This is a genomic window from Sphingobacterium endophyticum, assembly GCF_009733535.1.
Classification (GTDB): domain Bacteria; phylum Bacteroidota; class Bacteroidia; order Sphingobacteriales; family Sphingobacteriaceae; genus Sphingobacterium; species Sphingobacterium endophyticum.
Genome location: NZ_SMMI01000004.1, coordinates 173,014 through 230,684, shown reverse-complemented (window position 1 = coordinate 230,684; position 57,671 = coordinate 173,014). Strand labels below are relative to the sequence as shown.

The 57,671-nt window shown below is 36.1% G+C and carries 44 protein-coding genes and 2 tRNA genes (2 of these 46 only partly in view); 19 read left to right on the top strand and 27 right to left on the bottom strand.

The window, feature by feature from the left end; genetic code table 11:
* Both E0Y80_RS06835 and E0Y80_RS06830 read right to left on the bottom strand, forming a co-directional pair.
* Positions 1-599 carry the 5' end (the start) of a 2-oxoglutarate dehydrogenase E1 component gene (locus E0Y80_RS06835; RefSeq protein ID WP_156306914.1) on the bottom strand. It extends 2,143 nt beyond the left edge of the window, so the window shows 599 of its 2,742 coding nt (coding positions 1-599); its start codon is at positions 597-599; the stop codon falls past the left edge of the window.
* Positions 600-799: 200 nt separating this feature from the next.
* A complete protein-coding gene (locus E0Y80_RS06830) occupies positions 800-2,038 on the bottom strand; it encodes a deoxyribodipyrimidine photo-lyase (protein ID WP_156306913.1) in 1,239 nt (412 codons plus the stop codon).
* 207 nt (positions 2,039-2,245) lie between these two features.
* Here E0Y80_RS06830 and E0Y80_RS06825 point away from each other — a divergent pair, with 207 nt between their 5' ends.
* The 3 genes from E0Y80_RS06825 (at position 2,246) to asnB (ending at position 6,959) form a co-directional block, all read left to right on the top strand.
* Complete coding sequence (locus E0Y80_RS06825) at positions 2,246-3,118, top strand: SDR family oxidoreductase (RefSeq protein ID WP_156306912.1); 873 nt, start codon at positions 2,246-2,248, stop codon at positions 3,116-3,118.
* A 61-nt stretch (positions 3,119-3,179) separates the two neighbouring features.
* Positions 3,180-5,018, top strand: a complete 1,839-nt coding sequence (locus E0Y80_RS06820; protein ID WP_156306911.1) for a UbiD family decarboxylase — start codon at positions 3,180-3,182, stop codon at positions 5,016-5,018.
* Positions 5,019-5,267: 249 nt separating this feature from the next.
* Complete coding sequence (asnB, locus tag E0Y80_RS06815) at positions 5,268-6,959, top strand: asparagine synthase B (RefSeq protein WP_156306910.1); 1,692 nt, start codon at positions 5,268-5,270, stop codon at positions 6,957-6,959.
* A 54-nt stretch (positions 6,960-7,013) separates the two neighbouring features.
* Here asnB and E0Y80_RS06810 read toward each other — a convergent pair whose 3' ends face one another.
* The 4 genes from E0Y80_RS06810 to E0Y80_RS06795 all read right to left on the bottom strand — a co-directional run bounded on the left by E0Y80_RS06810 (position 7,014) and on the right by E0Y80_RS06795 (position 12,045).
* A complete protein-coding gene (locus E0Y80_RS06810) occupies positions 7,014-7,682 on the bottom strand; it encodes a lysoplasmalogenase (protein ID WP_156306909.1) in 669 nt (222 codons plus the stop codon).
* A 17-nt stretch (positions 7,683-7,699) separates the two neighbouring features.
* Positions 7,700-9,133, bottom strand: coding sequence for an amino acid permease (locus E0Y80_RS06805; protein ID WP_156306908.1), 1,434 nt, complete (start codon positions 9,131-9,133; stop codon positions 7,700-7,702).
* Between the two features lie 570 nt (positions 9,134-9,703).
* On the bottom strand, positions 9,704-11,806 hold the full coding sequence (gene feoB / locus E0Y80_RS06800; RefSeq protein WP_156306907.1) for a ferrous iron transport protein B: 2,103 nt from the start codon (positions 11,804-11,806) through the stop codon (positions 9,704-9,706).
* On the bottom strand, positions 11,806-12,045 hold the full coding sequence (locus E0Y80_RS06795) for a FeoA family protein (protein ID WP_156306906.1): 240 nt from the start codon (positions 12,043-12,045) through the stop codon (positions 11,806-11,808). Before E0Y80_RS06795 ends, feoB begins: the two co-directional genes overlap by 1 nt.
* Before the next feature lie 106 nt (positions 12,046-12,151).
* On the opposite strand from E0Y80_RS06795, the gene E0Y80_RS06790 reads away from it, so the two are divergent.
* Positions 12,152-12,625 (top strand): MarR family winged helix-turn-helix transcriptional regulator, encoded by a 474-nt coding sequence (locus E0Y80_RS06790; protein ID WP_156306905.1) that lies wholly within the window; start codon positions 12,152-12,154, stop codon positions 12,623-12,625.
* Here E0Y80_RS06790 and E0Y80_RS06785 read toward each other — a convergent pair whose 3' ends face one another.
* Both E0Y80_RS06785 and E0Y80_RS06780 read right to left on the bottom strand, forming a co-directional pair.
* Positions 12,626-13,459 (bottom strand): ZIP family metal transporter, encoded by an 834-nt coding sequence (locus E0Y80_RS06785; protein WP_156306904.1) that lies wholly within the window; start codon positions 13,457-13,459, stop codon positions 12,626-12,628.
* Positions 13,456-14,055 (bottom strand): phosphatase PAP2 family protein, encoded by a 600-nt coding sequence (locus E0Y80_RS06780; RefSeq protein WP_156306903.1) that lies wholly within the window; start codon positions 14,053-14,055, stop codon positions 13,456-13,458. The genes E0Y80_RS06785 and E0Y80_RS06780 overlap by 4 nt, the downstream gene beginning before the upstream one ends.
* Before the next feature lie 190 nt (positions 14,056-14,245).
* Between E0Y80_RS06780 and glmM the strand changes: the two genes are divergently transcribed.
* The 6 genes from glmM to rpmA all read left to right on the top strand — a co-directional run bounded on the left by glmM (position 14,246) and on the right by rpmA (position 18,830).
* The gene (gene glmM, locus E0Y80_RS06775) at positions 14,246-15,628 is read left to right on the top strand and encodes a phosphoglucosamine mutase (protein WP_156306902.1); all 1,383 of its coding nucleotides are present in this window, start codon (positions 14,246-14,248) and stop codon (positions 15,626-15,628) included.
* Between the two features lie 244 nt (positions 15,629-15,872).
* Positions 15,873-16,802: a hypothetical protein gene (locus tag E0Y80_RS06770; protein WP_156306901.1), complete on the top strand. Its 930-nt coding sequence runs from the start codon at positions 15,873-15,875 to the stop codon at positions 16,800-16,802.
* A gap of 140 nt (positions 16,803-16,942) precedes the next feature.
* Positions 16,943-17,446 (top strand): RNA polymerase sigma factor, encoded by a 504-nt coding sequence (locus tag E0Y80_RS06765; protein WP_156306900.1) that lies wholly within the window; start codon positions 16,943-16,945, stop codon positions 17,444-17,446.
* Entirely contained in the window at positions 17,436-18,086 is a 651-nt protein-coding gene (locus E0Y80_RS06760; protein WP_156306899.1) for a hypothetical protein, read from the top strand. The genes E0Y80_RS06765 and E0Y80_RS06760 overlap by 11 nt, the downstream gene beginning before the upstream one ends.
* 122 nt (positions 18,087-18,208) lie before the next feature.
* On the top strand, positions 18,209-18,520 hold the full coding sequence (gene rplU / locus E0Y80_RS06755; protein WP_093098124.1) for a 50S ribosomal protein L21: 312 nt from the start codon (positions 18,209-18,211) through the stop codon (positions 18,518-18,520).
* Positions 18,521-18,563: 43 nt separating this feature from the next.
* Entirely contained in the window at positions 18,564-18,830 is a 267-nt protein-coding gene (gene rpmA / locus E0Y80_RS06750; RefSeq protein ID WP_156306898.1) for a 50S ribosomal protein L27, read from the top strand.
* Between the two features lie 54 nt (positions 18,831-18,884).
* Here rpmA and E0Y80_RS06745 read toward each other — a convergent pair.
* From E0Y80_RS06745 to E0Y80_RS06730, 4 genes are all read right to left on the bottom strand, one after another.
* Positions 18,885-18,958 (bottom strand) — tRNA-Ala (locus E0Y80_RS06745).
* A 6-nt stretch (positions 18,959-18,964) separates the two neighbouring features.
* Positions 18,965-20,866, bottom strand: a complete 1,902-nt coding sequence (locus tag E0Y80_RS06740) for a DUF3857 domain-containing transglutaminase family protein (protein WP_156306897.1) — start codon at positions 20,864-20,866, stop codon at positions 18,965-18,967.
* Positions 20,863-22,833: a transglutaminase family protein gene (locus E0Y80_RS06735; RefSeq protein WP_156306896.1), complete on the bottom strand. Its 1,971-nt coding sequence runs from the start codon at positions 22,831-22,833 to the stop codon at positions 20,863-20,865. Before E0Y80_RS06735 ends, E0Y80_RS06740 begins: the two co-directional genes overlap by 4 nt.
* A 96-nt stretch (positions 22,834-22,929) precedes the next feature.
* On the bottom strand, positions 22,930-24,702 hold the full coding sequence (locus tag E0Y80_RS06730) for an ABC transporter ATP-binding protein (RefSeq protein ID WP_156306895.1): 1,773 nt from the start codon (positions 24,700-24,702) through the stop codon (positions 22,930-22,932).
* A gap of 147 nt (positions 24,703-24,849) precedes the next feature.
* Between E0Y80_RS06730 and E0Y80_RS06725 the strand changes: the two genes are divergently transcribed.
* From E0Y80_RS06725 to yajC, 4 genes are read left to right on the top strand one after another with little or no spacing between them, the layout of a single operon-like run.
* On the top strand, positions 24,850-25,920 hold the full coding sequence (locus E0Y80_RS06725; protein WP_156306894.1) for a Glu/Leu/Phe/Val family dehydrogenase: 1,071 nt from the start codon (positions 24,850-24,852) through the stop codon (positions 25,918-25,920).
* 50 nt (positions 25,921-25,970) lie between these two features.
* Positions 25,971-26,921 carry a transcription antitermination factor NusB gene (nusB, locus tag E0Y80_RS06720; protein WP_197091506.1) on the top strand — a complete coding sequence of 317 codons (951 nt, stop codon included), beginning with the start codon at positions 25,971-25,973 and terminating at the stop codon, positions 26,919-26,921.
* Positions 26,922-26,931: 10 nt separating this feature from the next.
* Positions 26,932-27,381 carry a DUF1573 domain-containing protein gene (locus tag E0Y80_RS06715; protein WP_197091505.1) on the top strand — a complete coding sequence of 150 codons (450 nt, stop codon included), beginning with the start codon at positions 26,932-26,934 and terminating at the stop codon, positions 27,379-27,381.
* Positions 27,382-27,408: 27 nt separating this feature from the next.
* Entirely contained in the window at positions 27,409-27,720 is a 312-nt protein-coding gene (gene yajC, locus E0Y80_RS06710) for a preprotein translocase subunit YajC (RefSeq protein WP_156306892.1), read from the top strand.
* A 363-nt stretch (positions 27,721-28,083) separates the two neighbouring features.
* On the opposite strand, the gene E0Y80_RS06705 is transcribed toward yajC, so the two are convergent.
* From E0Y80_RS06705 to rlmF, 12 genes are all read right to left on the bottom strand, one after another.
* The gene (locus E0Y80_RS06705; protein WP_197091504.1) at positions 28,084-29,109 is read right to left on the bottom strand and encodes a PKD domain-containing protein; all 1,026 of its coding nucleotides are present in this window, start codon (positions 29,107-29,109) and stop codon (positions 28,084-28,086) included.
* Positions 29,110-29,139: 30 nt separating this feature from the next.
* Positions 29,140-30,519 (bottom strand): discoidin/SUN/FTP domain-containing protein, encoded by a 1,380-nt coding sequence (locus E0Y80_RS06700; protein ID WP_156306890.1) that lies wholly within the window; start codon positions 30,517-30,519, stop codon positions 29,140-29,142.
* 11 nt (positions 30,520-30,530) lie between these two features.
* Entirely contained in the window at positions 30,531-32,249 is a 1,719-nt protein-coding gene (locus tag E0Y80_RS06695; RefSeq protein WP_156306889.1) for an alkaline phosphatase family protein, read from the bottom strand.
* A gap of 10 nt (positions 32,250-32,259) precedes the next feature.
* On the bottom strand, positions 32,260-33,867 hold the full coding sequence (locus tag E0Y80_RS06690) for a DUF5008 domain-containing protein (protein WP_197091503.1): 1,608 nt from the start codon (positions 33,865-33,867) through the stop codon (positions 32,260-32,262).
* A 4-nt stretch (positions 33,868-33,871) separates the two neighbouring features.
* Positions 33,872-34,624, bottom strand: coding sequence for a fasciclin domain-containing protein (locus tag E0Y80_RS06685; protein ID WP_156306887.1), 753 nt, complete (start codon positions 34,622-34,624; stop codon positions 33,872-33,874).
* A gap of 2 nt (positions 34,625-34,626) precedes the next feature.
* Positions 34,627-36,171: a RagB/SusD family nutrient uptake outer membrane protein gene (locus tag E0Y80_RS06680; RefSeq protein WP_156306886.1), complete on the bottom strand. Its 1,545-nt coding sequence runs from the start codon at positions 36,169-36,171 to the stop codon at positions 34,627-34,629.
* 5 nt (positions 36,172-36,176) lie between these two features.
* Positions 36,177-39,344 carry a SusC/RagA family TonB-linked outer membrane protein gene (locus tag E0Y80_RS06675; RefSeq protein WP_156306885.1) on the bottom strand — a complete coding sequence of 1,056 codons (3,168 nt, stop codon included), beginning with the start codon at positions 39,342-39,344 and terminating at the stop codon, positions 36,177-36,179.
* Between the two features lie 11 nt (positions 39,345-39,355).
* The gene (locus tag E0Y80_RS06670) at positions 39,356-40,447 is read right to left on the bottom strand and encodes a DUF5007 domain-containing protein (RefSeq protein ID WP_156306884.1); all 1,092 of its coding nucleotides are present in this window, start codon (positions 40,445-40,447) and stop codon (positions 39,356-39,358) included.
* A gap of 25 nt (positions 40,448-40,472) precedes the next feature.
* Positions 40,473-41,576, bottom strand: coding sequence for a fasciclin domain-containing protein (locus E0Y80_RS06665; protein WP_156306883.1), 1,104 nt, complete (start codon positions 41,574-41,576; stop codon positions 40,473-40,475).
* 11 nt (positions 41,577-41,587) lie between these two features.
* On the bottom strand, positions 41,588-43,093 hold the full coding sequence (locus E0Y80_RS06660; RefSeq protein ID WP_156306882.1) for a RagB/SusD family nutrient uptake outer membrane protein: 1,506 nt from the start codon (positions 43,091-43,093) through the stop codon (positions 41,588-41,590).
* A gap of 6 nt (positions 43,094-43,099) precedes the next feature.
* Complete coding sequence (locus E0Y80_RS06655) at positions 43,100-46,063, bottom strand: SusC/RagA family TonB-linked outer membrane protein (protein WP_231595982.1); 2,964 nt, start codon at positions 46,061-46,063, stop codon at positions 43,100-43,102.
* A 456-nt stretch (positions 46,064-46,519) separates the two neighbouring features.
* Positions 46,520-47,404: a 23S rRNA (adenine(1618)-N(6))-methyltransferase RlmF gene (gene rlmF / locus E0Y80_RS06650; RefSeq protein WP_156306880.1), complete on the bottom strand. Its 885-nt coding sequence runs from the start codon at positions 47,402-47,404 to the stop codon at positions 46,520-46,522.
* A gap of 40 nt (positions 47,405-47,444) precedes the next feature.
* Here rlmF and E0Y80_RS06645 point away from each other — a divergent pair, with 40 nt between their 5' ends.
* Together E0Y80_RS06645 and E0Y80_RS06640 are read left to right on the top strand one after the other, a co-directional pair.
* Positions 47,445-49,043, top strand: a complete 1,599-nt coding sequence (locus tag E0Y80_RS06645) for a Na+/H+ antiporter (protein WP_156306879.1) — start codon at positions 47,445-47,447, stop codon at positions 49,041-49,043.
* Between the two features lie 102 nt (positions 49,044-49,145).
* Positions 49,146-49,784, top strand: a complete 639-nt coding sequence (locus tag E0Y80_RS06640; protein ID WP_156306878.1) for a hypothetical protein — start codon at positions 49,146-49,148, stop codon at positions 49,782-49,784.
* On the opposite strand, the gene E0Y80_RS06635 is transcribed toward E0Y80_RS06640, so the two are convergent.
* Positions 49,775-50,635 carry an aminoglycoside 6-adenylyltransferase gene (locus E0Y80_RS06635; protein ID WP_156306877.1) on the bottom strand — a complete coding sequence of 287 codons (861 nt, stop codon included), beginning with the start codon at positions 50,633-50,635 and terminating at the stop codon, positions 49,775-49,777. The two genes, E0Y80_RS06640 and E0Y80_RS06635, sit on opposite strands and share 10 nt — an antisense overlap.
* Before the next feature lie 81 nt (positions 50,636-50,716).
* The gene (gene purL / locus E0Y80_RS06630; RefSeq protein WP_156306876.1) at positions 50,717-54,391 is read right to left on the bottom strand and encodes a phosphoribosylformylglycinamidine synthase; all 3,675 of its coding nucleotides are present in this window, start codon (positions 54,389-54,391) and stop codon (positions 50,717-50,719) included.
* A gap of 302 nt (positions 54,392-54,693) precedes the next feature.
* Between purL and E0Y80_RS06625 the strand changes: the two genes are divergently transcribed.
* Genes E0Y80_RS06625 through E0Y80_RS06615 form a run of 3 tightly spaced genes read left to right on the top strand, consistent with a single transcriptional unit; the run spans position 54,694 to position 57,078 of the window.
* Entirely contained in the window at positions 54,694-55,509 is an 816-nt protein-coding gene (locus tag E0Y80_RS06625) for a YbbR-like domain-containing protein (RefSeq protein ID WP_231595981.1), read from the top strand.
* A 4-nt stretch (positions 55,510-55,513) separates the two neighbouring features.
* Positions 55,514-56,107: a dephospho-CoA kinase gene (gene coaE, locus E0Y80_RS06620; protein WP_156306874.1), complete on the top strand. Its 594-nt coding sequence runs from the start codon at positions 55,514-55,516 to the stop codon at positions 56,105-56,107.
* 2 nt (positions 56,108-56,109) lie between these two features.
* Positions 56,110-57,078 (top strand): MBL fold metallo-hydrolase, encoded by a 969-nt coding sequence (locus E0Y80_RS06615; protein WP_156306873.1) that lies wholly within the window; start codon positions 56,110-56,112, stop codon positions 57,076-57,078.
* 584 nt (positions 57,079-57,662) lie between these two features.
* On the opposite strand, the gene E0Y80_RS06610 is transcribed toward E0Y80_RS06615, so the two are convergent.
* Positions 57,663-57,671 (bottom strand) — tRNA-Phe (locus E0Y80_RS06610); it runs 64 nt beyond the window's last position.

The following is a 57,671-nucleotide window of genomic DNA, read 5'->3' as shown; positions in this document are numbered from 1 at the left end:
TTCTGTCCCAAAAATTTTGTCCCTAAAAAACTCTCGAAAATTACTGCTCTATTTAACTTCTTGAAAATTCTCTTCTTTTGATCAATATCGTAATGTGGTTGATTTCTGTCCGCTTCCATGTGGTCTTGCAACCATTTTATTTTTTCAGGATTACGGATATATTTGAATTCAGCACCTATTGAACGACAGTATGTGTCTTCAATCAGCTGACGTATGTCTCTTAATTTTGCAGGGCCTAAACCAACTTCAACTCCAGCATTGAAAACTGTGTCCATATCAGATTCTGATAGACCAAAGGTTTCCAATTCTTTGCCCGGATAATATTTACGACGTTCACGAACAGGGTTCGTTTGGGTGAATAAGTGACCACGGTCTCTATAACCATGGATCATGTTTAATACGTTGATCTCTTTTAATGCGTGGTCTGAAACACCTTCTACAGATTCTACAGATCCGCCTTCAGATGTTTGACCGAAGTCAAATCCTTCAAAAAACTTTTGCCAACCAAAGTCTACGGAATTGGGGTCAGCTTTGTAAGATTGATATAATCCGTCGATGTAACTCGAATCTGCATTACTCAAAAATGTCAATTTGTCCATGTGGATTGGGGTGATAAAATTTTGCCAAATTTATAAATAATAAACATACTTTTCCGCATTTAATCAATATAAAATACAATGTTTTAGCATGTTTTTGAAAGTATTCTTATTATGAAATAAATATTAGTCGAAAATAAATAAGATTTAGGTTTTCGTTATATAAAGGAATGAAAAGTAAACGTAAAAACATGTTTACTTCATCAGGACTTTGAGACTAGCAATCGTTTTGCCAGCTCTTGCCAATCTGAACAACTGTTTTCCTTCTGACTCGTACCAACTCCTGCCATATGTGACCAAAATCCATATGTAGTTGCAGGAGCAAAATCCAGTAAATGCTCCTCAAAAAAACTCGCTCCAAACAACCAGTTTGAACCAGTTTCTTGTGTGAAATATTTTGAAAGTAACCTTCTTTCTGCGTAGGTAATGTTTCCCGTTTCTATTAATGTCCGAATATTATCATCTATCTCTTGGTCTCCAGTTGTTCCTTTTTCCCAATTAATAACCGCCCCATCTTCGATATGCTCCGGATTTAAATGTTCTGAATCTAATCCATTTAATTTAAAAAATACATTAGGATATTTCTTGAGCATAAATCTAAAGTAATCGCGCCAAAGTAACATGCTGGTCAATCGCTCAAATCTCTTCTTATTTTGACTCAAATTAGAAGTATTCATTTCATGATAAACATAAATAGGAGATAAGGACCCAATAGCTATATAAGGCGAAATTAATGTGAAATTCTCATTGCCTGTATAATTTGGATCCAAGAGTTTCTTTAATTTCTTAATACCAAAACGCTCTCCACCTTCAAATTCTTTAGATCCCCATTTCTCAATATCTTCCGAAGAATAACCTAAATCTTCGAGACTGGGTAGATGCGTTTCTTCTAAATGTTGAGGGCTTGGTATTGAAATCGGAGCAGAAATGGATGGTCGAACCGTACTTTCTTTCTCAACTTTCTTTCGAAAAATATTAAACTTGTCAGGTATATCTTTTATAGGAAAGGGTAGATCTTCCTTATGATAGAGGGTATGACCTATAAAATGTCGTAAGTTTATTTTGTTTTTCCATAACGCAGATTCAACAGATTCCGAGATTTGGGTCTCTCTGGAGGCTACTTCTCGATGATGATAAACTTCATCAACCTCATATTTTGAACATAGCTGCGGTAATAAATCCTCTGGTTTCCCAACAAAAACCATAAGGTCACTATTCATCGCTTGTAATTGTTCCTTAATATATGAAACTGACTCAAGTAAGAATTTCCCTCTTTTTATACCTGTTCGATAGTGTTGAAATTGGTCCTTAGTAAAATATCGAGGATCAAAACAGTAAACAGGGATGATCAGATCAGATTTGTTTATAGCCTCTGACAAAACCTCATTGTCATGTAGCCTTAAATCATTTCTAAACCAAACAAGAACCACTTTTTTACTCATACTTTTTCCACGAAATGCGTTACCTAACAAATATAATCTATTATATGCTCTTAAATAAACTAGAGAAGCGATTTTTACATCCCATAGACAATATAATTATTGGTAAAATTTTGCTTTTTTTGTAAAATTTTTAGAAAATTTAAACTTTACAAGTTTAATTCTGTTTGCATTTAAATAAAATTATTGTTTCAAATATGCGGAGGTGAGATGGAAGTGTTATTATCTGGCTTAAATTCCTATTTAGGAAAAAGAGCAATGAGTAACTTAGCAAGGGACGATTTTAATGTACATGGAATTGTTAGAGATTTAGAGCTATTCAATGCTAGAAAAACTGAAGAATCTACTGCAACTCTTGATCGTGTAGATTTATTGCGTAAAGGAAAGGAATTTGATGCTTTTAAAATTGATTCTGATCTCGGTTTAGCAATATATATTACGCATGTCCCCTCATTAGGTGAATATGTAAACCTTAATTTAGAACTTATTACTTTAAAGAATTTCATTGAGCTTACAAAACTTAATGGAGGTGGAAGATTAGTCTATATTGCTAGACTGATGGATAAACCTTTTGTCCCTCATATTGAAGCCCTACTAAAAGCATCAAATATTGTTTATACCATTGTCTTAAAGAACTTAGCCATTGGTAAAGGAAGCGTTTTGGACAAATATATGCACCAACTCATCAATGCTAAGTACTTGCCCTATGATAATATGTTTGCCAAGGTCAAATTTAATCCAATATCATCATTGGATTTATTACGATGGATTTATAATGTCGATTGGGATAAACATTTCATAAATCAAACCATTGAAATCGGCGGACCCAAAACCATTACCGTACAGGAAATGTACAGGCTTTATAAAAAAACACTTTATCCTAATGCTGAGGTAAAAAGTATTTTACTCCCTCACTTTATCATGAATATGATGTTCAAAAAAGCTTATCATATTCACAAAGAAGATGTTGTTGAATTCAAACGACTTATGCAGCAGGAATATCCAATTGATAATACCTCTTGGAAAAATATAATTCTCTTCTCATTTACTCCATTAGATCAGGTCATTAAATTTGATCAATAAATCTGACACCTTCTTTAATTATACATATTAGCTTACATTTGTAGCTAATAGTGTATTAATTATGGGATATAAAAGTCTACAAGATTGCGTTGCTGACCTTGAAAGAAATGGTCACTTAATCCGAATAAAAGAAGAAGTTGACCCTTATTTAGAAATGGCAGCCATTCATATGCGTGTATATGATGCTAAAGGACCAGCACTTTTTTTCGAAAACATTAAGGGATCTAAGTTTCCAGCTGTTTCTAATTTATTTGGAACTCTTGATCGTTCTAAGTTCATGTTCCGGGATTCATTAGATCATGTTAAAAAATTGGTAGATGTAAAAATGAATCCCATGTCAGTTTTAAAGAAACCTTTTGATTACGCAGGATCTTCATTAGTTGCATTAGGTGCTTTGCCTTGGAAAAAGAAATCCGCAGCACCAATTTTATTTGGACAAACAAAAATCTCTGAACTTCCTCAGATTGTTAACTGGCCCATGGATGGTGGACCTTTCGTAACGATGCCTCAAGTATATACCGAAGATATTACAAAACCAGGTATAATGAATGCAAATTTGGGAATGTACAGAATTCAGCTTGCTGGTAATGAATATGTGCAGAATCAAGAAATTGGACTTCATTACCAATTACACCGTGGAATTGCTGTCCACCAAACTAAATCAAACCAGCTAGGTAAACCTTTAAAAGTTAGCATTTTTGTCGGTGGTCCTCCATCTCATCCTCTTTCTGCTGTTATGCCATTGCCTGAAGGTTTATCTGAAATGATTTTCGCAGGCGCTTTGGGAAATCGTAGGTTTAGATATTTCTATGATGATGAAGGATTTTGCATTTCTGCTGATGCTGATTTCGTGATTACGGGGACTGTGTATCCAAATGAAAATAAACCTGAAGGACCATTTGGAGATCATATTGGGTATTATTCCTTAATTCATCCTTTTCCTTTAATGAAAGTCCATAAAGTATATCACAGACAAAATCCAATCTGGTCTTTTACCGTCGTAGGTAGACCTCCTCAGGAAGACACAAGTTTCGGTGCTTTAATCCATGAAATTACTGGTAATGCAATACCTCAACAAATTCCAGGATTACACGCTGTAAATGCTGTTGACCCTGCTGGTGTCCACCCTTTGTTATTTGCCATCGGGAGTGAAAGATATACCCCATATCAAAAAGTGGAAAGACCTCAAGAAGTACTAACAATTGCTAATCAAATTCTGGGTACAAATCAACTCAGTTTAGCTAAATATCTATTTATTTCAGCTTTTGAAGACAATCCTAAACTTGATATCCATAATATTAAAGATTTCTTTACTCATATTTTTGAAAGAATTGATTTAAGTCGTGATTTACATTTCCTTACAAATACAACTATAGATACATTAGATTACTCCGGTGACGGATTAAATGCAGGTTCTAAAGTGACTTTTGCAGCGGTCGGAGATGTTAAAAGAGAGTTGTTAAAAGAATTACCTCCTAATTTGGAATTACCTCGACCTTTTAACCAGATGAAATTAGCATTGCCTGGAATCATTGTGCTGGATGGAAAATCCTTTACGTCTTATGAAGAGGAAGCCAAAGTATTGGAAGATTGGTGTGAAGCAGCCAAAAACGCTAATTGGAATGGTATTCAACTCATTGTTTTGGCTGACGATGCAAAATTTACTGCTGAAAATGAAAATAATTTTGTCTGGGTGACTTTCACCAGATCTAATCCTGCTTATGATATATACGGAATAGAAAGTTTTACTGCTCACAAACATTGGGGCTGTCATGGACCTGTGATTATTGATGCTAGAAGAAAACCTCATCATGCTCCAGATCTGATAAAAGATTCCCAAATCGAAAATAGGGTAGACCAGTTGGCTGCTAAAGGCGGATCTTTGCATGGCGTTATTTAAACGAATTTTTATTTTTTGTAAAAGCCTATTAAATCATTAATAGGCTTTTTTTATAGATTAATTTCAACTAAATACAATGCGTTTTTTTAATAATTTACCTAAATAGGTATCAATTAATCAATGAAACTTAAATATTATTGAAAAATATTCAATAAAAATCAAAAAACATTATGAAAATTGTTTTTAATTATTTTACTTTGTATCATTAATTCATAGAAATAGGTAAATAATTATAAAAACAACAATCGTATGTGCGGAATTGTCGGAGCATTTGAATTGAAAAAACCCCTTACATCCTTAAGGCCTCAAGTCTTGGAAATGTCAAAAAGAATTCGTCATAGAGGGCCGGATTGGTCGGGAATTTATAGCTCAGAGAAAGCTCTATTAGCTCATGAGCGGCTTGCTATTGTAGATCCTAAATCTGGAAGTCAACCTTTGTTTAGTCCTGATGGAAAAGTTGTACTTGCAGTGAATGGTGAAATCTATAACCACAAAGAATTACGAAATTCACTCCCTAATTATCAATTTTCAACGCAATCTGATTCTGAAGTTGTTTTGGCCTTGTATCTTGAAAAAGGGCCCTCGTTCGTAGAGGATTTAAATGGTATTTATGGTTTCGCCCTTTATGATTCTCGTGATGATTCTTTTTTTGTTGCTAGAGATCATATGGGGATAATTCCTCTGTACTATGCTAAGGACGAATTAGGGCAATTATTTGTTGCTTCTGAATTGAAATCTTTAGAAGGTTTTTGCTCAGTAATTGAGCAGTTTCCTCCAGGTCACTACTTATACAGTAAAGAAAGTTTAGAACCTAAACGTTGGTATAAAAGAGATTGGGAAACCTTTGAGTCAGTGAAAGAAAATATCACTGATATCGATAAATTAAGAAAAGGTCTAGAAGATGCGGTTCACCATCAACTGATGTCTGATGTACCTTATGGAGTTTTACTTTCCGGTGGACTCGATTCCTCTGTAATTGCTGCAATTACTAAAAAATTCGCTTCTAAAAGGATTGAATCTAATGATCAGGAAGATGCATGGTACCCTCAGTTGCATTCTTTTGCTGTGGGACTTGTGGGATCACCAGACCTTATTGCCGCTCAAAAAGCTGCTGATCATATCGGTACAATACATCATGAAGTCAATTTTACTATTCAAGAAGGATTAGATGCTATCCGTGATGTGATTTATCACCTTGAAACTTATGATGTAACAACAATTAGAGCTTCAACTCCAATGTATTTATTAGCAAGAGTTATAAAATCTATGGGAATTAAAATGGTTCTGTCAGGTGAAGGTTCGGATGAATTATTCGGCGGTTACCTTTATTTCCACAAAGCACCTAATGCCAAAGAATTTCATGAGGAAACTGTTAGGAAATTAAAAAAACTCTACTTATATGATTGCTTAAGAGCAAACAAATCATTAGCCGCATGGGGGGTGGAAGGTAGGGTACCTTTCTTAGATAAAGAATTTATGGACATCGCGATGACCATAAACCCTGAAGATAAAATGATAAGAAATGGAAGGATGGAGAAATGGGTGGTTAGAAAAGCTTTTGAGGATTATTTGCCCGAATCAATTGCTTGGAGACAAAAAGAACAGTTCTCAGACGGTGTGGGATATTCTTGGATCGATACATTGAAAGAACAAGCTGAACAGAAAGTGTCCGATACAGAGTTTGAAACTGCTGCTTCAAGATTTCCTATCAATACACCAAAAAACAAAGAAGAATATTTGTACAGAAGTATTTTTGAATCTCACTTTCCTTCTGATGCTGCTGCTAAAACTGTTCCATCTGTTAAATCAGTGGCTTGTAGCACCCCTGAGGCCTTAGCTTGGGATGCCTCTTTTCAAAACCTCAATGACCCTTCAGGACGAGCGGTAGCTAATGTTCACAACGAAAGCTATGATAAAAAATCTCAATCTGTCGGTGCTTAGTATAAATATTAAATCATATCATATCAACTTGTATTAATTGTGGGCTGTAAGAATTTACAGCCTACTTTTTTGATCCAAAATAGTCCCTAAAGTTATTCCATATTGTGCTAGGATATAGCTGCTCATAATCATTAATCCAGAATTAGCAATATATGCTACAAACTTATCTACTGCTAGTATGGAATCTGATATAATGAAAAATAAGGCAGCAATAAAGACTGTCAAAAAACTCCAAAAACCTACTTGCTGCTTCCTTGTATAAGCGAAAAAAGCCATTAAGCCTATCACGATTATGTATAGTATTACTGGAATTTTTAAAGGACCTAAACTAGGCTTTAAAACAGTATATAGATAATAAGAATAGGATAACAAAATTCCAGCTATCAAGATATAGCCTTTGTGCTTTACCAATTGTTTTGGATTCGTTTGTTTTATAAATGCAATAACATATAAAATATGTCCTATTAAAAAGGATGTCAGGCCCAAAATAAATTGGTCATGCATCATTAAAAATATATCGCCTAAACAACCAAAAAATAATCCGATTGCAATGTTCTTCTCAATATTCCTCTTTAAACCGGTTTCCTTGAAAAGGATATAGATTAAAAAAAGACAAATTAGCGGTTTGCTGAAGTATCGAAGATTCGGCAAAGCAAAGTAAATAGCTAATAAATGAAGCAATGCAATTCCAAAAAATGCAATATGTAATTTATAATGCTTCATTTTAATTGCAATGTGCTTTAGGAATGAGAATTGGCTTTTGCCTTATTTCTTTTAACCAAGATATAGCTAATCCATAATAATAGAATCCATGCAGGTATTAACTCGACCGAGATTTTTAAACCAGTAAACCACATCATTAATAATACGCCAAGTAAAAACAACAAACTAAAATAATTACTGATTGGGTAGAGAATGGTTGGAAACTTAGTTTTGATACCCTCTGAATCTTTTTTCTTTCGAAAAAACATATGAGTTAATGTTATCATTATCCAATTAATAATTAATGCTGACACAACCAAGGACATAAGGATACCTAAAGCTTCTTTTGGAATGATTTTGTTAATTAAGACGGTTATAGCAACAATCGCTGCAGATGCCAAAATCGCATTCACGGGAGAATGATTTTTATTAAGTTTCTTTAGGAATTTTGGGGCGTTTCCTTGTTCAGCTAGTCCATATAACATCCTTGAATTGCTATATACACAACTGTTATATACTGATAGTGCAGCTGTCAAAACAATGATATTTAATGCATTGGCAATTATTGTTGTAAAATAAAAAGTCTTACCAAAAAGTTCAAACTGAAATCCTTTTAATGTCGCAAAAACCTCAACAAATGGACTTGTCTCTGCAGTTATAGTTCTCCATGGCATCAATGAAAATAAAATAAATAATGCACCAACATAAAAAACTAGAATCCTCCATAAAACTTGATTGGTAGCTTTTGGGATATTCTTTTCAGGATTCTCAGCTTCTGCGGCAGTAATACCAACTAATTCTAGACCCCCGAACGAAAACATGATTATGACCAGCGCGGCCAATAATCCTGAATACCCAATATCTCCATTACCACTCAACCAACCATGTGGAAAGAACCCCCCATCATTATATAAATTCGCGACGGTAGCTCGTTCACCGCCATTTCCAGATAAAAGTAAGTAGGTCCCAAAAATAATCATCGCTATAATTGCAACCACCTTGATTATCGAAAACCAAAACTCCGTCTCACCATAGACTTTAACGGATGCTAAATTGATGACATTGATCACTATAAAGAAAAATAAGGAGGATGTCCATAAGGGAATCTCTGGCCACCAAAATTGAACATACTTGCCAATCGCTGTTAATTCAGCCATACTCACTAAGATATATAATAACCAATAATTCCATCCAGATGCATATCCCGCAAATGGTCCCCAATATTTATTGGCAAAGGAACTGAAACTCCCTGAAATTGGTTCCTCAACAACCATTTCTCCCAATTGACGCATAATGAAAAACGCAACCAAGCCCGCGATAGCATAGCCCAATATAACTGAAGGTCCAGCTAAAATAGCTGCTTGCCCAACTCCTAAAAATAATCCAGTACCAATCGCTCCTCCCAAAGCAATCAACTGTATATGTCTATTGCTAAGTCCTCTCTTTAGTTCTTTTTCCTTGTTTTCTTGCACGTTTTTTGAAGGTTAATTCCTGATTATGATATATTCTAATCCTTATTATTGAATTTTAATCAATAAAAGCTCCAAGATAAATTTTTCATTTTAATTTTTGGACATCTTTTCTTAGAAACCTGGCCAAGACCCATTTTATTTAAAATAACCGTCCGTCATTCCCGAGCCTTAACTCGCCAAACTATTTATTCTCCAACCTAATAACTTTCCATCCCTTCGGGATTTGACAAATATATTATCCCGATGGGATTTTAATATATGCTTCCAAGCAATTGCTATTACATTACCAGAGAAGTAAAAAAAAATGGTCTAGAAAAATATAATCCCTAAACCACTTCTAAATATATTTTATGAAAATGATAAATCATAATAACAGCCAGATAGACAGCTATCTAGGCTCTAATGTCTTATGTCTACTGTCTTATGTCTATCCTCAGCTCTCAACCTCACATTTACATCCTTTACCACATCCAGGTGTACCTTTCTTTTTGGAGAAAAAAGGTTTGAATATGACAAACAAAGCAAATATAAAAAGTGCAAAAATGATAATATATTGAATTATTAAACTCATTACTTTAAGATTTGATAGGCAATAAGTGCCGCAACATATGCTAGTCCGGTCATAAAAACGGTTTGAATTAAAGTCCATTTCCATGAGCCTGTTTCTTTTCGAACAACCCCAATTGTTGCCATACACTGCATTGCAAATGCATAAAACAATAATAACGATATACCTGAAGCAAAATTATAGGCGGGTTTGCCTGTATTTGCATTTATCTCTGATTTCATCCGTGTTAATAAAGACGATTTCTGCCCCTCATCCTCAATGTCTACATCTGGCCCCATGCTGTAAACTACAGCCATTGTCCCAACAAATACTTCACGGGCAGCAAAAGATGAAATTAATCCAATTCCCATTTTCCAATCATAACCTAATGGTCGAACAATAGGCTCTAAACCCATACCAATATAACCAAGAAAAGAATGCTCTAATCGGTATGATCCAACTTCTTTCTCTAATTCTTCTGCACTTAAATTTGGATTGGCTTGCTGAACGATTTCCTCCGCATCATAAAATTTTCGGTTCGGACCAAAGTTTCCGAATACCCACAAAACAATCGAAATCATCAATATAATCTTTCCGGCCTCCCATAAGAATCCCGAAGCTTTATCCCAAACATTGGTCATTACATTTTTCCAATCAGGCATTTTATAAGTAGGTAGTTCAAAGATTAAATAGCTAGAACGAATACTTTTTATAACCCTATTTAATATCCAGGCTGATCCCAAAGCTCCTACAATACCGAGGATATACATCATAAACAAGGTGATACCCTGCAAATTAAAACCTAAAAATTTATCTTCCGGAATGATGAGTCCAATGATAACAATATAGATCGGCAAACGCGCAGAACAGGTCATAAATGGAGTGACTAACATGGTTAATAGACGCTCCTTAGGATTTTCAATATTTCTCGCCGACATAACCGCCGGAATAGCACAGGCAGCGCCTGACATCAAGGGGATAACTGATTTTCCGTTTAACCCAAATGGACGTAACCATCTGTCCATCAAAAATACAACCCGACTCATATATCCAGATTCCTCCATTAAGGATAGAAATAAGAATAATATCACGATTTGAGGAATGAAAATTACAATCCCCCCAATACCCGCAATAATACCTTCAATAAATAGGGATGATAGGGGACCTTCCGGCAATACTGTACTTAAATAGCCCGTCAACTCACCGAATGAACCATCAATCCAGTCCATCAGCGGACCTGACCAACTAAATATAGCCTGGAATATTAAAAATAATAATCCAAAGAAGATTATGTAGCCCAGTATAGGATGCAGTAATATCCGATCTATTTTTGAAGTCGTATCTAAGGTTTTGTTCTCTGATTTATTTAAAATATTTTCCAGATCCATACTGATCCTATCATGCCGAAGCAATGACTCAGTCTTTTGCATCTCATGAGGATCGAGCTGGTATTTAGACCGAATTGCTGCAAGGGCAACTTGCTTTTCTGGAGCTAAATAACTTACATTCTCTTGAGCAAGGTATTGCCAGGTAAGATATTCCGTAGCAAGAGGAAATAATTTCTTAGCTTCTTCTAATGCCTCTTTATATTTCTCAGGGATTTCAAAATTACTGGTATATAGCGAGGGTCTTTCATCAAATGATGAAATCAACTTTTCTAACCCCTTTCCAGTCCTTGCATTCGTTTGGAATACCTTTGTTTTTAAATATGCTTCAAGTTTTGGAAAATCAAGATGTATCCCTTTACTTTCAACTTCGTCAATCATATTTAAAACAAAAATCGCAGGCAAACCTAGCTCTCTAGCTTGTTGATATAATATAATACCTCTTTTTATAGTGGAGGGCTCGGCAACCACAATGGTGAGGTTAGGACTTAACTTATTTTCTTTTTGACTCAAGATTTTGAAAACAATTTCTTCATCTAATGAGTTTGGAAATAAGGTGTATGTACCAGGTAAGTCTACAATATGATATGTTTTATTATTCGCTTTTAAAGAACCTTCTCTTTTCTCAACGGTAATTCCAGGATAATTTCCTACTTTTTGATTAAGTTTCGTAAGTCTATTAAAAAGCGAGGTTTTACCAACATTGGGATTTCCAAGAAGGACTATATTTGGATTTTCCATTAGATTATTACTGCAGTTATGAATTTGGCTTCTGATTTACGGATGGCAATTAAGGCGTTGTTCTCAACAACGTTTACACAGATCGGACCGTTTAACGGGGCTTTATGCTTCACTTCAATTATTGAGCCCGGGTAAAAGCCTAACTCATAGAATTTAGCAGGAATTTCTATAGATTGTATAGCATTAATCTTAGCGATGTCTCCGATTTTTAATTTATCAAGGCTAATATTTTGAGGCATTCGACGACAATTTTTTAGGAGTTTTTAAAAAAAATCAACATTAGCAAAGATAAATAATTAAAATCTTTTAAATTGCGCTTTAAGTCACACTAATGTATTATTAAATATGCCGAAGATCGAAGAATTGGTTAAAGTAAGGCAATTCGCAAGTCCTTGGCATCGCGCAACGATCAATATTATTTATACTAACAACTGGTTGAACGTGATGCTGGAGAAAAGAGCGGGTGCCAAACAAATCACTTTGCAACAGTTCAATGTGTTGCGCGTCTTACGTGGTCAATACCCTAACCCGGTAACCAACAACTTGTTAAAGGAAAGGTTGCTAACCAAAACACCTGATATCAGTAGGTTGGTAGATCGAATCGTAAGCAAAGGCCTAGTCTCTAGGGAAAAAAACAGCGTCGACAAGCGCGCCGTTGATCTGTTAATTACAGATAAAGGCTTGGAACTGCTTCAAGAAATCGAAAATGACATGATGTTAGACGATGTACTGCCGGCTAATATCACAGAACAAGATTGCTTGATGCTAAGTGAACTTTTAGATAAATTTCGTGGTTTCATGGATGAAATCGACTATTAACTAATGTTCATGATCATGATGGTCATGATCATGCTCTTCATGATGATGTGGCTCCTCCGTTTCATGCGAAGGACCATGATGATGAGTGTGGTCATGACCTTCAAATAAAAAGTTAGCCATCGATACCAAAACCCCTAATAATACAGCAACCATTTTTTTCTTATTGAAGGTATGGTGATCTGCTGAACCCGACTCAAATAAGATGGTCGTAGAGATATGTAGGAAAATCCCAATCACAACCGCCATTATCTTATCAAAATACTGAGATATATTACCTATTTCTCCAGCACTTATACCCTTACTCGTAAAAAATCCTAATGGAGTCATCGCCGCGAAAACAGCAATAAACAGGATAATAGTCTGTTTCTTAAGCTTTGTGCCAATTAATAGACTTCCTAAGGCAAATGATGCCGGAATGTGATGAATGGCAATGCCAAAAACCAATTCATTTCGATGACCCGAGGCCAGTGGAAAACCTTCAAGAAAGGCATGTAAACATAAACTAATTAATATCGCAATCGGAAAGGCTTGATGGGAATGACCCTCTGATTGATGATGGATATGTCCATGCTCTATTCCTTGAGAAAAATGCTCTAAAACCAGTTGGAACAAAAAGCCCCCTAAAATGTATAATCCAATAATCTCACCTGGAGTATCTGAACTGTGATAAACCTCAGGAATTAAATGTAAAACTGTGATCGCAAATAGATATGCACCACTAAAGGATAAAACCAATTTTAATAATTGTGTATTATCTCTTTTTACAAAAAAGACAGCAATACCACTAAGTAATGCGGAGAAAAATAAAATGGAAACGATCAAGAAACTACTCATGCAGGGACTGTTGTTGAAACTGGTTGGGGTTCGAAAAATTTAGGATAAAACCTTTTAAATAAATACCCGGTTCCCAAACCTATCAGCGTACCTATTATTGCACCACAAAGAATATCTATGGGATAATGGACACCAACATAAATTTGTGAAAAAGATATCGAGGCCGCCCATAGAATACATAACCATAAGGTATGTTTCCATTTGCGACGAAACAATACGATCCAAAAAAATGCCATAGCAAAATGATTGGTCGCATGGGATGATGTAAAACTAAATCCTGAACCACATCGGGCACGTAGATTAACCTCATTCTTAAATACAACATCATTACATGGCCTAACCCGCTTTACCGATTTCTTAATCAAATGAGAGGATACCGAATCTGAAATACCAAAGGTCGCGAATGTACAGGCAACAATTAATACCCCCGTTTTTCCATAATGTTTGATGAAAAATATAATCAAAAACAGATACAGTGGAGACCAGGTGTAGGGATTACGTAAAATAGGTAACAACCAATCAAATACAACATTGCTCATGCCTTGATTGATTAATAAAAATAATTCTTGATCGAAATGGATTATTTTCTCTAACATATTTTTTAAAATAGAATAGCCTAATTCCTTAATTAAACCAAATCTATAAAAATAAGATGGTATACCTTAATTAATATCGTAAACGAAACAAAGTTGCAACAAAGATAAGGATTAGACTTAAAAAAAGAATAAAAATCATTAATAATTATATAAATCCTTTATTTTTACCAACGTTAATATTAATTTACTTATGGCTTTAATAAAATCTATTTCAGGAATTAGGGGTACTATTGGCGGTAAACCTGGTGATAATTTAACTCCAGTGGATATCGTAAAATTTACAGCTGCTTATGGAAAAATCATTACAGAAAATGCATCTAATAAAACTATTGTAGTTGGTCGAGATGCTCGTATTTCTGGAGAGATGGTATCCAATCTAGTAATTGGTACTTTACAGAGTATCGGTGTTAATGTTATTGATTTGGGACTTTCGACTACTCCAACAGTAGAAATCGCAGTTCCTAAATTAAATGCTGCCGGAGGTATTATTTTAACGGCCTCCCATAACCCAGGTCAATGGAATGCCTTAAAATTATTGAACAGCAAAGGTGAATTTATTGACGATGCCAAAGGAAAAGAAGTTTTGGAACTTGGTGAAAGTTTAAACTTTGACTTTGCTGATGTCGACCAACTTGGAACCGTAACAATAGATGATACATTCCTCAAAAAACACATAGATGATGTGCTGGCATTAGAATTTGTCGACGCTGAAGCTATAAAGAATGCAAACTTTAAAATCGCTGTAGACGCAGTGAACAGTACTGGAGGAACTTTTATTCCAGAATTGCTGAAAGCATTAGGGGTTCAATCCATCTATAAAATTCACTGCGAACCAAATGGTAAATTCCCGCACAATCCTGAACCATTAAAAGAACACCTTACAGATTTATCTAAAGCGGTACTCGATAATAAAGCTGATTTAGGTATAGCGGTCGATCCTGATGTGGATCGTTTAGTATTTATGATGGAAGATGGTGAACTATTTGGTGAAGAATATACCTTAGTAGCTGTCGCCGATTTTATTCTTGGCAACAAAAAAGGTAATACCGTATCAAATTTGTCATCTACACGTGCATTAAGGGATGTTACTGAAAAACATAATGGACAATACTTTGCCGCTGCTGTTGGTGAAGTAAATGTAGTTACTAAAATGAAAGAAGTCGATGCGGTCATTGGTGGTGAAGGTAACGGAGGGGTAATTTATCCTGCATCTCATTATGGCCGTGATTCTTTAGTCGGAGTAGCACTATTCCTGACGCATCTTGCAAAAATAGGGAAGAAGGTTACAGAATATAGAGCTGAACTGCCTCAATATTATATGTCAAAAAATAAGATTACCCTAACACCTGAATTGGATATCGATAATTTGCTGGCTAAAATGCAACAAAAATATGCTCATGAAAATCATTCGACTATTGATGGCTTAAAAATTGACTTTCCAAATGAATGGGTGCATTTAAGAAAATCTAATACAGAGCCAATAATTCGGATTTATTCTGAAGGACAAACACCCGAAGCTGCTGAAGCTATTGCACAAAAAATCATGAATGAAATCAAAGAAATTGTAGGATAATATTTCTATAATATGTTAGATCCCCCATAATAGTTCTTTAACTATTTTGGGGGATTTTGTTTTTTCCATTTTATTTATCCCAGATAGAATGTACTTATTTATCTAATCGATAAAATCTCTCTTTACCATGCCAAAATTAATCGATAGTATCTATTTTAAGGAAAATTTTATTTTTTGAAGCTGATCAGCTACAAGTTGTTATACAATTTAATAAATTTGGCGTTAAATTAAATTGATTTCGCCAGTGAAGACACAATTTCGCTTTTTAAGCTTTCTCATATTTGCCTCATTTTTGTGTCTAACAGCATGTGAGAAAGATCCAGAATATAAAAATATCCTAGTTAATGATGAACAGGCTAATATTGATATGAACTCTGGATTTGTGGATAAGGAAGTTCAGCTTACTTCAGATTCATGGAAAGTGGTCTATGTTCGAAATATAAACCCTACCCAATATCTTTTAGACAATAAATTACAGTTAATGCGCCTCCAAGAAATTGGAAAAGTTGAATGTTCTTTGGGATTTTTGTCTCTCGAAAAAAAAGCAGGTTCCACAAATAAACTCTTTATTTCCATGACTGAAAATTTTAGAGACGAACCTAGAAGAATTTTGATAGGTCTTCAAGATGCTGATCAGGTGAAAGAAATTGTAATTACCCAGAAAAAAGGTGCGGAATATGAACTTAGCAATAAAATAGTTGAAGAAATTTACGGAACTCATAAAGCTTGGACTCAGCAATTAAATAGAACAACAATAGATAATAATGCCAGTACAGAAGTTAAAATTCTTACGCCTATTAAGGAGTTCTTCAAAGATGCAGCTTTCTCCTCTACCTTTCAATCTGATGCAATTGGTTCTTTCGATTGGTCTCCTGCTCCTGACAGTTTGATATCTATGATCGCTCTGGAGCATGAGGGTGTTAAATATTGGGATGATAAAGTGAAATATGTTCAAGGTCCTCAAACTTCTGCATATCTTAAAGATGCCAACCAAGCTATTAATAAAATTATACCTCCCTATAGTAAAATGACTGTTTATGGAGAAGTTACCTATGTTTCTCGTGAATGTAAGTATACCTTTGAAATAAAAAATAAATCAACTGGATTTAAAACAATACTAAATGGTAAATGGAAACAAAATGTTCCAATTAAATCAGAAATTAAAATAATCTAAATGTTTTAGTTTCCCTTTAAATTACTCCGTTAATATCCTGCCATAAACCTCATCCAAAATATTCCCATAAAAAATCATCCTTTTTTGTAACGAATAGCGATAAACTATACTAACTTAATAAATTGGTAAAACTATCGACTTTGAAAATTAAGGAAAAACAATTCTTGTCTGAAATTGACCAACACAAAGGGATCTTATATAAACTCTCAAAGATTTATATGGATAACCATGTAGATAGGGAAGATCTATTTCAGGAAATGCTATTCCAATTATGGAAATCATATGAAAACTTCAAAGGTGTCAGTAAGTTTTCTACCTGGATGTATCGAGTAGCTCTTAATACTGCATTAGTATATCTTAAAAAAGATAAGAAAATGCCAAAATCTGAAAACTTGATCGAAGAAATTGATATTCCTGATCACAGTGATCACCCGGAAAAAGAAGAACAATTGAACTATTTCTACCGTGCTGTGAAAGACTTAAATGAAGTAGAAAAAGCTTTGATTTTCCTGTTCTTAGAAGGTTTTTCACATCGTGAAATTGCAGAACAATTAGGGATAACAGAGGTCAATGCTCGAGTAAAACTAAATAGGACCAAGGATAAAATACAAGAAATCATTAAAAAACAAGGCTATGAATTTTGACGATTTAAAGAAGGCATGGGATAATGAAGATAATTCTGATTTGGATTTAACAGCCATTAATCTTTCCTTAAATAAGGCTAATAACGCCATTGATAAGGTACGAAAAAATATGAGAATGGATTTTTACTGTTTATTGGCTACAACTATTTTAAGTTTAGCTGGACTTATCTATGCTCATTTAAATTTAGATGTGAAACCTATTATTTTTTTTACCTTGGATAGTTTTGCTTTCTTAATCTTCGTCCTTATCCTGTTCTTCTTTATAAAATTCTATAAGTTTTACAAAAGGTCATACCATCTAAATTACGATAGCCGCGATAACCTCATGTGGTTCTATTATGAATTGAGATCATTTATTGATTTCTATCACGCTTTTTTCTTTGTGTTTTTTATAATGGGTTTAGCATGTGGTTTGGCCATCGGACTGATGACAGTAAATATTGAAATGGTTAGTGGAAAAAAAGATGCTATTGGCAGGGCATTGTCCGATAATATTACCAATAAATTTATTTACTTCGGTAGCCAAGCTATTTTGATTCTGGGAGGAACCCTCTTGTTTCGCTGGATGATTAGCAGAATGTACGGTAGGTACCTTAAACAAATTAAACATACACTCGATCTTTTAAGGTCCGATGAATAGGGGAGGATTTATGGCATTTCTTGGGCTTAATTTGAATATTTTAAATAAAATAGTTTTGTGCAAATCAAAATTATATCCTATCTTTGCGACTCATTAAATATTAACAATTTTAATAAATAACAATGTACGCAATAGTAAATATAGCAGGACAGCAATTTAAAGTTGCTAAAGACCAATACCTTTTTGTACATCGCTTACAAGGAGATGAAGGCGCTAGTATTGAATTTGACAATGTATTGTTAGCAGAAGACGGTGGTAAATTTACTGTAGGTACGCCAAGTATCTCAGGTGCTAAAGTTTCGGCTACTATTTTGTCACATTTAAAAGGTGAAAAAGTTATCGTTTTCAAGAAAAAACGTCGTAAAGGCTACAAAAAGAAAAACGGTCACCGTCAACAATTCACTAAAATCCAGATCACTGGTATCAGTTTATAATCGAATTTTTAATCTGACGCAAGTCTTAAATTAGAATAAAGAAATGGCACATAAAAAAGGTGCGGGTAGTTCCAAGAACGGCCGTGAGTCACACAGTAAGAGATTAGGTATCAAAATTTTCGGTGGTCAACAAGCTATCGCTGGTAACATCATCGTACGTCAACGTGGTACTCAGCACAATGCTGATGCAAATGTTGGTATCGGTAAAGACCATACCTTATACGCTCTAATCGACGGAACTGTTGTGTTCCGTAAAAAAGCGAATAACAAATCTTACGTTTCTGTATTACCTACAGAAGAAAATAACTAAGATTTATTAAGAAACTTAAAAAGCCTGTCTGAAATTTTCAGACAGGCTTTTTTGTGGAGAATACCGGATTCGAACCGGTGGCCTCTTGCCTGCCAGGCAAGCGCTCTAGCCAACTGAGCTAATCCCCCTTTAGGCTATTTCATTCCTAAATTATATTTCGTGCCATCCGTTAATGAAACATCCAACATAAACTTGCTGAACTCTGCATAACTCGTTGCCGGATAGGATCCCTCCCTAAGCTGTAGCTTCCGATAACAGATCATCTTTCCATCCTTGATGTCAACCTTGAACTCATAGCTCCCCATTGGTACCTCCAACTTCTTATTTACAGGAATAATATTTGTCGATAGCTTTTCTGGAAGCTCAATCTCTGTCTCATCAATATCGGTATATCCTCTCGTTATTCTTACTAGATTCGTCCTATTCCTAATATCCGGAATACTGCTGCTGCGATTTAGGAAGTTAGGATAAATAGTCATATTCGTCCCATTTTTTATCCCAAAATCATCTGCCTCTATTTTTAGTTCCTCTGTTAAAGATAAATTATCTTGCTGATTAATTGTATACTTAATTTCATTGAACTGTATTCTATTGATATCATAGGATCTACGCAATAATTTTACTTGCTCATCCTTAATCTTCTTTACATTGTAAAAATGATTTTCAAATTGAGTGCCTGAAAATTCAGTGGTAATTTTTCCGCTTATCTTCCCGTTTTCATCCATCACAAATGATCCTTTCCTATTTTGCAGATTCTGCTCGAAATTATAAACTTCCGTACGCATAACCTTTCCGCCTTCTTCTGTCACAGCAAGAACCAGTCGATCATCTGTAAAGTCTCCAAGATACCCAAAAGGTAAGTCTTGACTCGTACATTCTAACCAAGTATAATCATTTTCGAATGGAAGACATAATATAATATGATTTCCGTCAACTAAATTGGCAAACTCAGGCTCAACATCCATTTTCCGATTGCCCGCCTCAACGATGCAATAATAGGAGGGAATATCAACAACATCTAATAAAGCTTGCATATAATTAACCAAGGCTTTACAGTCCCCATATCCTAATCGATCCACATCCGCAGCCGGAAATGGCTCCTGACCCCCAATACCTATCTGTACCGATATATAACGCGTTTTCTTCTGTAGATATTCATATAATGCTTTTGCTTTTTCTTTGTCAGTTTTAAGATCTTTCGTTATTTCCTTAACCTTAGCTACCGTCACTTCAGGTAATTGACGCTTATCTTTCAATAAAGCCGTATTCATCCAGCTTCCATAGGATTTCCAGTCATTTACCTCGCCCGCATGTTTGTAATATTCAAAGCTTTCTGGAACAACTAAAACCCGCATGCCCGTTTCATGACGGTTTGGACTATATGGCTCCGAACGTACAGCACTGATGTTTTCAATGTTCCAATAGTATGATTTTTGTTTCCCTTTCATTTCCTCCTTACCCTCTTTTTTCAGATTCTTCTTAAGGATGCGAAGTTTATAGTCTGGATTGGCTAAGATTTCGTAAGAACTTTTCTGAACCGAAACATCCCCAAAAAAATCAGGTCGCCAAGATTGCAGAATTAATGTCTGATTATGTCGTATCTCATAATCCATAACTACAGTAAATGGATAACTCGGTAAGGAAGGAAATAAATGTTTTATCCTCGTATTGGTAAACATCGTACCTTCATCAGAAGCACTGTAATCCTTGAAATCCTTTATTGTGAATTTTTTAACCGTTTTTCCATCTGCATCCAAAACTTCCCCTTTAATGCTTTTTATCTGTTTGGATTTATCATAGCCGAACTGAAGACCTGCATACCCATCCCCAGAACTATTATGGATAGTGATAACCTTCCTGCCCGTTTCTATCATTTCACTCGGACTTTTAATGTCATATGTGGTATGGTCTTCCCGGATAGTTGCAGATGCCCTGCTTAACAATTCTTTTGGAATCTCTGAAGCCTCATATTGTGAGAATGCAAATGAAAATCCCAATAGGAGGAAGGTGAAAATAAATCCTATGCGCCTAATCATATTTTTTTAAATTGAAAATCGGTCAATTGTTGTTGGATAATCCTCGAGAAAAATTCTTTTAAATGAAAATATTCCTCAGGACTAAAAATTGCTTTATTCAAGGACATATTTTGCTGAAGCATCAAAATATTATTTTCATACAAAGATCTGAATGTATATTTTGCCGAATTCTCCGGCAAGGTCAAGGCCGAATCCTTGGGTTTATTTAAAATTGTATAACCCAATGGAATAGTTATGTTGATATTATGAACTTCTGTCTGTGGTGCTCCAAAATCAACATGGTAGTTTCTTTCTTCTAACTTAAATGGGTTCTTCGTCGTACGCTCATAAATAATAGGATTAAGAACAAATTCATTTTCCCTAAAGTTTTCCCTCATTTCCATCTCAAACTCCAATTGTTCAACTAAAGGCTTTTCCAAGTCGTCTAAATTCTCCACCTTTGAACTTAATATCCGCATCGAAGTTAATTGTTCCATTAATTTTTCTTCATACTCTTCAAAGCTGTTATATTCTTCAATTTCTTCTCTTTTGTGTAGTGCATGTAATCCTGAATATTGGATCCTAATGGTTCCTTTAATTTTCCCCGCAGAATCTAATTTCCCCAAAATATTATAATTGTTTCTTGAAGGGACCTCATTCTTAAGGATTACCCAATCCGATTGACTTTTAGAATAAATTACTCGACCACGATCATTGATTGAACGCATTGATAATTCACCAAATGGTAGATATTTCTCCGAGGCATCCAATAAGTAGTCCTTGCCGTCTATTTTCGCCATAGCAATCACCGCATTGAAATCAGTCATTGCTGGATATAAAAAGCTCGGAATACCGTTTTCTCGCGTCGATATAATAACTGGGTAGGCTTCTATATCTGCTGCATTCAATCCTGCTACCAATCCCAAATTGATATCTGCCATATTTCCTTTCTTCTGCTCTAAGGCCTTTTTAACACCTACATCCGAAAACTTCCCACCTATTTGATTCCAAGTAATATTTTTTTGGAGATAATAGAAAATAGCTTTGGCTTTATCTAACTTATTTTCTTTCCCTGCTATAATTTCTGGTAACAGATCCTTAAACGCACCCTTATTTTTTATCTGACCTCCAAATTCCTTCTCCAACATTAAGTCCTGGTCAATATCTGTCCATGTCTTTGCAAAATTTGTATGTGGACCATCGGGATTGAAGTAGGTCCTCAATTCATAGTTAATAGAGGAAACATAATTGATCGCTGCCAGCATAAAATCTTCATCTTTAAATGCCGGAATATTTTCCATCACATAGGTCATCTTTGAACAGTCCTGTCTTGTTCCATTTAAAAGAAAATGCTTATTCAATACAGAGGTCTTGCTATCAGTCAATGGCAAGTATCCTTTAAGGTTGGTATTATATTGAAATGTTGACGGTATTACAGCAACATACTCACTATGTAATTTGGGATACTTGGATTGAAAATACCATGATCGGAACGTCCTTATACCTGGGGATACTAATCGATAAGAATATTCTATTATGGAATTGTCCTTGATGTTAGGTAGCGTAAATTTAACCTCTTGGCTATATTGAGATGATTTATCCGTAAAAATGGCTTCTCTTTTAAGATCATCCGTTACCAATTTTCCATCTTCGAAATTATGGGTTCTCCCTTTCACATCGCGTACATATTCGAAGTCTGGTCCATATTTATATAAGTCTATACTCACATTTGCCGCATCAACACCTTCCTTGTCCAAAATCTTCATCCGAACATATCGATTGTGGACAACCATCAAACCCCGGTCGCTTTCACTATACTCCAGCTCAGTTCTTCCATGTTCAAATAATACAATTGCATGTGCAGAGGTATCGTTCTGCTTGTGGTCAGTCGTGAATAAGCCCAAGTCCAACTTAGGTAATGGATTGTCTTGAGCGTATCCCATCAGGCTTGCACATGTCATGCAGAGACCTAATAAAATAGATTTCATAATGATTTGGTTAAAATTTAGTCAAATGTAAATAATTTACATCTGATTTAAGTATGTATAATTGGTAATTTTTTTTTAATTTTTTTATGGCAAAATTTAAGCCTCTAATAATTGTTTTTCATATAGTGAAGCATATTCTCCTTCCATCGACAATAACGATTCATGAGTGCCTTCTTCTATTATTCTTCCTTGATCTAATACGATGATATGATCTGCATTTTTGATCGTTGATATCCTATGGGCAATAATTATCGAGGTCTTGCCAGCCATGATCTTACCTAGATTGTGAAGGATCTCTTCTTCCGTCTTCGTGTCAACTGCTGATAGACAATCATCGAACATAAGGATTTTAGGGTCTTTCACCAATGCCCTAGCAATAGAAACACGTTGTTTTTGACCTCCCGATAACGTAATCCCTCTTTCTCCAATATGGGTTTCAAATCCCTCATCAAACCCAACAATATTCTCATAAACTACAGCGTCTTTTGCTGCCTTCTCCACTTTTGGCGTATCTACTGCATCCAATCCAAATGCTATATTACGAGCAATTGTATCTGAAAACAAAAATACCTGTTGCGGTACAAAACCGATTTGTTCGCGGAGGGATTTTAATTCATAATCTTTAATATTATGCCGGTCATATAAAATTTCACCCTTATCTACATCAAACATTCGCAATAATAAATTTGCCAGTGTCGATTTTCCAGATCCTGTACGACCAATTATGGCCATTGTTTTTCCAGCTGGAATATGAAAGCTAATATTATCTATGGCCTTAATTCCCGTGTCCGGATAGGTAAAGGAAACATTCTCCAACCTGATATCTCCCTTTAATTCCTCCTCTATACTGCCGCTCTTAATTTCCGATTTTGTGCTTAGGAACTCATTGATACGCTTTTGGGATGCAGATGCTCGCTGAACTAATGAGGTTACCCACGCTAATGACATGGCCGGAAAGGTAAGCTGATTGACATAAATAATAAACTCAGCAATATTTCCAGCTGTAATATTACCGTCTTTGACTTCCAAGCCACCAACATATACCGTAATAATCGTACTGAATCCAATTAAAAAGATTATTAATGGAAAAAAGATCGCCTGAACCTTTACAAGGTTCAGGTTGATGTCCTTATATCGGTCACTCTCATTTTTGAAATTATTCATCTTATCGCTTTCACGAGTATAAGTCTTAATGACCCTTATTCCTGAAAAAGTCTCCTGAACAAATGATGAAAGATGGGATAATTGCCTTTGTATTCTTTCACTCCTCCTATTGATTACTTTGTTGACAAAAAGTATAATAATCGAAATAATGGGAATGGGAATTAGGGAATAGGTCGCTAAGGTGGCATTCACATTATACATCGCATAGATTATCATAATGGATAATACCACTGTATTTATAGCATACATAATCGCGGGACCCAAATAGTTGCGAACCTGATTAACGTCTTCCGTCGCTCTATTCATTAAATCACCTGTATTATTCTTTCTATAAAAGGCGAAATCTAATTCTTGATAATGCTGATATATCTCATTCTTGATATCATATTCAATATGCCTGGAGGTAAGAATCAAGGTCTGACGCATCATAAAAAGAAAAATTCCCCTCAGAAGTGCCAAAACTAAAACTACAAGACCAAAGAATAAGAGACTTTTACTAAATACCTCATAAATGATGGATTGCCTATCAAACCCATCATAAAGTCTGTACAGATCAATATTTTCTTTGACCAAGTCAAATGCTTCTCGGATGACTTGTGCCGGAAGGATACCAAAGTAATTGGAAATAATCACAAAGATGACTCCTGGGATTAACTTCCAACGATATTTATAGAAAAATTTATTGAGGTATGATAGTTCCTTCATTTCAACAAAAATAATGGATAATTTTCAATAAACTATAGGTGAAAGTTGTGATATTGTCAATACTTTCATCTAAATCGAATATTTTAAGGCTTTTGGCTAAAGAACTAAATAATTTGCTAATTTTGTACCTGTTAATTTTGTTTGTTTATGCAAAAAGATTCTACCTCGTTATTTGATTTGATGCGCGTATCTGACCATCAAAATATCTTCATTTGTAATGATAAAGAAGTCGGCTTGAAAGCTATTGTAGCAATTCACGACACAACCTTGGGCCCTGCAATCGGTGGTGTTCGGATGTTGCCGTATGCTACAGAAGCCGAAGCAATCGAAGATGCTCTACGCTTATCTAAAGCAATTACCTACAAAGCTTCCCTTGCCGGATTGAACCTAGGAGGCGGTAGTGCTATCATCATCGGTAACAATAGAACTGAAAAAACAGAAGTTTTGATGCGTCGTTTTGGTAGATTCATCAATGGATTGAACGGCAACTTTATCGCTTCAATCGACGTAGGTACAACACAAAAAGACCTGGAATATATTCACGCCGAAACAAATTATGTAGCTGGTTTGCCAACATCCTTAAATGGTTCTGGCGATACAACCGTATTCGCAGCAAAAGGAGTTTACTACGGAATTAAAGCTGCTATCAAAGAATTATATGGTGATGATAACCTTGCAGGTAGAAAAATTGCTGTTCAAGGTGTCGGAAGTGTAGGGGAACACCTAGTCTCTTTATTACGTGCTGAAAATGCAAGAGTGTATGTTTCTGATATGACTGAAGAGCGTAAAATGAAAATCGCCGCAAAATATAAGGCTGAACCAATCACTTACTCGACTAGCTTTGAACTGGATGCTGATGTTTATGCACCTTGCGCACTCGGAGGCACTGTAAATCCAGATACTGTTCCTCGTATGCGCTGTAAAATCATCGCAGGATCCGCAAATAATCAACTATTGGAAGATGAGAAAACCGTGGAACTATTAAAAGAACACAATATTCTCTATACGCCTGATTTCTTGATTAATGCCGGAGCATTGATTTCTTGTTTTTCAGAATTGGAAGGATATGGTGCAGATCGCACTGATCACCTAATCCGCTATATCTATACAGCAACGAGACACGTTATCCAAAAATCAAAAGAAGAAAATATTTCAACTTATCAAGCTGCAAAAGAACTCGCCGAAAAGCGGATCGCAGACATGAAAAAATTAAAATAATACCATAGTATAATATCGTTCTTTATTAATATTCGTTCTTTCAATAAATTATGCTAAATAGAAGACACCTTAGGGTAAAGGTCATGCAAACATTGTATGCCTACAGCTTGTCGGAAGACAAGAACATTGTTAGTTTTGAGAAAAACCTTCTCAAAAGTGTGGAGGAAGTCGATGAAATGTATATCTGGACACTGAATCTTTTAGATGAAGTTGCAGAATATGTGCTTATCGATGTGGAAGGTATTGCCAATAAATGGATTCCTTCTGATAAAGATAAAAACTTCACCTCTACTAAACTGAACAACAATACTTTCATTGATTCGCTTAGACAAAACAGAGAGTATTTAGAAAAAGTAAAAAGGTATAACGTCGATTGGAATTACGATCCTGAAATTGTTCGCTCAATCTATGCTCAGTTAAAAGATTCTGAAGCTTATTTGGAATACCTAAACCTGGAAGATCGATCTATCGCTGCTGAAAAAGATATTATTAAATATATCTTCAAGAAGATTATTCTAAAATCCCCAGATATTGAACAAGCATTAGATGAAAGATTCATAAACTGGCAAGTCGATAAGGAAGTTTTGCAGGCTATGATCGCTAAAACCTTCAAGAATTTTAATTCTGAAGTTCCCGCTAAAAATAAATTGGCTGACTTAACTCCGAGCTGGCTTGAGGATAAGGATTTTATAATCGACCTACTGAAAATGACAGTTAAATATGGCGAAGAATATCAAGACCTTATTGCTGCCAAAACCAAAAACTGGGAATCTGACCGAATTGCATTAATTGATAATCTTTTGATGCGAATGGCAATCACAGAATTGATAAATTTTCCAACAATTCCTGTTAAGGTAACAATTAACGAATATATCGAATTGTCTAAGTCTTTCAGTACCTTGAAAAGTAGTACCTTTATAAATGGTATATTAGACAAAATACTTGCTGACCTTACCTCGCAAAGAAGAATTAAAAAAGAAGGTCGCGGGTTGATCGCATAAATAAATGAATATGAAAAAACTTATTTTGTCATTCGTAGCTGCTACGGTTTTGTTTACTTCTTGTAACCAAGCTGCTAAAAATGCAGATCAGGAAACTACATCAACTGAAAGCAATACTGGAAATTCAGCTCAAGCGAACGACGGTATTGGAAAAATGGACTTTGAAGAATCTGTTTATGACTTTGGAACCATCAAAGAGGGAGAGGTTGTTAAACATGTTTTTAAATTTGAAAATACCGGAACTAGTCCTGTAATCTTATCTCAGGTTTCTGCAAGTTGTGGCTGTACAACACCAAAATTTACAACAACGCCTGTTTTACCAGGGAAAGTAGGGGAAATTGCCGTTGAATTCAATAGCGATGGACAGGTAGGTCAACAACAAAAGATAATCACAATTGCTTCAAACGCCGAATCTAATATCACTACAGTACAATTAAAAGGTACAGTGGAAGCAATCTAAGCGTAAACTATAAACTATAATATACAAATGATCTCAACAATTTTATTACAAGCAGGAGGAGGTTTTACACAACTTATTCCAATGGTATTAATCATTGTGGTTTTCTACTTCTTTATGATTAGACCACAAATGAAAAAGCAAAAAGAACACAAAAAATATATCGACGAAATCGGAGTGAATTCAAGAATTGTAACTACTGCCGGTATTCATGGACGTATCGTCGAAGTTAGTGATAAAACTTTCTTGGTAGATGTTGGAAATGGTGTTAAAATTCGTTTCGATAAAACAGCGATTTCTCTTGAAGCTTCTAAAGCATTAAATGTAGAAAAGGCTTCTTAAACATATTTCAAGCTAAATTAGGCTGATCGTCTAATTCTACAATAAAGAGCTACAAAATTTTTGTAGCTCTTTTTTTTATCCAATTTTAATTTTTTATGCAGATCAGTTTCCGCAATGTTTTAGTCCATTTCTATTCTTGGTTTGATCTCCGTCCACTCTTGGTCTACTCTTCTTCCTTTTTCGTCCACACATTATCCATACCTCGTCCGGATGCAAGCGGACGAGGTCATAATCAGCTGCGGATGAAAAAGGAAGGAGAATGGAAGAAGAGTAAAAGGAGTTAGGTAGAAATAAAAAAACTGGTTGCTTTTTCTGTCTTACAGATCTAGCAACCAGTTATTATTAAAATTTAATTCGATTTATTTACTGTGGGAATTCTAAAACTCGAATTTCTGACATTTGGAAATTACTACCACCATTTAGTTCTGTCATAGAGAATCTATAATAATTATATGGGGTTTTATTTGTAAATAAGAAAGTCCTTGATTGTCTTCTTTCCGTGAAAAATTCATTTGTACGTTGATCAACGGTAATCCATGTTTCTCCATCAATTGAACCTTCTACTTTCCAGCTTTTAGGATCTCGGTCTGGTGAGTCATTACCCGAAGTCATACTATATCCATTTAGGATTTGTGGGGATTGATACGCAAATTGCCAACTCATATTATTTCCAACTCCACCCACAAATAATTTGGTCGTGATATCTCCATCAATCATCTTTTTCGATCCTTCTCCAGCATCCGGTCCACCACTGTTCTCATGGGAAACAGAGAATGAATTTTCAAAAGTCGTAATGTCTTTGATAATTCCTAATTCAGATACAAAAAGATTTAAAGCTGCAATCGAACCTTTTGAAGTTGTCAATTTTAATTGTACTTCTTTAAATGTTCCGGGATCGAATTGTAAATCAATTGTTTTTTCTGTGCTAAGAACTTGTCCATTGCTCTCATAACCATCTTTCCATTCGGTCTTTGCTACTGACATTGCTGTGGTAAAGGCCAAATTCAATTTTCCCGCTCCTGCAGGTTTTGCAGTCACCTTAATCAAATTAGCCGCCGAAATACGGATGGTTTCCTCGCGCTGTGCCCAATATCCTTCGCCATTTAATGCAACCAACTTGACAACATAGGTTCCTGTATTTAGAAAAGTATGGGTAGGAGTGACGACAGAGGCTGTACTATCATCTCCAAAGGACCAACGCGTTTCTTTAAAGTTCGTCGCTTTGTTATCAAACTTAAAAGTAAATGGATCATTCTGGTTTACCTGTGCGAAGGTAAATGCTGCCGTTGGTTTTGGTTCTTTTTCAATAACTTCAGGCACTGGTTCTTGATCTTTTTTACATGAACTGCTCAACAGACCTAGAGCTAAGCAGAGAAATACATATTTCATTAATTTCATAATTTCAAATTCTAGATTCTATTAAGGAATTCTTACCATACGCCATTCCGACATTTGGAATAAACTGCTGCTCCTCGTTCTTTCGATGTGTAACTTGAACTGTTTGTATGCCTTAGGGAATTCAATATTAAATCGCTTAGTTTCATTTCGGCCGTTAAAAACCTCTGTTCTCCTCGTATCTATGGCTTCCCAAGTAGTTCCATCATTTGAACCATAAAGCACCCATTCCGCAGGGTCACGTTCTTGAGCATCATTCCCAGAGGTAAAGGTGTATGCACCGATTTTCTGTGCTTCTGTAAATACTAATTTAGCTTCTAGATCAACAAAATCTCCTAACAAGAATTTTGAGTTATAATTACCGTCAATCAATTTCGGAGAATTTTCATCCGGATTTCCGGTGTTGTCGCGACTTACTGTAAATACAGCATCGTTGGTAACATCCACTTCAACAACATTTTCTGAGTCTATCAGCAAGATGCTGTAATTTTTTTCCGGATTCAGTACGTGAAGGGTTGAGGAACTCAACTTTACTATGACTGCTAACTTCTTATCTAAGTTCTGGTTGATTACCGACCATGGCACATTAATCTCTAATCCAGTAGATTTGGAATTACTTGCAAATTGAACTTTCGTAGGAATGCTGTACTCCTCAGGTTTTAGTCCTACCGTATTCGCGGGCAATACTCCTGTTTTAATCAATTGAGCAATAGTATCGGTGGATGTCTGGACATCAACTGTAAATGCAGAGCCTGGAAAGCTCGCCAAGCTTATTCCAATAGGTATCGAAAGTCCTGAAGAAGAACTTTCATAATTTTGTTGATTTTTAGCTTCTAAGACAGCGCCAGCACCATTGGTCAACGAGATAAAATGGATGTCTGATTCTGTGATAAGATCATTTACTTTTAATATGAGTACACCGTTAGCATTCTTTGGGTCAATATTATTACCTTTTCCGGCATTTGTAATCCCGTATCCGATAACAATATTCTTTCCAAAATATTTCTCAACCTCTGTCCGTGTAATGGTAATGCTGAAAACGGTGGAGTCTGCACCAAAATTAACTTTTGTACTATTTGGTAAGAAGATAGACTCAGGCTTAACTGCAATATAGTTACTCCCTAAATTTTTAGATTTTATATGATCTTCAGCCGCTTTTTGATTCACGGCAAGGTTCACATCAAATGCCTTACTAGCAGGACTAGTTAATTTAATACTGACAGGAACAGTAATCTGTTCATTCGTTTTTGTGATTCCACCAGCGATATCGCCAGAACCAACGGTCGTTGCTGTTCCGGGCTTTAGACTAAAGTCCTCTAATGCTGTATCCTTGCAACCTATAAATAAGGTGAAACAAAGAATGGGTACATATATTTTCTTGATTAAATTCAACATGACTTTCATAATCTTTAGGTTTATTTATCAATCCAAACACGGCCATCCAAACCCCAACTCAATTGCCTAGGAACTTTAAGCCAACTGATAATTTGAGTAGGGATATCAATATTTCTAGGAACCATCGCACTCAAAGTGCTTGAAGAAGGAGCACATAGAAAATCATTTAGATTGGTAATCGGATAATCTCCATGTGTTTTTAGATGGGAACCATAAGGACCCTCATCTAATAATACTTTTCCGTCCTTACTGTTCATTGGCCAATAGGCAGCAAGAAAGTCAATGTTTGGATGGCTCATTTCCACCCCAACCTCACAGCTATATTGTTTGATAGTCTCTGGTGATAATGCGGCTTTCCAGAATTTTACATCTGCCAAATATGCGTCTGAACGCCAACCTTCTCTAGTTTCTAAAAATCCAATTCTAAATTTAGCCTCAGCAGCAATAGAACCCCAGCCGCTAATATCCGCCTCTTTTGAAAGTTCACCATTTGTATAGAGTTTGACAGTTCGCTTGCCATCTACTGTTTGACCTGTAATGGATATTGTATTCCAAGTTCCTCGGTTTAAATCTTTGTCAGCTTTAACCTCCCCGGTTCCCTTATCTCCACGAGCATTAAAAATCCAAGACTCACCTGAAAGGTGAATTACCCATCCTATACCATCAGTTTCTGCCCCCCAGTTTCCCTGGAAATGTTTTCTTTTACCAATAATCGATGGGTACCAAAAAGCATAATTATTATCTCGGCCTTTATTCTTCTTGATCTTCAGCTCAATGGTAAAATCTGAATAATCCAAATCGAAAATACTGTTATCTCCAGAATCTAGCTGAGCATAGTTTTCTCTTTCAAAGCGCATAAAATCACCGATAAATTTATTTCCGATAAATGGTTTTCCTAAAAATTTAGTGGAATATCTTGGCGAATAAATAATCGTAAAGGTATTTAATCCAGCATTACTGAATATCGTGTTGTCATTTTGTGCTGGAGGAATTTCATAGGCCCCGCCCTGACTTGATGTGATGACTACCATCCAGTTTTCTTTACCATAATTTGGTCTTGCTTCCAATGCTTTGATTAATTGACCTACCTGACCGTCAAATTTTTCAATTGCAGCTTTGTAGGCTGGTTTTGAATTATCATATCCAGCAGTTTTACCAGCTGCATCTACAGCAGTAAAGTGGCCCGTGATAAATGAAAGATTTTCATCCTTTAGGTCATTGATAACTTTCGTCGTAACATCATCATCATTGCTTGCTTTTTGAGCCTTCGTATTTTTACCGAATGTTTCAATAAATGTGGCGTTAGGACTGACCATACTCATCTTTATGGAATCACCCATGCTGGCCTTTATTCGGTCAGCCAAAAGGGGATAGGCATCGAACTTATTGTTCTCAAAATTATTGTCTCTTACTCCATGTTTCGTGTAATTTACTCCAGTGAATAAGTTTGCCCAATTCGATGATATACCAGCAGCATTCTCTTCACTCAAGGAAACCCAGGAATAGATAGAATTGGGCAGCAAGGCATTCATATTGGAGATATTGGAAGTTCTTACAGATTCCCCTCGAGCTCCATCTACAATTAACAAGAGCACTTTAGGCTTTCCATAAATTACATCTACAGAATCAGAATCATTTTCTGGAATAACCTTACTGAACTCTTCCTGACAGGAAGTTATATTAAGGCCCAGAAAAATCAGCAGTATGGCTGAAATTGAGTTTAAAATATTTTTCTTCATAATTTGCTGATTATTCAATCGTTATTCTTGTTATTTTTCTAGCATCAATATTATCGAATTTGTCAAAATTGCCTAAGAGTAGTAAGGCTCTTTTTCCATCATCCGATTTTGTTTCAATGATCTTCAGAATTTGATCGTCGACATAGCCAGTATTGTTCATTCCCTTAACCAAATCACCCTTGGAATCGATAATTAAGAAATTTGATCTTGCAATGCCGCCATATTCTCCAAATGAACCGGAAACTGCAATATTACCATCTTCCAATTGTAGTGCATATGTTGGAAATCCTTCGTTAAAGTCTTTTGGTTTGAAGGTATTATCGACCGTTCCATTCGCATTTAACATCACCATTTGTAGGCTTGCCACATTGTTAAAGGTTTTAAAACCTCCCGTAATAATATATTTATTGGTCTTTTCATTGTAGTTAACGGAGCTAATACCATAACTTGCGCCTTTTCCTATATTGAAGGTTTTATCAACCGTTCCATCTTCATTCAACCTAACGATATTTCCTGCTGGCTCGCCATCAAAGCTGCTAAAGGATCCAAAAATAACCGTTTTCCCTTTTAAAGCTCCAGATTTATGATAATAAGAACTTGTATAACCATTTGCACCTAAAAATGCTTTTCCATTGGAAAATCTAAAAGATTTGTCTAAAGTTCCATCCAGATTTAATAGCGCAACAGATCTTATCTCTGTACTATCAAGAATCACGGAATCCCTAGTTTCCATATAATTCGGCTTGCCGTAAGTTCGATGGATATGATATCTAAAGCTCCCTACAGCCAGTATTTTTCCTTTATGCTCATAAATATCAGCTACTGAAGTATTAAATCCACCATTGAATTTTGGATAATATTTGGTGGTATCGGGAAGGTGAGGAGGGCGAAATGGTTTAACGGCCATGGTATCAATCTGCCCATTTAGGTTTAAACGAGTCAAATTGGATATATTGTCCGTCCTTTGATCAAAACCCGAGAAAGAACCTGCAATATAATACCCATTCTGAATTTGTATAATAGAGCTTAGAAATCCTTGAACCCCATTTCCTACGCGAAAGCTGGCATCATATTCTCCATTAGGAAAAGTTCTGACAATTCTATTGTTGGGTTTGATGTTACCTTTATTTTCATAATTGGTAAAGGCACCTACGAAAATATTCTTTCCATCCGTGGTTGTCAGCATATCAATCATTGAACCTCCGTTAGCTCCATATTTGGCCTGCCAGGTTGGATCTATTTTAATTTTACCCTGAACCATAAAGTTTGGTCCATGGAAAAGAATATCATCGATTAATATCGTTGTCGCTCCAGTACTTGCGAAATCCGGAACCTTAACGGTAATTTCTTCGTCGCTGATGGAAACAATTTCTGCCTTCTGACCATTAAAGGTAAATACAGCTTTATCCTTATAAGCATTAAGGCCTTTTACTTTTAATTTTACTAAAGTGCCCGGTCCGCCAGTTTCTGGACTTGGCTTTTGCGATCGGTCAATTACAATTCCTAATGCTGCCTTACCTTCTTGGTAAGGTTCAGAGTGGAATTCGACATCTTTGGAACAGGAAAATGATCCTAAGCATGCCATTGCGATTATATAATATTTAAAAAGCTTTCTCATAATTTTAGCGTTTGCTTTGGATAACATCCTGAATAACATCTATTGAAGCTAAGTTTAATCCAAAATAAGTAAGGTTATAATTTAAAACATGGATTACGCCATTCGTCGGTTGAATATCCGATGTAGAAACCGGGTATCTAAGAAGGTTATCTGGGTTGCCATAATCAGGCATGTAAGAAAGAAATAACTGTCTATAGCCTTTGTATTTTAACCTTGCAACCTCAGTCGATCCGCTCATCTGTATGATATCATTGAATACTACACCTATTTTAGAAACAGCACCGCTCATAGAGACATAATTCTGTCCGGGATATGTGCCTAAGAGTTGAAAATCAACCTGAGGATAATCGGCAAGTTTATTCTTCCCTTTAAACATATATTTCAATAAGTGCTTCCGCCAGATTAAGGAATCTATATCGCTTAATTTTTGAATGGTATCCAGGCCATTAAAAAAAAGCACTTCATTTAAACCTCCTTTTCCAACAGTCCCAATCAATTGTTTGATGTCTGGATCTGAAGGGGCGAAAAATGTAAATTCTTTCGTTTTAAAGTCATTTTCGAGACCTGCCAATTTGATAATCTGTACAATAGTATCAAATAGAACAGGTTTTGTTTCTAAATATTGAATGATAGTTCCATCGAATTCAGCTTTGGCTAAGCCTCCATCCTCATAGTAATCATCCTTATTGCATGCACCCAAAAAGAATAGACTCATAAAAAAGAGTGCAATATATTCGGTTTTAAATAGCTTTTTCATAATTAACGTCCAATTGAAGTCCAATAATCATTTAATTCCATATATGGATTGTTATTCAGCGCAGAAGGATCTATAGGCCAGGTCCAGCCACCGCGATTATATTGATCCAAGGTTAATGGGCTCAAGGTCCATTCTCTGCTCATAATCCTTCGTGTTCGGATAAGGTCAAAATATCGGATTCCTTCACCAATCAATTCCCTTCCTCTTTCTAGAAAGATAAAGTTCTTGAGATCCGAACCTCCGCCACCATTATACCTAGTTGCCTGTGCCCGATCCCGAACCATATTGACTGCAGCAATGGCTTCCGGATCTCTATTCAATTCTGCGCAAGCTTCAGCATACAATAAAATTGCATCGGAATATCTGAAAATACTGAACGTATTATCCGGGTTCTTATCTTCATTACCTGAAGCATATACGTTCGTACCAAATTTTCTGAGTACAAAGCGACCATTGTCCGAAGTAATGTCCTCAAACCACATCTCTCTACGTTTATCTGCATCTCCTTCTGGAAAGATCTGATTCATATAGGTTGAAATAAAGTAACAATGGCTTAATTGGTTGGTATAACGAGGGAATTTGTATGGCCAACGTAAGAAGTGATCCCAAAAAGGAGCTAAAGCCGCAACATCATCCCCATAGTTGATACTCTTGTAGAATTCGAAGAGCGATTCTTCACTTCTACCTTTGGTAACTGTCGCCCAGTTTTGATCATTGAAGGGAGCAACAAGTTTATGCTGTTTACTGTCGATCAATTGTTTTCCAAGAGCTACCGCCTCGGTTAAGTATTTCTGCTTATTTGCAGGATCAAAACTTGAGTTCCACATATTCATGTGCATCAGTAGAGCTATTATTGCTCCTTTAGCAGGTCTAGCACCTCTAAGTCCCGGATCATTTAACGACCATGGCATTAAATCTTTTTGTGGACTCAAATCAGCAATACATTTATTCAATACTGAAACCATGCTTTCACGGGCTTGAGGCTCCGTATGGTAAGCATCTGTAAAATAAGGAACATCACCATATAGACGCACCATCCAGAAATAAGTGAAGTTTCTAATGAATTTTGCTTCGGCGATATAACGTGTTTGATCTGAACCGCTAACACCAGGAATGCCCTCTTCTAATTTTTCAATGAGGATATTGGTACTTTGAATTACCTGATAATACGTTTTCCAATTGGTGATAGCACGGATATTATACCATTGAAAATCATTTCCGGCCATGGCATAGTTGATGTCATTTCTTCCTAATGCTTCAATGACTTTTCTTGAGTTATAACTATTGGCTCCTTCAGAAACAAAGATCTCACCAGATCGGGCTTCACCGATCGCTCCCATTACCCACGTTTCATTGATCTTCGTGAAGAATTTGGCATATATAAAGGCAATATTTGTTTCTACATCTTGTTGGGAAAGGTAATAATTATTCCCTGTTAAACGATCGATGGGTTCCACGGTTAGATAATCCTTACACCCAGAAAAACTGAAACCCAAAGCTATTCCTAATCCAATTACTGCTAATTTATTTTTTATTAAGTTTTTCATAATAATTAGAATGAAATGTTGAAACCTAAAGTATATGATCTCGGTACCGGGTAGCCATTAGAAGCATCACGGCCAAGACTTGTTACGTTTTCAGGATTCGGTCCTGAATATTTAGAAAATGTATAAACATTATCCATTGATGCGTAAATACGGAACCTGTCTAACTTAAATCTTCTTAAGAAATCCCTGTCAAACACATAGGCTACAATAATATTGTTAATTTTAAAATAGGATCCGTTTTCTTCCCATAAGGTTTGGTCGTAACGGAAAGGTCTAACACTGGAATTTCTTGAGAAATCATATGGATAAGGATATTTTGCAATATCTCCGTCCTGTAACCAAATATCCAAGTCATCCACCGGAACCACAGATTGTCCGCCATTTCCAGTAATCACTCCATTTTCTATAATTTGTCCGAAAGGATTTCTAAACAGGTCTAAACGTTGTGCCAATGCATAATTAAGAATGGTACGTTTTGCTGTATAAGAGGCATAAACAGAGAATTGGAAGTTCTTATAGTTAAAGTTATTCTGCATACCTCCGGTCCATAAAGGTTGGGTATTCCCTGAACGTGCATAATCTCGTTGATCTAAAATATAATCTCCATTTCGGTCCACAAATATTGGGTCACCAGCTTGGAAGAATGTTCCATCAGATGTTCTATAACGAAGACCTGTTGTTGGATCAACCGGGACATCTGCATCTGTTGCATATACCCCAACATTCTGTAATAGATAATTAGATAGGGCAGAGGTACCAACACGATTCACACTATGTAATAGATCAGGACCACCATCCCACTTAATGAATTGACCACGGAAGGTTGCAGGAAGTTGCAATAAAACATCCCTATTATAGGCACCGTTTAAGGAGAATGTCCAGTTAAATGCACTGGCTGCGGGTAGTGGTCGAATGTTTAATGCTAGTTCATGTCCATAATTTGCAAGACCAGCATCGTTTGAATGCAACTTGTCAAATCCTGTTGAATTGCTTAAGAATGATTCAAATAATAGATTTTCAACACGTTTGTAATATGTATCATAAATTATTTCAATCTTATTATTGAACAGATTCAGATCCAAACCAGCATTATATTGCATGGATGTTGTTGGTTTAAGGTTTGGATTTGGAATAAATTCATAGTTGATACCTATACCGTTGATTTGATTGTATCTACCGGAAATATCATATTTTCCGTAGATGCGCTCCAAGGAACTGGTCGGCATAACATTCACTCCCCAAGTAAAGCGAAGGGAAGCAAGATTGATCCATGGCACAGACTTAATCCATTCTTCATGATGTGCATTCCATCGAACCCCAATAGCAGGGTTTTTTGTATATAAATTCTCAAAACCATTTGCAGAAGAACCATCAATCCGGTACGAAAGATCCACAATGTAACGGCTCTTATAACTATAGGACGTCGCTAATGCAAATGATAAGGCTTTTTCATTTCTGAAATTGGACAATATTCCACCCCCTCTAGAAAACCAACCATCATAACCCAATGGTCCTTCAAATTGGTCATTTGGAGTCCGAACCTGTTTGGTAATAGAATTTTGTCTTTGATTATGTCTCACTTCATTAAAGAGGTTGATAAAGATGTTATGGTCCTCATTAAAATCACGTGTATAATTGATGATGTTCCGATTATAAAGATTGGATTCACGTCCAGCAAATGAATAGACTTCAGAGAACTGGCCAGCTGCCGCTGCAGGTGTAAAACGGTCTTCATTGTTCGAAGCAAATTCATAACTCAATGCTGACTGTAACCTTAATCCTGGAAGGATTTCAAATTTACCTTCCACATAGGGCCTGATCAGCTTGGAGCTATTATCATTTTTCGTTTTAATTGCTGAAATATAGTCAGCTGAGGCATTGAAAAATCCTGGCGGAGGAAGGAGGGTGGAGTTCATTCCTCCTGTGCTCACTCCGGTCTGCAAGATTCCCGTACCGTCGCCTTTGTTTTGTTTACCTAATTGGGCGAATACCTGTCCTGTAAAATCAAACCTTTTCGAAGGTCTATAATCCATTCTCAAGTTGGCAGAATACCGATTAAAGCCCGTATTCTTAATAACCCCTGTTTCTCCATAATAACCAATATTGGATTTATAGGAAAGGATTTCATTACCACCGTCCAAACTTAAGTTATGGTTTTGATTAAAGGTGTTTTGATAGTAAAGTGCCTGCCAATTTGTTGAATTATTGAAAAACGCATTTAAACTATCCGCTAACATTGGGGTATTCATAATATTATCAATTTCCCCCTGAATTCTGGCATTATTATAAATTTGCCAGATCTTTAATTGACGTTCCAGATTACCCCCTAACGTTTCTCTTAACTTAGGTGGTGTTTTCATAAAAGTACTGTGGGTATAATTGATGCGAGGTACTGGAGAATTTCCACGTTTTGTTGTGATGATTATTACACCATAAGCACCTTGTGAACCATATAGGGAAGTTGCTTGGGCATCCTTTAAGATTTCAATGCTCTGCACATCTTCCGGTGGTATTAAGGAAAGTGGACTGATTCCGGGACCTTGTTGTTGAAGGCCAAATTCCGAAGCACGGTCAGCATCCATAGGAACACCATCAATCACATACAATGGGGAAGTAGGCATTAAGATCGATTCGCTACCACTTCCTGTAGTCGTTAAAGTGGATAGTCCACGAATTTGGGTCGACCCTCTGAATCCAGGAGCACCGGTATTTACCTGAACGTTCAATCCAGGAACTTTACCCTGCATTAACTGTTCTAAGTTTGCAGTCGGAACGTCACGAAGGTCTTTTTCTCCTAAGGTAAAGGAAGAACCAGTAGTTGTTTCCTTTTTGCGGGCAACATAACCACGGACAACGACCTCTTCCACTTGATCCTCTGTTGAGCTCAACTGTACATTGATCGTAGTTTGATTAGCCCTGACAGTAACCCTTCTCTGGTTAAAACCTACCGCTTTAAATATTAAAGTCGTATTAGCAGGAACACTGATCGAGAAGTTCCCATTATCACTTGTAGCAGTAATAGCGCGGTTGTTGGCAGCATTGATAACTGTAACGCCTGCAACTCCATTGTTGGACTCGTCAACAACCCGTCCTCGAATCTCCTGATTCTGAGCAAAAGCAATTTGAAGGCTAAATATGCTTAAGATTAATATAATTAGTTTTTGTAATTTCATAAGGCTTAGGATTAGTCGTCTTCAAATTTTGGGTTCTCATTGCGGAAATGAAATACAATTTCCCAATCTCCTTTTTTATAAATACGGTAATTCAAAGATAATTGGCCTACTTGTCTGATTCCTCCAAAACCAATTCTAGAATAGTTAATCGTGAAAAAGGCCGTACCACCATTTGAATAGTCAGTTTTGATATTCGATAAAGGAATAGGGTAGGCAACATCATATTGCACATATTCCGGGTTCATTACTTTATTAAATCCATGAACTAACAAATCCCATTTTGTCTGGTTGAATTTTACTGGATTAATAAATTTTCCATCTGCCCCTAGGAATTTTATCCTTAAGCTATTGCCTTTACCGCCAGAGAATGGACGAATATAGACTACGACATCTTTTTTGATTGAATTATTTGCTAATGGCAATTGTGTTCTCTCGCCAATTACATTTGTTAAAGAACTTGGAATAATATAATCCTGTCTGGTTGTATCCTTTGGTCGCTGTGGATCCGGCGCCTTACCGCCCGTATATGGATTGATGTCCGTATCAGGGTAGTAGTCCCTTTGAGTCCAAGGGATTAATTGGAAATCCTTGATGATCTGTGTACCACCCGAGTTTTGAACTTTTATATCAAAAAAACGAATATCCTGCGTTTTAAGGACGGTGTCCACAGGTCTAGGTTTTAGATTTTTATTATTTGCTGATGCCCATAGAATTAAGCGTCCATTGCTATCGACCTCGAAAATAGGTTTTTCAACTAATTTTCTTTTGGCTTCGATTTCAGCTATTGATTTTTCCAATCCATCATATTCTTGGATCCATTCGTAAGTAGGTGCTTTGGTAAAGATATCAGTGACAGGCCGCCCATCACCATAACGGGCGTTGACGATTTCAAACTTCATTGGAAGCGTCGAATTGTCCTCCACCATAGAAGTAAATACGGTTGTTCTTCCAAGGATAGGTTCTAGTATTTTATTGGTATAGTCAATTTTATCACTGATAAAATCACGGTCTTCCGGTAAGCCATACATGTCTGAACATGCACTGAATAGGCTATAGCTACTTAGGATGACGCAGAGTAATCGGATATTATTTGAGATTTTCATAAATAATCTTTTTCAGGTCAATGGATTAGTTTGCTGTTCCTTTATTAACACTCCAGTCTGCTAATTGGAAATCTCCTCCAGAACGGTTTCTTTGGATATTCAACCTATAGAATTTATAAGCTGTTGTATTATTGATCCAAAATACCCGTTGTTGGAATCTAGAAGTAAATTCTTCTCCGGATTTTGAATCTAATGTTACCCAGTTTTCCCCATCTTGAGAACCTTGTAAGTTCCAGTCAATAGGATCCCTATCAGGAATATCATTCGCAGAAGTTAAGGTATAAGAGTTTGCAGCCGTAGGCGTATTTAATTCCACCTGCATCCAAACTCCATTAAATCCACCTAAGAAGAATTTTGTTTCTCTATTTCCGTCGAATACATATTTTGAAGCTTCAACTGCATCGGGACCACCACCTGTTTCCCTTGATACTGAAAACTTACCACCAACTGTGACAAATAAATTTGGTGGAGGTGGGATATAAGTTAAGCGAGTAACAAAATCATTGAATCCAAATACATGGTTGGAAGACAATACATGGATCATCCCGTTTTTTGCCTCAATATTGATAGATGCTGTCGTTGCAGTTATCCAGTTTCTAGTAAATTGACTGTTTTTCGTGTCCGAATACTCAATCACCTTCGGACCTCCACCTTCAAATCCAGATGATGTCGCTGTTGTTAATTTTGCATTCATCGTCCTTTTATATTTGAAATCCTGTAATTTGATTCCATCCTTAAGGAGCATTGAGTCGCTAGGGTACGATCCTTTAATAATATATTGCGACATCATGGTATCCAAATGTTTTAGATCCACGTTGCTTAAATATTCCAAAGATTTATCAGATTCCCTACGGGTATTGTTGAGGTTTTCAATGGCTAATTGGAAACTTTGATTCGTAGGGGCAAAGAAGGTATATTTCTCATTACTACCTAAGACAGCATTCATTTTACTTCTGTCCAAAACTTTTAATAAAGAGTCAAATACACCCGGTTTACTTTGAAGATATTCTAGAATTGTACCATCATAAGTCACCTTCTGGACGGTTTCATTATAATATCCTTTGTCTTTGGTGCAGCTGCTCACCAAAATCAAGAAAAGAATGCTATAAAATAGATTATTGATTTTCATGGTTAAACAGTTTATTTCCAATATTCATTTTGGGTTAATAATTTATTTTGGGTCAAAACCTCAGTGGATATTGGCCAATATTGCCCATTATCCCGAATTAATTTACTCAGGTCAGAATTATCATTGATAATTTTATATTGTCTGACCAAATCATACCATCGGTGGCCTTCGCCCATCAACTCTCGGTTTCTTTCTTGGAAAATGGCTTCAATTAATTCTCCATTTCTAGCTGCAGAATAATTATTCAGACCTCTACGCTCACGAATGGTATTCAGTAGATCTATCGCACCATTTTGTTCTCCGATCACGGCTAATGCTTCAGCACGTAATAAGTACATGTCTTCCAATCTGGTAATGATGGTGGCGCTGGAATAAAATCTGAAAGAAGGGTCAGTAACTCCACCCATGATACATTTAACCTTGCTAAAAATTGGATATTGACCGTTAAAGTTCCTAAAATAGACCTCAGTAACCGGGTTGCCTAATGTATCGGCTGAGAACCTTTCATCTGTAGGTTCATTGAATATTTCCAGGATTTTCTCCTTAGGAATATACATATCCGGAATACTTTTATTAACAACCGGAGCAGCCAAGGTCAACTCTTCAATATGTCCTGTGAATGATCCTTCTACATGATTGTAGACATGGGCAAAACCCAATAATTGATTGTTGTTCTTATCATAGAAAAAACCATTTGGATCGGTCATGTTTCCAGTAGACAGAATGCCTAAACCACCTTTTTGAGCATTGTCAATGACGAATTTAGCATAGGCTGCAGCATCAGGATAATTGCTTTGCCATGCTGCTACATGCGCCAAGATTGCATAAGCTGTCGTTTTGCGGGCTAATGAACCTGTCCACCTTGAACTAGATTCGTTATAATAATTTCCTTGTTGCTGCTCATCGTTCGAACTATATAAGAAAGGTAAGTCTTGTGCCGCTTTGATAAGTTCCTGCTCCACAAATGCTAGAACCTTACTTTGATCTTCACGGGGTTGATCTGTAAAACTTCCTTCTTTAGACGAAACAATTAATGGTACATCTCCCCAAATACGAACCATATAGAAATATGCAAAAGCACGTAAAAACCTCGCTTGTGCAATATCCACTACCATGTTGTTGTTGGTGTATCTTTCGTCCTTTTCTTTGACCTCATGGATTCGTTCTAGGAAAATATTGGCTGAATTAATTACAGCATACCACCTACGCCAAGATTTCAAGTCATTCATCACCCCAAACGATGCATTCAAATCATGTTTAGCAACCGCTTTAAGGTCTTGACGAATTGGAACCGAGAATTGTCCAGAACGAACATCTCCATATATCCAATGTGCATTATTATCATTCAATGCAGATTTTGTTAGACCATAAACACCCATTAAGGCACCTCTGGAATCTTCCATCGAAATCCACATGTTTTCTTCAGACACCAAACGAGTAGAATTGACGTCCAGCATTTTTTTGCAGGAAACGAATACCTGACTCAATACAATCAATATGATTAATAATCTTTTCATAGTCAGTTATAGTTTAAGTTTAAATCCTAATGCAAATGTTCTTGGGATCGGTAATGAATAACCCTGGTCATAGCCTAAGTAATTCACCAATTCAGGATCTCTACCTGAATATTTGCTGACAGTAAATAAATTGTTTGCAGATAGGTAGACATAGAAGTCTCCATTTTTGCCGAGCTTGTTTCCTATAATGTCTTTAAAATTATAGCCAATCGTAGCTGTTCTCAATTTTAGGAAAGATCCATCTTCTAAGAATAGATTTTGATTAGTTTGAAAAGGAGTAACTGACGACCAGGGATTGTATAGGGGATATTTATCATAATCACCTCTTTTTTCCCAATAGGTAATCTCTTTGATAGAGTTTATACTGCTGGCATTTTCATTTTCAATGAAATTGAAACGATTGGCCATTTCTTGGTTGACAATCTTTCTACCTAAATTGAAATAGAAATTTAAGTTCAGGTCGAAATTTTTATAGGTAACCATATTGTTCCATGAACCGCTAAGTTTTGGAAGGATATTTCCCTGAATTACCTTGTCTTCTTTGGTGATCTGATTGTCAGCATTTGAATCCCGCCAAATAGGATCCCCAGCCTTAAGGATAATGCCATTATACGTTAATTTTTGACCATTTACCTCTGGAACTTCTTGATCTGTTTTGTACATGCCGTTGTTTTCATACAACCAAAAGGCATCTATTCTTTCGCCGACCTTTAATAGGCGGTCATTGACCTCAACTTCATCCAATCCATTTGGCAAAGCCAATAATTTATTGGTATTTACGCCAAGTACCAATCCTGTATTCCAGGTGATTTTATCGTTTTGTACAACGTTACCGGAAGCAGATAAATCGATGCCCATGTTCCGGACATCCATGCCCGCTTCATATTGATATTCATATCCAAAATCTTTCTTGCCTGGCAGCATGATCAACTGATCTTTGGTATCACGTACATAAGCATCAAATGAAACTTGAATATTTCTTTCCTCAAAACCTAAGTCAAAGCCTAAATTAGCATTGTCAGAATAGCTCCAAGGAAGTTTATAGCCAATCCAGCCCACATCATACGGACGTACCAAAACAGCGATACCGTTGTAGCCCGGGACGATGGCATTTCCTGTGTAGCCTACTTGTGCCGTATAACTAGGGCCTTGAGAATAATTATCATAAAGATTGTAATGTCCAATTCTACCTACATTCGCACGGATGTTAAATAAGCTTACTGCATCATTATCCTTTAGGAAATCATTTTTAGCATTCCAACCCAAAGCTAAAACTGGAGAAAAGAACCACCTCGAAGTCGGCTGTGCATTTGATGATGCATCGTAACGTAGTGTCAGTGCAGCAGTATAGGATTCGTTATAAGTATAGGAAGCTTTACCATAGAAATTAACCATATTGTGTTTGGTCCGGTCCAAGAATTTGTAGACCAATTGTCTAGGAAATGGGATAGGATTTAAATAATTCCCATTATTAGGGTCAGATTCCAGCAAATTTAATTTGATAAAATCGTTGACACCTTTATAAGCATAAGAATAATTATACTTATAAGTATCCCACATCAGGGAATTTCCGGCCTCAAAATAGAAATAATTTGCTCCGTTCTTTATATCGTAAACGAGTTGGTTGTCTACCATTATACGCTGATTGTAGCCATAGTAGTTCGAAGCGAAATTGCTGTTTTCAAGAATGGTGCTTGGGTAGAATAAATCTCTATACCCTTCATTATAATCTACGGCAAATTTAGTACGGAACTTGACAGGACCTGCATTAAATTGGAATCGGAAAAATCCTTCCAGGATATTATTGAAGTTATCATCAAAGCTTTTATCGAATTCTTTCAGGTAAGTATCGTACACATCTTTGTTAGGAGCTAATGGAGCACCTAAGTCAGGAAGGTAACCCATCATGGCAAAGCGGTTTCTCAAGTTACGATTACGGTCTCTATTAATTCGAGATGCATTGAATAGGGTTTCAAAGTTTAACCATTTGAAAGGTCTTAGATTTAGGAAAAACCGGGCATTGTATTTATCGAATTTAGTGTCATCAGCCACTCCTGAAGTTTTTACATTTCCAAGAGAGAACTGGAAAGTTGCACGAGGCTGTCCTCCAGCAATGTTTGCGTTAACACCATGGTTTAAGCCATTTTGATAATAACTATCTGACCAATTCGAAGGACCATAATAGTCATTGTTCAATGAATCACTGAGGTAAATAGGATAAACATCATCAATGTTGAATTTACCATTTGTGGTATAAAGGTCATAAAATTGTCTTCGAAAGGCATTTTCATAAGCACCGTTAATAGTTGTAACAGTTGGCTTTTGGGACATTCCAATGTAACTATTCACCGTAATTCTTTTATCACCATCAGTTGGTGCTTTTCTTGAAGTAATCTCAATTACACCATTCGAAGCAAGAGGCCCATAGGTTGCTAGAGTAGAAAGGTCCTTCAGGACACGTATGCTCTCTATATTGTCTATGTCAAAATTGGCTAGGAGATTATTTTCAGTACCAATCCTTTCGACGTCATAGTTTTGAATATCAAAAGCGAAAGGGTGTTCACCGATAAGTGGAACACCATCCAAAACCACTAATGGTTGACTATTGTAAATATCCCTATTGCTGAGGATAGGTTTACTGATACCACGGACGAACATTTGGATATTTGTTCCTGGCTCCCCACTGGATTCGGAAACATAGACTCCCGGCAATTCACCTTTAATATATTGCTGCAAACTATTTGCAGTATTTAAAGAGGTGGTTTTGAGACTCCTTAAATTATTGAACTTTGGCAGGTCCAATTCATACAGGGGTTTCATAGCTGGCAAGGTATCAATAGGAGGGATAGAGTCCGTTTCGGTCGTATCCTGCAATGATAGGTTGTTCAGCTCAATGTTATGTGAATAGGCATGCCCCATTGACATAGACATTAAAATCATCAACGATTTAAACTTCCATATTACACTCATATGTATAGTGCGGTTTATTGGTTAGTAAATAGTATATACGTACTAGGTAGCGGTTAGCTCCAAAATATGGGCTAACTCATAATAAAATGTAAGATATTCGGACGATTAACTCGCCGTAAAATGGGATCGCAATTTTTCTCTTTTCATAATTTGAGTTAATTAGGTTTAATAAAATAGTTAATCACGGACTTGGTTAAAGGTCTTTATGGCAGGTAAATATTAGTACCTGTGTGATTAACTAGCCGGAAAATAAATTGCAATTTTTAAAAGGTGTAAAAAGGTTCATTTAGTGATTGTTTAGTGAGTATTTTATAATGGTTAAGACTAATTTATAAATAAAAAACGTTTTAGCAAATTTTTTTTAAAAAAATAGAAATTCCTGTCCAAATCTGCTTTAACGTTAAAGTAGATCTAGATATTTGTAACATTTAAAAAGTTTTGGAATTTTGTTTAACCTTATTTATTCAACCGCCACGACAATATCCTATTTATCTTATTTCCTTGGGTCATTTGAGTTACCTTGATATCTTCTATCTTGTGGTATTCTAAAACGGCTTTTAATGGTTTTAAATTTTCTTTATCGGATACTAAAACTGAACATAAACCTAGCTGATTTCTCAATGCAATACTTTCATAAATCATTGAGGTTATAAATTTCTTTTCACCACCTGGATACCACAATTCATTAGACAAGCCTTGAAAATTTGTTCTGGTACTCTCAGTTTCTTGATGAAGTTTTTGGTTTTTCTTTATAATAGTTTGCCTATAATCCTCACGTGATTTGAAAAAAGGAGGATTGCAAAGTATGGCATCAAAGTATTCATTGGGATGAAGGATTCCTTCAAGAATATGCTCATTTTTCTCTTGATGTCTTATCTGAATACCATTTTTCAAATAAGGATTGTCATTCAAAATCTTCTTTGCATGTTGAAGGGAAGGAATATGAGTGTCTGTTGCCACAAAATTCCAATGATATTCTAAAAATCCCAAAATTGGATAGATTAAACTTGAACCTGTCCCAATGTCGAGAACATTTATTTTTTTAGGATTTTTAGGTTGTATTAAATCTGCCAAATAATGGATATAATTTAATCTACCAGGAATAGAGGGGCATAGGCTGCCTTCCAATAAGCTCCAGTTCTTAATTTTATATTCTGATTCGAGCAATGCCTTATTTAAAAGTAAGACTGATTCAGGATCTCTAAAATCCAGGGTCTGACGACCATCAGGGAGTATTTGAATATGTTTTTTAAGCTGATGAACATGTTTGATCAACTTTTTAAAGTCATATTCTTGATTGAACTTATTGCGCGAGTGTAGATTTTTTGAGTTTTTTTCCATTATTTTTACAGTACACAAAGATATCTATTAATAAGTAAAAATGATCGAATCCAATATATTATTGGTCATGATTCTATTCTTTTTCATGGCCATGCTATTTGTTGTATCTCAACGTTTTAAAATTTCCTATCCTATCTTACTGGTAATCGGAGGATTAGCTATTTCTTTAATTCCGGGTTTACCGGAGTTTAGTATAAACCCAGATGTTGTATTTTTGGTTTTTCTACCACCATTATTATTTGAGGCGGCATGGTACACTTCATGGAATAGTTTTTGGAAAAACCGTCGATCGATTTTAACGATGGGTTTTGGGTTAGTTTTCGTTACATCTATTGCTGTTGCCTATCTATCTGTGCATCTTATACCGGGCTTTACGCTTGCTTTGGGATTTTTACTGGGAGGCATTATTTCACCGCCTGATGCTGTTGCAGCCACCTCAGTATTAAAAGATGTGAGTTTACCTAAGCGAGGGATAACCCTATTAGAAGGTGAAAGTCTTGTCAATGATGCTGCATCCTTAACCGTATTCAGAATGGCTTTGGCCGTGATTATGACGGGAACATTTACAATGCAAGAAGCCGTGGTAGGGTTCTTTACACTTGCAGTTATGGGAATCTTTGTAGGACTGGTCATTGGCCATATCCTATATCTATTTTTGAAATACATAGCAAAGGCATCAAGCATTACAACTCCAATTACTTTGATCGCTCCTTATATCATGTATATTGTTGCCGAACACTTTGAATGGTCAGGAGTATTAGCCGTCGTTTCTGGGGGATTATTTCTTTCCTTTCGATCGAAAGATTATATGGATTATCATACCAGAATCCAAACCCGTGAAGTTTGGGAAACCATCGGATTCTTATTGAATGGATTTGTTTTCATATTAATTGGTTTAGAACTGCCTATAATTATAGATGGAATCGAGCAAGTATCGAAAAGTTGGGCAATTCAAATTGCTTTGATTATCACCTTGGTCATCATTGTGATTCGAATAATTTTTATTTACATAGCCAGTTATGTTCCTCGATTATCATCACGTGTACGTAAAAAGGAACCGAAGCCAGGTTGGAAGATGCCCTTGATTTTAGGATGGGCTGGAATGAGAGGAGTTGTATCTCTTGCATCTGCATTAGCTATTCCCATCTATCTAACTAACGGTCAACATTTCCCGCATCGAAATTTAATCTTGTTTATCACATTTGTTGTAATACTCATAACGCTTGTTGTTCAAGGATTAAGTCTCCCTTGGTTGATCAAATTAGTTAATCTAGAAGGAAATTCCTCTGAGATTCCCGAAGAGGCCCAGATTGAGGCAATTCGATACCGATTAGTTAAGCAGGAAATGGAACTCTTAAAAACAAAATATCCTAAAGAGTTAGAAGAGAATAATACAGTAAAAGCTATTAATTTATCCTTAAAGCGGAGTTTAGAATCGACAGCAACAAACCTCAGCAGTGAAGCAAAGATAAAAATGGCGAATGAAAGAGGTCTTTATAAGAAGGTAATGCAGGATTTAATTGATGTCAGAAGAGAAATGATCTATACCTTGCGTTCGGAAAAGGATTATGATGAGTCTGTTTTGAGAGCTTTAGAACATAATTTAGATTTGGAGGAATCTAGATTGAACCGTAAATAAAAGGCGAAAAAAAGGATTAGAATTCTGTCAAGAGTAAAGCGTATAAATTTCATTATGGAAATCTAAGGAATTAATCATCTAATCAGTATAAGATGATTAGTTATGAAAAGATTAGGAATTTATTTTTTGATAGTGGTATGCATAATGGCATGTCGAAAGGAGAAATCAGGGATTAGTATATCGGGTAAAGATTTTTTAAATCAAGTTTTCCCCACCTATACTTTCCAGGATTTAGAGTATTCAAAATTGGTATACGCGTTGGGCGATTATGTGCCCGATCCGCTTTCCGGATATAAAAATCAAATTGATTCTGATGTAACATGGGTACCTGTACAAATAGAAGCCAATTTTGGTAATCAATTCTATACTAGAATTGGAATGACAGATTCTTTTAAGAAACTAATGAAGGACAATTACTGGGAATTAGAAGAATCAGTTCGAGCTGCAGAATGGAATAATCATTTGATTCAATATTTGGATCAGGGACACTCTCAATTTTTTAGAAATTACCCTGTACAGAAGGATCCTCATGCTCTAATATATTTTCCAATTAAACAACATAATAGTATTGCTCGTTGTAGTTTTGATCGACCAATTTTCAATGAAGCTAAGGACAAAGCATTGCTTCAAGGTAATTATACTGTTAATAACGTAAAATCAATGGATTTAATTTATACGCTGATTAAAATCGAAGGGAAATGGAAGATGTTGGATTATGAATTGGTCAATTATTATTTATAATGTATTGTTGATACAAAATTTAGGATACTATTGGCTTTTTGCTGATCGTAGTCGTAATTTAAATTAGTAGCTACTTTTTGGGCTAATATATTGAAAACTTGGAGTAGCTTATTACATGCTATTTTATTTTCAATCATATCACTTCCGGAAAATGTTTCTTCCAACTGAGCCCACTCTTGTTCGCTTAGATATTTCTTAAATAGTCGCCCGTATTTATTTGTTGTTATATCCCAATGATTCTGACTAGCCACATACCATTCGATCATCGGAATAAGATATTCTACGCGAATGATTTTTTCAACCATAAACTTAAGGTAGAACAGATCGCCACGTGCTAAACATTTTGGAATATAGGTGACATCCCACCAAAAATCATCGACTATTTTATTGAACTCCTCAGTGGATGGTTTTTTTATGATACTTACCTGATAGGTTGGGGGTTTTAAATTTGAGGTCAGATTGTCTTTGTCTGTTAATATTTCATAACCAATATCCCAATCTTCAGGAAGAATAGGGGAATTTACCTCTGCAAGAAATTGTTCTACGGAATAAATTTTGAAATCCACTTTTACTCCGTCCATATACTGCACCATTCTCATAGCATGCTTCCCATCGAATCCCTCAATTCCTTCTTCATAATAATTCAGGATGTCTCCGAATTGAAATAGCCATTCTTTGGATTGGATATAATTTTCGGAATCTTCAAATACCAATTCGATATCTAGATCACTAAAATCATCAATGGGTGCCAATGGATTGACCAATGAGCTTGTGATTAAAGCTGCCCTGATGTCTTTATTGTCATTAATCCAATTTTTTATAGCTTCTAATTTTAAGTTTCTATTTTCCATTTTGCCTCCATCACTTTAAGATAGCAAAAAAAATCCCAATGATATTTCATTGGGATTTTAATATAATTACGTTTGTCCAACTTATTTGCTTTGATTTTCAATCCATTTGCGAGCATTCACGAAGGCTTCTAACCAAGGTGTTACTTCGTCGTTGCGCCCTTCAGGATAGTTTGCCCAGTTCCATTGGAAAATGGAGCGTTCGATATGTGGCATGGTTACCAGGTGACGTCCGGTTTTATCACTCATCATTGCCGTATTGAAATCAGATCCATTTGGATTATGCGGGTATTGGTCGTAAGCATATTTGGCTACGATATTGTATTGATCTTCTGAATTCGGAAGGTTGAATTTTCCTTCACCATGGGAGATCCAAACACCTAGGGTTGATCCGGCTAAAGTAGACAGCATGATTGAAATATTCTCTTGGACCTTAACCGATACGAAGTTTGATTCGTGTTTTTGAGAATTATTATGGAGCATTTTGCCATGTACCTCATGATCGGGATTTATCAATTCCAATTCCATAAATAATTGGCATCCATTACAAATTCCTACGGATAAGGTATCTGGACGAGCAAAGAATTTTTCTAAAGCAGATTTTGCTTTTTCATTATATAAAAAGGCACCAGCCCAACCTTTAGCAGAACCTAAAACATCTGAATTGGAGAAGCCACCTACAGCACCTATAAATTGAATGTCTTCAAGCGTTTCACGTCCAGAAATCAAATCCGTCATATGCACGTCCTTAACATCAAATCCAGCTAAATACATTGCATTTGCCATTTCACGTTCGGAATTAGAACCCTTTTCTCTGATGATCGCAGCTTTTGGACGCTTTGTACCAGCAATGAAAGCAGGTTTTACCCCATCAAAGTGTACCGGGAAATCAAAACGCAATGGTTGATTTTTATAGTTTTTATAACGCTCATCAGCTGTACCGTTTTTAGACTGTTTTTGATCTAATAGGTAAGAAGTCTTGAACCAAGTATCTCTAGTTTGTTCAACATTAAAACTAAATGAATCTGAATTGTTCTTGATTTTCACTTCAGTGCCATTGGATGGCTTACCAATTTTAAATACTTCAACAGCAGCATCAGTCAATGCCTTTTCAAAGGCTTCATCATTCCTAGCTTGAAGGACTAAACCTATGTTTTCATTGAACAGCACTTTAACAGTGTCTAATTCATTTAATGAAGATAAATCATATTCAGCTGCTAAATTTACATCAGCAAAGCATAATTCCAATAAAGTTGTAATCAGACCACCGGAGCCGATATCATGACCTGCAGCAATTTGATCCTTGTTAACTAAATCTTGGATGGCATTGAATGCATTTTTAAAGTATTGAGCATCCTGAATTGTAGGGGCATCATTTCCTACTTTATTTAAGACTTGCGCGAAAGTGGAACCGGCAAGTTTAAAGCGATCCTGTGAAAGATTGATATAATAAATTGATCCGGCATCTTTTTTCAATACAGGTTCAACCACTTTTTTAATATCTGTACAGTTACCCCCTGCAGAAATAATGACCGTACCAGGAGCGATCACATTTTCTCCATTAGGATATTTTTGCTTCATGGATAATGAATCTTTACCGGTAGGGATATTGATACCTAATTCAATTGCAAAATCAGAACATCCTTGAACTGCTTGGTATAATCTAGCATCTTCACCTTCATTATTACATGCCCACATCCAGTTCGCCGAAAGCGATATCCCGGCAAGTCCGTTAATAATCGGAGCAAATACAATATTAGATAAAGCCTCTCCAATTGCATTTCTAGATCCTGCAACCGGATCAACTAATGCAACCAATGGAGCATGACCTACAGATGTTGCAATCCCTTCTTTGGATTTGTAATCCAAAGCCATTACTCCAACATTGTTCAATGGCAATTGTAAAGGTCCTACGCATTGTTGCTTTGCAACACGACCACCCACACAACGATCAACTTTGTTTGTTAACCAATCTTTTGATGCTACAGCCTCTAATTGTAAGACTTGATTTAAGTAGTTAGGGACTTCCGAAACTGAGTAGGATAGGTCAACGTATTGACGATTGACCTTTTTATCATTCATAATGGTTTTAGGGGATGATCCGAAGAAATCCTCTAAAGCATAGTCCATAGGCTTTTCACCAGTAGATTTAGATTCGAATGTAAATCGATGATCAGAAGTTACATCACCAACAGTGTACATCGGTGAGCGCTCGCGATCGGCAACAGTTTTTAGTTTTTGAATATTTTCTTCAGAGATAACCAAGCCCATACGTTCCTGCGATTCATTACCAATGATTTCCTTCGCAGAAAGGGTAGGGTCACCTACAGGTAATTTGTCTAGGTCGATTAAGCCGCCAGAATTTTCAACCAATTCTGAAAGACAGTTTAGGTGGCCACCAGCACCATGGTCATGAATGGAGACGATTGGATTTTCATCACTTTCCACAAATGCACGAATTGCATTAGCCGCTCTTTTTTGCATTTCTGGATTAGAACGCTGTATAGCATTAAGTTCAATACCAGAACCAAATGCTCCGGTGTCAGCCGATGAAACAGCAGCACCACCCATACCAATACGGTAATTCTCGCCCCCTAGGATAACTATTTTGTCTCCAGCTTCGGGTTCATGTTTTTTAGCCTGGCTTAATTTGCCGTAGCCAATACCGCCCGCCTGCATGATCACTTTATCATATCCCAATTTGCGACCATTTTCTTCATGTTCAAAGGTAAGAACAGATCCAGTAATCAATGGCTGCCCGAATTTGTTTCCAAAATCTGAAGCACCATTCGACGCTTTAATTAGGATATCCATTGGAGTTTGGTATAACCATTTTCTTTCTTCCATGCCATTTTCCCATGGGCGATCATTTAATAGTCGCGAATAGGCAGTCATGTAAATTGCAGTTCCAGCTAAAGGAAGAGCTCCTTGTCCCCCCGCAAGGCGGTCGCGGATCTCACCTCCAGAACCTGTTGCAGCACCAGAAAAAGGCTCAACCGTTGTTGGGAAATTATGTGTTTCAGCTTTTAAGGAAATAACAGAATCGAATTCCTTCTCTTCATAAAAGTCCGGTTTGTCACCGGTTTTTGGAGCAAACTGCGTTACCTTAGGTCCTTTGACAAACGCAACGTTATCTTTATATGCTGAGACAATATCGTTTGGATTTGTTTCCGAAGTTTTCTTAATTAATTTAAATAGGGAAGTAGGTTGCTCTTCACCGTCGATAACGAATGTTCCGTTAAAGATTTTGTGACGACAGTGTTCGGAGTTCGCTTGAGAAAAAGCAAATACTTCCGAATCCGTTAATTTACGTCCAATTTTTTCAGACAATTGATTTAGGTAATCGACTTCTTCAGGGCTCAATGCCAATCCTTCAGATTGATTGTATGCTTGGATATCATCTATTTCCAAAATAGGCTCTGGAGTAATGTTAATCGTAAACATATCCTGAGTCAGTGCGCTGAATTTTTGAGAGATCATCGGATCAAAATCCACGAATTCAGCATTTACTTTTTGGAACTCTTCTATTCGAATTATACCGGTAATTCCCATGTTTTGGGTAATCTCCACTGCATTGGTACTCCATGGAGTTACCATCGCCGCTCTTGGACCAACATAATAGTCGTTAAGCGTTTGATCATCGATTTTTTTTGAGTTGCCGAAAAGCCAGTTTAGTTTGGAAATATCCTCGGTAGATAAATCATTTTGGGTTTGAACAGCATAAACGGTGTTCAATGGGTTCACGAAGAAATGAATCATTATTAAAGTCAATTTGAACGTCCTTCAATTATTCTGCAAAGTTACGGAATATTTTAACAATAAATTAGCTTCAACCTGCATCTTTTTGGCTGGAAAGAGCGTTTTGTCAACCTATACTTCATGATACTGTCAAAATGTGAATTTTGCTTACAAAATATTACATTTGTAGAATGGCTTTAAGGCGGATTAACAAAGTTCAACGAAGAAAATTATCCATTTTCCTACGTTGTATTATCATTTCATTTTTAGCTTGGACCTTATTTGCAATATCAAGTGACTATACATTCACAAAAAAAGCAAGCATGAGCTATGTTAATTTGCCGGAGAACAAAGCTTTTCACCCCTTACAGTCCGATACGGTATCAGTTCGGATAAGGATGTCGGGATGGAAGGTCTTTATGGAGCGACTGCATCCGGATACAGCCAAAATTCAGGTCGATCTCTCAGGATTAAAAACCAAGAATTTCATTGTTTTTGGGAACCAAATAGGTTTTATAAACCGACAGTTTCCTAGTGATAAACAAGTTGTTGCGGTATCTCCCGATACCTTGTATTTTGATTTCTCAAAACAAACCCAACGAAAAGTTCCTGTCAAGGCTGTTGAAAACCTAACATTTCAGCGTCAATATGCTGTAATTGGTGCTACCAGGACCAACCCTGAATATGTAACCATCACAGGTCCTTTGGAGGATGTAGCCAGTATAGAATACTTGGAGACGGACACGATTAAGGGTAAGGATGTAAATACGGATGTTCGTACTGTGGCCTATTTAAATAAACAGCAAAGGACTAATATTACAATATATCCAACTTTTGCTGAAGTCATTGTTCCAGTTGGTGAGATAACAGAGAAAATTATAGAACTTCCAATCAAAGTTGAAAACAGTAAAGGCTATACCTCAGTCCGAGTACTTCCAAGTAAAGTCAAAGTTACGGTCTTGCTTGCTGTCAAGGACTTTAACAAGTATACCTCTCGAGATTTCGAAGCAGTTGTTGATCTGGACGCATGGAAAGACCAGCATGTATCAAGTCTTCCAGTCATTATTACAAAAATGCCTGATTATGTTAAGGTATTAAGTGTTGACCCTCAGAATGTTGATTTTTTTGTTAGACGTTAATTTTATGGCATTGAAAATTGGTATAACCGGGGGCATTGGTGTTGGTAAAAGTGTAGTGACTAAGATATTCAAGGTATTGGGTGTTCCAACCTATGATGCCGATAAAGAGGCGAAAGATATCATGATAAAAAATGATGCAGTTCGCAACGCATTAATTTCGACTTTCGGTTCAGAAGTTTATTTTGAAGATGGAAGCTTAAATCGGGAATGGCTAGGAAAAAGGGTTTTCAGCAATTCGGAAGAATTGAAAAAATTAAATGCGATTGTACATCCTGCGGTTATTCAGGATGCCGATGATTGGGCAGATTCTCAAACTTCAACCTATAGCATTAAAGAAGCTGCTCTATTATTTGAAAGCGGTTCCTATAAAAAACTGGATATAAATATCCTGGTGGTTTCTCCACTAGAACTCCGTATTCAAAGAGTCATGGAAAGAGATCGAGTAGATAGAGAAGAGGTGTTGAGGAGAATTTCAAAACAAATGCCTGAGGAAGAAAAGGAGAAACTGGCAGATTATCTTATTTATAATGATGTTGAGCATAGTTTAATTGATCAAGTGATGTATTTGCATCAAAAATTTAATAGTGCTAAGAAATAGTGATGGAGATTATTGATGACTTTTTAGTAAAGCGGGACAAAGGCTATTATTGTTCATATGGAGACTTTTATATAGATCCGCTATATCCAGTAAAGCATGCTGTTGTTTCCCATGCACATGCTGATCATGCATCCCCCGGACATAAGAATATTTATTGTACAAAAGGTACTGCAGCCATCATGCAGTTCAGGTATGGAAAACAACCCTTTGATAGCTTTCATGAGAAAGATTATGTGGAGTTTTTTCAAATCAATGCTGTCGAGATCTATTTTTATCCAGCTGGACATATTTTGGGCAGTGCCCAAATACTCATGATCTACAAGGGGGTTAGGTATCTGTACACAGGAGATTATAAACTTCAAGCAGATAGATCCTGTGAGCCCTTAGAATTCGTAGAGGCAGAAGTTTTAATAACCGAAACTACCTTTGCAAATCCAAATACAAAGCATCCAGATCCCATTTCTGAAATTATGAAACTTGATGTAAAAAGCAATATATTATTGGGATGTTATGCATTAGGTAAGGCTCAGCGGGTTACTGCATTGTTAAATGATCATTTACCCCATAAGGAGGTTCTCTTACATCACCAAATTATGCCGATAAATAAGATTTATGATCGGTATATTGACATTCCATTGCATTACAACCTATACAATCGGAAGTCAATGAAAGAGCCCGGAGAAAATAAGATTTATTTGGTTCCTCCATTAACCTTCAATAGTTATAGACGTGCAAAGAATGTTTTAAAAGCATTTGCTTCGGGATGGGAGCGTCTACAGGCACAGAATGATATAAGTTTGTATCTGTCAGACCATGTTGATTGGGAAGATATTCTTTATTTAATTGAAAAGGTAAATCCGAAAGCTATTTGGACCTTACATGGAGATGGAAGGGATTTGCATAAGCATTTTTCGGACGAAATTTCAATTCGAGATATTTTCTCTCAAACTTTTACCCCAGATTATTGTTGATAGATTTGATAAACAAATTTAATATAACATATGAACAAATTCTTTAGAGCATTAATTGCTGGATGGGGAGCAAAGAAAATGGGACTTGGCTGCTTTGGTACAATTGTAGTATTTATTATTATTTACTATTTGTTAGGTTATTTGTAGGCCAAATAAGATAAAAAATATGGCTAGATATGCAATATCTAGCCATTTCTTGTTTAACAATAGCCAGGACGGCTTTATGAAGAAATTGTGTAGGGAACACAGAATTTCCATGATTACAAAAAATTTGAAATACTTTTTTTCCGATACGATTAATAATCAATGGTTCCTGAAAGTTTAAAACGAAATTCGGTTAGAAGAATTCCAAACTTTGAATTCCTAATATATTGAGTAAAATTTAAATATTATATACCTAACATTTAGTATTTTAAATTTTTATTAGCGAATTAATGTATCACATTGATTATTAATTATTTGCAAATGGATTTTAGCGAAAAGGATTGTCGAAGGGTAAAAGAAATGTAACTTCAACAATTTTTAAAAATGGGGATTGAATAAATGGAAATAAAAAAACCTCAACATTTGTGAGGTTTTTTAAGTGGTGCCAG

Excerpts from the sequence above, each read along its gene's own strand:
- E0Y80_RS06825 (WP_156306912.1), top strand. The coding sequence starts at position 2,246 with ATGGAAGTGTTATTATCTGGCTTAAATTCCTATTTAGGAAAAAGAGCA.
- E0Y80_RS06675 (WP_156306885.1), bottom strand. The coding sequence starts at position 39,344 with ATGAAATTACAAAAACTAATTATATTAATCTTAAGCATATTTAGCCTT.
- E0Y80_RS06730 (WP_156306895.1), bottom strand. The coding sequence starts at position 24,702 with ATGAAGGAACTATCATACCTCAATAAATTTTTCTATAAATATCGTTGG.
- yajC (WP_156306892.1), top strand. The coding sequence starts at position 27,409 with ATGATCTCAACAATTTTATTACAAGCAGGAGGAGGTTTTACACAACTT.
- E0Y80_RS06700 (WP_156306890.1), bottom strand. The coding sequence starts at position 30,519 with ATGAAAGTCATGTTGAATTTAATCAAGAAAATATATGTACCCATTCTT.
- E0Y80_RS06690 (WP_197091503.1), bottom strand. The coding sequence starts at position 33,867 with ATGAGAAAGCTTTTTAAATATTATATAATCGCAATGGCATGCTTAGGA.
- E0Y80_RS06685 (WP_156306887.1), bottom strand. The coding sequence starts at position 34,624 with ATGAAAAAGCTATTTAAAACCGAATATATTGCACTCTTTTTTATGAGT.
- E0Y80_RS06615 (WP_156306873.1), top strand. The coding sequence starts at position 56,110 with ATGGAGATTATTGATGACTTTTTAGTAAAGCGGGACAAAGGCTATTAT.
- E0Y80_RS06680 (WP_156306886.1), bottom strand. The coding sequence starts at position 36,171 with ATGAAAAACTTAATAAAAAATAAATTAGCAGTAATTGGATTAGGAATA.
- E0Y80_RS06735 (WP_156306896.1), bottom strand. The coding sequence starts at position 22,833 with ATGAAATCTATTTTATTAGGTCTCTGCATGACATGTGCAAGCCTGATG.
- E0Y80_RS06780 (WP_156306903.1), bottom strand. The coding sequence starts at position 14,055 with ATGTTAGAGAAAATAATCCATTTCGATCAAGAATTATTTTTATTAATC.
- nusB (WP_197091506.1), top strand. The coding sequence starts at position 25,971 with ATGCTAAATAGAAGACACCTTAGGGTAAAGGTCATGCAAACATTGTAT.
- E0Y80_RS06830 (WP_156306913.1), bottom strand. The coding sequence starts at position 2,038 with ATGAGTAAAAAAGTGGTTCTTGTTTGGTTTAGAAATGATTTAAGGCTA.
- E0Y80_RS06795 (WP_156306906.1), bottom strand. The coding sequence starts at position 12,045 with ATGCCTCAAAATATTAGCCTTGATAAATTAAAAATCGGAGACATCGCT.
- feoB (WP_156306907.1), bottom strand. The coding sequence starts at position 11,806 with ATGGAAAATCCAAATATAGTCCTTCTTGGAAATCCCAATGTTGGTAAA.
- rplU (WP_093098124.1), top strand. The coding sequence starts at position 18,209 with ATGTACGCAATAGTAAATATAGCAGGACAGCAATTTAAAGTTGCTAAA.
- E0Y80_RS06670 (WP_156306884.1), bottom strand. The coding sequence starts at position 40,447 with ATGAAAATCTCAAATAATATCCGATTACTCTGCGTCATCCTAAGTAGC.
- E0Y80_RS06715 (WP_197091505.1), top strand. The coding sequence starts at position 26,932 with ATGAAAAAACTTATTTTGTCATTCGTAGCTGCTACGGTTTTGTTTACT.
- rpmA (WP_156306898.1), top strand. The coding sequence starts at position 18,564 with ATGGCACATAAAAAAGGTGCGGGTAGTTCCAAGAACGGCCGTGAGTCA.
- E0Y80_RS06785 (WP_156306904.1), bottom strand. The coding sequence starts at position 13,459 with ATGAGTAGTTTCTTGATCGTTTCCATTTTATTTTTCTCCGCATTACTT.
- E0Y80_RS06665 (WP_156306883.1), bottom strand. The coding sequence starts at position 41,576 with ATGAAAATCAATAATCTATTTTATAGCATTCTTTTCTTGATTTTGGTG.
- E0Y80_RS06625 (WP_231595981.1), top strand. The coding sequence starts at position 54,694 with ATGAGCTATGTTAATTTGCCGGAGAACAAAGCTTTTCACCCCTTACAG.
- glmM (WP_156306902.1), top strand. The coding sequence starts at position 14,246 with ATGGCTTTAATAAAATCTATTTCAGGAATTAGGGGTACTATTGGCGGT.
- E0Y80_RS06760 (WP_156306899.1), top strand. The coding sequence starts at position 17,436 with ATGAATTTTGACGATTTAAAGAAGGCATGGGATAATGAAGATAATTCT.
- E0Y80_RS06820 (WP_156306911.1), top strand. The coding sequence starts at position 3,180 with ATGGGATATAAAAGTCTACAAGATTGCGTTGCTGACCTTGAAAGAAAT.
- E0Y80_RS06740 (WP_156306897.1), bottom strand. The coding sequence starts at position 20,866 with ATGATTAGGCGCATAGGATTTATTTTCACCTTCCTCCTATTGGGATTT.
- E0Y80_RS06645 (WP_156306879.1), top strand. The coding sequence starts at position 47,445 with ATGATCGAATCCAATATATTATTGGTCATGATTCTATTCTTTTTCATG.
- E0Y80_RS06635 (WP_156306877.1), bottom strand. The coding sequence starts at position 50,635 with ATGGAAAATAGAAACTTAAAATTAGAAGCTATAAAAAATTGGATTAAT.
- E0Y80_RS06640 (WP_156306878.1), top strand. The coding sequence starts at position 49,146 with ATGAAAAGATTAGGAATTTATTTTTTGATAGTGGTATGCATAATGGCA.
- asnB (WP_156306910.1), top strand. The coding sequence starts at position 5,268 with ATGTGCGGAATTGTCGGAGCATTTGAATTGAAAAAACCCCTTACATCC.
- purL (WP_156306876.1), bottom strand. The coding sequence starts at position 54,391 with ATGATTCATTTCTTCGTGAACCCATTGAACACCGTTTATGCTGTTCAA.
- coaE (WP_156306874.1), top strand. The coding sequence starts at position 55,514 with ATGGCATTGAAAATTGGTATAACCGGGGGCATTGGTGTTGGTAAAAGT.
- E0Y80_RS06790 (WP_156306905.1), top strand. The coding sequence starts at position 12,152 with ATGCCGAAGATCGAAGAATTGGTTAAAGTAAGGCAATTCGCAAGTCCT.
- E0Y80_RS06725 (WP_156306894.1), top strand. The coding sequence starts at position 24,850 with ATGCAAAAAGATTCTACCTCGTTATTTGATTTGATGCGCGTATCTGAC.
- E0Y80_RS06655 (WP_231595982.1), bottom strand. The coding sequence starts at position 46,063 with ATGAGTGTAATATGGAAGTTTAAATCGTTGATGATTTTAATGTCTATG.
- E0Y80_RS06695 (WP_156306889.1), bottom strand. The coding sequence starts at position 32,249 with ATGAAGAAAAATATTTTAAACTCAATTTCAGCCATACTGCTGATTTTT.
- E0Y80_RS06810 (WP_156306909.1), bottom strand. The coding sequence starts at position 7,682 with ATGAAGCATTATAAATTACATATTGCATTTTTTGGAATTGCATTGCTT.
- rlmF (WP_156306880.1), bottom strand. The coding sequence starts at position 47,404 with ATGGAAAAAAACTCAAAAAATCTACACTCGCGCAATAAGTTCAATCAA.
- E0Y80_RS06705 (WP_197091504.1), bottom strand. The coding sequence starts at position 29,109 with ATGAAATATGTATTTCTCTGCTTAGCTCTAGGTCTGTTGAGCAGTTCA.
- E0Y80_RS06660 (WP_156306882.1), bottom strand. The coding sequence starts at position 43,093 with ATGAAAAGATTATTAATCATATTGATTGTATTGAGTCAGGTATTCGTT.